General features: G+C 61.1%; 44 protein-coding genes (2 of these 44 running past the window's edge). 25 read left to right on the top strand and 19 right to left on the bottom strand.

From position 1 onward, the window contains the following. The 3 genes in view from O6760_RS24935 to O6760_RS24925 are tightly spaced (at most 14 nt apart) and all read right to left on the bottom strand, a layout consistent with a single transcriptional unit that may run on beyond the window. Nucleotides 1-1,704, bottom strand: the 5' portion of a protein-coding gene (locus O6760_RS24935; protein ID WP_269582351.1) for a sarcosine oxidase subunit alpha family protein. It extends 1,299 nt beyond the left edge of the window; only the first 1,704 of its 3,003 coding nucleotides appear in the window; it begins with the start codon at nt 1,702-1,704; its stop codon lies beyond the left edge, outside the window. Next, complete coding sequence (locus tag O6760_RS24930; RefSeq protein WP_269582350.1) at nt 1,701-2,006, bottom strand: sarcosine oxidase subunit delta; 306 nt, start codon at nt 2,004-2,006, stop codon at nt 1,701-1,703. Before O6760_RS24930 ends, O6760_RS24935 begins: the two co-directional genes overlap by 4 nt. Before the next feature lie 14 nt (nt 2,007-2,020). After that, the gene (locus O6760_RS24925) at nt 2,021-3,274 is read right to left on the bottom strand and encodes a sarcosine oxidase subunit beta family protein (protein ID WP_269582349.1); all 1,254 of its coding nucleotides are present in this window, start codon (nt 3,272-3,274) and stop codon (nt 2,021-2,023) included. A 393-nt stretch (nt 3,275-3,667) separates the two neighbouring features. On the opposite strand from O6760_RS24925, the gene O6760_RS24920 reads away from it, so the two are divergent. Further along, nucleotides 3,668-4,780, top strand: a complete 1,113-nt coding sequence (locus O6760_RS24920; RefSeq protein ID WP_269582348.1) for an S-(hydroxymethyl)glutathione dehydrogenase/class III alcohol dehydrogenase — start codon at nt 3,668-3,670, stop codon at nt 4,778-4,780. A 144-nt stretch (nt 4,781-4,924) separates the two neighbouring features. Then, nucleotides 4,925-5,752: an S-formylglutathione hydrolase gene (gene fghA, locus O6760_RS24915; protein WP_269582347.1), complete on the top strand. Its 828-nt coding sequence runs from the start codon at nt 4,925-4,927 to the stop codon at nt 5,750-5,752. Nucleotides 5,753-5,804: 52 nt separating this feature from the next. Here fghA and O6760_RS24910 read toward each other — a convergent pair whose 3' ends face one another. The 6 genes from O6760_RS24910 to O6760_RS24885 form a co-directional block, all read right to left on the bottom strand. Beyond that, nucleotides 5,805-6,878 carry a lysophospholipid acyltransferase family protein gene (locus O6760_RS24910; protein ID WP_269582346.1) on the bottom strand — a complete coding sequence of 358 codons (1,074 nt, stop codon included), beginning with the start codon at nt 6,876-6,878 and terminating at the stop codon, nt 5,805-5,807. Further along, complete coding sequence (locus O6760_RS24905; RefSeq protein ID WP_269582345.1) at nt 6,875-8,299, bottom strand: cytochrome P450; 1,425 nt, start codon at nt 8,297-8,299, stop codon at nt 6,875-6,877. The genes O6760_RS24910 and O6760_RS24905 overlap by 4 nt, the downstream gene beginning before the upstream one ends. 59 nt (nt 8,300-8,358) lie before the next feature. Further along, nucleotides 8,359-8,760: a DUF423 domain-containing protein gene (locus tag O6760_RS24900; protein WP_269582344.1), complete on the bottom strand. Its 402-nt coding sequence runs from the start codon at nt 8,758-8,760 to the stop codon at nt 8,359-8,361. A 67-nt stretch (nt 8,761-8,827) separates the two neighbouring features. Continuing rightward, nucleotides 8,828-10,870 (bottom strand): M3 family metallopeptidase, encoded by a 2,043-nt coding sequence (locus O6760_RS24895; RefSeq protein ID WP_269582343.1) that lies wholly within the window; start codon nt 10,868-10,870, stop codon nt 8,828-8,830. Between the two features lie 96 nt (nt 10,871-10,966). Next, a complete protein-coding gene (locus O6760_RS24890; protein ID WP_269582342.1) occupies nt 10,967-12,085 on the bottom strand; it encodes an agmatine deiminase family protein in 1,119 nt (372 codons plus the stop codon). A gap of 7 nt (nt 12,086-12,092) precedes the next feature. Further along, the gene (locus O6760_RS24885) at nt 12,093-12,701 is read right to left on the bottom strand and encodes a pyridoxamine 5'-phosphate oxidase family protein (protein ID WP_269582341.1); all 609 of its coding nucleotides are present in this window, start codon (nt 12,699-12,701) and stop codon (nt 12,093-12,095) included. Between the two features lie 485 nt (nt 12,702-13,186). Between O6760_RS24885 and O6760_RS24880 the strand changes: the two genes are divergently transcribed. The 7 genes from O6760_RS24880 to O6760_RS24850 all read left to right on the top strand — a co-directional run bounded on the left by O6760_RS24880 (nt 13,187) and on the right by O6760_RS24850 (nt 20,628). After that, nucleotides 13,187-14,530, top strand: a complete 1,344-nt coding sequence (locus O6760_RS24880) for a substrate-binding protein (protein WP_269582340.1) — start codon at nt 13,187-13,189, stop codon at nt 14,528-14,530. A 90-nt stretch (nt 14,531-14,620) separates the two neighbouring features. Continuing rightward, nucleotides 14,621-15,649: a branched-chain amino acid ABC transporter permease gene (locus O6760_RS24875; protein WP_269582339.1), complete on the top strand. Its 1,029-nt coding sequence runs from the start codon at nt 14,621-14,623 to the stop codon at nt 15,647-15,649. Nucleotides 15,650-15,653: 4 nt separating this feature from the next. Continuing rightward, nucleotides 15,654-16,790 (top strand): branched-chain amino acid ABC transporter permease, encoded by a 1,137-nt coding sequence (locus tag O6760_RS24870; protein ID WP_442969828.1) that lies wholly within the window; start codon nt 15,654-15,656, stop codon nt 16,788-16,790. Nucleotides 16,791-16,802: 12 nt separating this feature from the next. After that, nucleotides 16,803-17,558 (top strand): ABC transporter ATP-binding protein, encoded by a 756-nt coding sequence (locus tag O6760_RS24865; RefSeq protein WP_269582338.1) that lies wholly within the window; start codon nt 16,803-16,805, stop codon nt 17,556-17,558. Then, nucleotides 17,555-18,334, top strand: a complete 780-nt coding sequence (locus O6760_RS24860) for an ABC transporter ATP-binding protein (RefSeq protein ID WP_269582337.1) — start codon at nt 17,555-17,557, stop codon at nt 18,332-18,334. The genes O6760_RS24865 and O6760_RS24860 overlap by 4 nt, the downstream gene beginning before the upstream one ends. Nucleotides 18,335-18,485: 151 nt before the next feature. Beyond that, nucleotides 18,486-19,580, top strand: coding sequence for a calcium:proton antiporter (locus O6760_RS24855; RefSeq protein WP_269582336.1), 1,095 nt, complete (start codon nt 18,486-18,488; stop codon nt 19,578-19,580). 103 nt (nt 19,581-19,683) lie between these two features. Beyond that, entirely contained in the window at nt 19,684-20,628 is a 945-nt protein-coding gene (locus tag O6760_RS24850; protein WP_269582335.1) for an ornithine cyclodeaminase family protein, read from the top strand. Nucleotides 20,629-20,632: 4 nt separating this feature from the next. Here O6760_RS24850 and O6760_RS24845 read toward each other — a convergent pair whose 3' ends face one another. Continuing rightward, a complete protein-coding gene (locus O6760_RS24845) occupies nt 20,633-21,535 on the bottom strand; it encodes a GNAT family N-acetyltransferase (RefSeq protein ID WP_269582334.1) in 903 nt (300 codons plus the stop codon). A gap of 273 nt (nt 21,536-21,808) precedes the next feature. Between O6760_RS24845 and O6760_RS24840 the strand changes: the two genes are divergently transcribed. From O6760_RS24840 to O6760_RS24810, 7 genes are all read left to right on the top strand, one after another. Continuing rightward, complete coding sequence (locus O6760_RS24840; protein ID WP_269582333.1) at nt 21,809-24,454, top strand: caspase family protein; 2,646 nt, start codon at nt 21,809-21,811, stop codon at nt 24,452-24,454. A gap of 18 nt (nt 24,455-24,472) precedes the next feature. Then, nucleotides 24,473-24,739, top strand: coding sequence for a hypothetical protein (locus tag O6760_RS24835; RefSeq protein ID WP_269582332.1), 267 nt, complete (start codon nt 24,473-24,475; stop codon nt 24,737-24,739). Nucleotides 24,740-24,762: 23 nt separating this feature from the next. Next, the gene (locus tag O6760_RS24830; protein WP_269582331.1) at nt 24,763-26,385 is read left to right on the top strand and encodes a caspase family protein; all 1,623 of its coding nucleotides are present in this window, start codon (nt 24,763-24,765) and stop codon (nt 26,383-26,385) included. Nucleotides 26,386-26,604: 219 nt separating this feature from the next. Next, complete coding sequence (locus O6760_RS24825; RefSeq protein ID WP_269582330.1) at nt 26,605-27,249, top strand: hypothetical protein; 645 nt, start codon at nt 26,605-26,607, stop codon at nt 27,247-27,249. Beyond that, nucleotides 27,246-29,180: an adenylate/guanylate cyclase domain-containing protein gene (locus O6760_RS24820; RefSeq protein ID WP_269582329.1), complete on the top strand. Its 1,935-nt coding sequence runs from the start codon at nt 27,246-27,248 to the stop codon at nt 29,178-29,180. Before O6760_RS24825 ends, O6760_RS24820 begins: the two co-directional genes overlap by 4 nt. Before the next feature lie 110 nt (nt 29,181-29,290). Then, nucleotides 29,291-31,243, top strand: coding sequence for a M23 family metallopeptidase (locus O6760_RS24815; RefSeq protein ID WP_269582328.1), 1,953 nt, complete (start codon nt 29,291-29,293; stop codon nt 31,241-31,243). Nucleotides 31,244-31,345: 102 nt separating this feature from the next. Further along, a complete protein-coding gene (locus O6760_RS24810) occupies nt 31,346-31,642 on the top strand; it encodes a PAAR domain-containing protein (protein WP_269582327.1) in 297 nt (98 codons plus the stop codon). An 83-nt stretch (nt 31,643-31,725) separates the two neighbouring features. Here O6760_RS24810 and tssH read toward each other — a convergent pair whose 3' ends face one another. From tssH to O6760_RS24765, 9 genes are all read right to left on the bottom strand, one after another. Continuing rightward, complete coding sequence (tssH, locus tag O6760_RS24805; protein WP_269582326.1) at nt 31,726-34,539, bottom strand: type VI secretion system ATPase TssH; 2,814 nt, start codon at nt 34,537-34,539, stop codon at nt 31,726-31,728. Between the two features lie 24 nt (nt 34,540-34,563). Further along, nucleotides 34,564-36,189 carry a type VI secretion system baseplate subunit TssG gene (gene tssG / locus O6760_RS24800; RefSeq protein ID WP_269582325.1) on the bottom strand — a complete coding sequence of 542 codons (1,626 nt, stop codon included), beginning with the start codon at nt 36,187-36,189 and terminating at the stop codon, nt 34,564-34,566. Beyond that, nucleotides 36,186-38,183 carry a type VI secretion system baseplate subunit TssF gene (gene tssF / locus O6760_RS24795; RefSeq protein WP_269582324.1) on the bottom strand — a complete coding sequence of 666 codons (1,998 nt, stop codon included), beginning with the start codon at nt 38,181-38,183 and terminating at the stop codon, nt 36,186-36,188. Before tssF ends, tssG begins: the two co-directional genes overlap by 4 nt. Continuing rightward, nucleotides 38,180-38,731, bottom strand: a complete 552-nt coding sequence (tssE, locus tag O6760_RS24790) for a type VI secretion system baseplate subunit TssE (protein ID WP_269582323.1) — start codon at nt 38,729-38,731, stop codon at nt 38,180-38,182. The genes tssF and tssE overlap by 4 nt, the downstream gene beginning before the upstream one ends. A gap of 141 nt (nt 38,732-38,872) precedes the next feature. Next, nucleotides 38,873-39,358 (bottom strand): Hcp family type VI secretion system effector, encoded by a 486-nt coding sequence (locus tag O6760_RS24785; protein ID WP_269582322.1) that lies wholly within the window; start codon nt 39,356-39,358, stop codon nt 38,873-38,875. Nucleotides 39,359-39,561: 203 nt separating this feature from the next. Next, a complete protein-coding gene (tssC, locus tag O6760_RS24780; RefSeq protein ID WP_269582321.1) occupies nt 39,562-41,085 on the bottom strand; it encodes a type VI secretion system contractile sheath large subunit in 1,524 nt (507 codons plus the stop codon). Beyond that, nucleotides 41,086-41,640 (bottom strand): type VI secretion system contractile sheath small subunit, encoded by a 555-nt coding sequence (gene tssB, locus O6760_RS24775; protein WP_269582320.1) that lies wholly within the window; start codon nt 41,638-41,640, stop codon nt 41,086-41,088. Nucleotides 41,641-41,910: 270 nt separating this feature from the next. Next, the gene (locus O6760_RS24770) at nt 41,911-43,194 is read right to left on the bottom strand and encodes a type VI secretion system protein TssA (RefSeq protein ID WP_269582319.1); all 1,284 of its coding nucleotides are present in this window, start codon (nt 43,192-43,194) and stop codon (nt 41,911-41,913) included. 98 nt (nt 43,195-43,292) lie between these two features. Next, on the bottom strand, nt 43,293-44,006 hold the full coding sequence (locus O6760_RS24765; RefSeq protein WP_269582318.1) for an OmpA family protein: 714 nt from the start codon (nt 44,004-44,006) through the stop codon (nt 43,293-43,295). Nucleotides 44,007-44,401: 395 nt separating this feature from the next. On the opposite strand from O6760_RS24765, the gene O6760_RS24760 reads away from it, so the two are divergent. The 9 genes in view from O6760_RS24760 to O6760_RS24720 are tightly spaced (at most 56 nt apart) and all read left to right on the top strand, a layout consistent with a single transcriptional unit that may run on beyond the window. Next, the gene (locus tag O6760_RS24760; protein ID WP_269582317.1) at nt 44,402-46,228 is read left to right on the top strand and encodes a type VI secretion system Vgr family protein; all 1,827 of its coding nucleotides are present in this window, start codon (nt 44,402-44,404) and stop codon (nt 46,226-46,228) included. 48 nt (nt 46,229-46,276) lie between these two features. Further along, nucleotides 46,277-46,870 (top strand): DUF6931 family protein, encoded by a 594-nt coding sequence (locus O6760_RS24755; protein ID WP_269582316.1) that lies wholly within the window; start codon nt 46,277-46,279, stop codon nt 46,868-46,870. A 25-nt stretch (nt 46,871-46,895) separates the two neighbouring features. Beyond that, entirely contained in the window at nt 46,896-48,593 is a 1,698-nt protein-coding gene (gene tagH, locus O6760_RS24750; RefSeq protein ID WP_269582315.1) for a type VI secretion system-associated FHA domain protein TagH, read from the top strand. 56 nt (nt 48,594-48,649) lie between these two features. Further along, on the top strand, nt 48,650-49,984 hold the full coding sequence (gene tssK / locus O6760_RS24745) for a type VI secretion system baseplate subunit TssK (RefSeq protein WP_269582314.1): 1,335 nt from the start codon (nt 48,650-48,652) through the stop codon (nt 49,982-49,984). After that, nucleotides 49,984-51,594: a type IVB secretion system protein IcmH/DotU gene (icmH, locus tag O6760_RS24740; protein WP_269582313.1), complete on the top strand. Its 1,611-nt coding sequence runs from the start codon at nt 49,984-49,986 to the stop codon at nt 51,592-51,594. The genes tssK and icmH overlap by 1 nt, the downstream gene beginning before the upstream one ends. Before the next feature lie 21 nt (nt 51,595-51,615). Further along, the gene (tssM, locus tag O6760_RS24735; protein WP_269582312.1) at nt 51,616-55,272 is read left to right on the top strand and encodes a type VI secretion system membrane subunit TssM; all 3,657 of its coding nucleotides are present in this window, start codon (nt 51,616-51,618) and stop codon (nt 55,270-55,272) included. A gap of 1 nt (nt 55,273) precedes the next feature. Further along, nucleotides 55,274-55,954, top strand: a complete 681-nt coding sequence (tagF, locus tag O6760_RS24730) for a type VI secretion system-associated protein TagF (RefSeq protein WP_269582311.1) — start codon at nt 55,274-55,276, stop codon at nt 55,952-55,954. Further along, a complete protein-coding gene (locus tag O6760_RS24725) occupies nt 55,951-56,715 on the top strand; it encodes a PP2C family protein-serine/threonine phosphatase (RefSeq protein WP_269582310.1) in 765 nt (254 codons plus the stop codon). Before tagF ends, O6760_RS24725 begins: the two co-directional genes overlap by 4 nt. Further along, nucleotides 56,715-57,671, top strand: partial view of a serine/threonine protein kinase gene (locus O6760_RS24720; RefSeq protein WP_269582309.1) — the 5' portion only. The gene runs 939 nt beyond the window's last position; 957 of the gene's 1,896 nt are visible here — the first part of the coding sequence; it begins with the start codon at nt 56,715-56,717; its stop codon lies beyond the right edge, outside the window. The genes O6760_RS24725 and O6760_RS24720 overlap by 1 nt, the downstream gene beginning before the upstream one ends.

Raw genomic sequence — 57,671 nt, 5'->3', positions numbered from 1 at the left:
CAGGGCGTTCATGTTGGACAGGCGCCCCTGGTCGGTCGCCATGCCGGTGGTGGTGTAGCGCTTGATATGCTCGATCGAGTGCATGCCTTCGCGCACCGCCAGCTTGACGTCCTTGGCGGTAACGTCGTTCTGGTAATCGACGAATGCCTTGACCCGCGAGGCATTGCGGTCGTGCGGAAGGGCACCGAGCGTGCCGCCGGACCCAGCCTGGCCGCCGGTGGCGACGGCATAGGTCACCTTGCCGGTTTTGCCCGTCGCTGCCTTCGCGGCGTCTTCACCGGCGGCGTAGCCGTCTTCGAGAGTGGCCTGGAGGCCGTAAAGCCCCTTGGAAGCGCCGGTCGAACGCTCGTTCTGGACCGACTTTCCGGGTACATAGGCGCCCGCGTCGGCGTCCCAGACGACTTTGCCGCGCGACTGGGAATACAGGCTGACGGTCGGGGTCCAGCCGCCCGACATCAGGATCGCGTCACAGCCGATCTGGCCGCCGGAGGCGACTTTGCCGGACGTCATCAGCTTGCCGAGCAGCGCGCCCTTGACCCGCTTGCGGCCGAGGGTGCCGGTGACGACACAGCCGGTTTCAACCCGGATCCCGCGTGCTTCCGCAATGGAAATCAGGTTTTCCGGCGGTGTTTCGCGCATATCGGCGATGGCGACGACCTCGACCCCATGGTCCTTCAGGTCGAAGGCGGCCTGCCAGGCGGTGTCGCAGGTCGTGGTGACAAGGACCCTGTTCCCGACCTTGACGCCATAGCGGTTGAGATAGGTTCGGCCCGAGTCGGCCATCAGGATGCCCGGACGGTCGTTTTCCGGGAACACCATGGGCCGTTCGATCGCACCGGCGGCGATCACGACTTCCTTGGCGCGGACCTGCCAGAGACGTTCGCGCGGCAGTTTCGGATCCGGGTTCGGAAGGTGCTCGGTCACACGTTCGGCCAGCGCAACGTAGTTGTGCGCGAAATAACCGAAAGCCGTGGTTCGCGGCAGCAGCGTGACGTTGTCCAGCGCCACCAGCCTGGAGACGGTCTCCGCTACCCAGTCCGAAGGATCCTTGCCGTCAATACTGGCCCCGGCCTCGCTCAGGAGAGATCCGCCGAATTCGGCCTGTTCGTCGCACAGGATGACCTTGGCGCCGGTTTCGGCCGCAGCCAGGGCAGCGGCCAGGCCGGCCGGACCGGAACCGGCCACGAGCACGTCGCAATGCGTGTAGATGTTGCCGTAGAAATCCTGATCCGGGTTTTTCGGCGGTTTGCCGAGACCGGCCGCGGCACGGATGATCGGCTCATAGACCCGGTCCCAGAAGGATTTCGGCCACATGAAGGTCTTGTAGTAGAAACCTGCCGGAAACAGGGGCGACATCAGGTCGTTGACGGCGCCGATATCGAAGCCGAGCGAGGGGAAGCGGTTCTGCGAAATCGCTTCAAGGCCCTGGTAGAGTTCGACCTGGGTCGCGCGCAGGTTTGGCGTCTGGTCGCCGTTGCGGTAGATGCCGACGAGGGCGTTCGGCTCTTCCGAGCCGGCGCTGATAATGCCGCGCGGACGGTGGTACTTGAACGAGCGTCCGACAAGGTGGACACCATTGGCCAGCAGCGCGGAGGCGAGCGTGTCCCCTTTGTGCCCCTGCATTTCCTCGCCGTCGAAGGTGAAGGTGAGCTGTTCGGCGCGGTCGATCCGGCCGCCTTTTTCAGTGCGGAATGGCTGGCTCATTTGCCGGCCTCCTTGGAAAGCGCTTCAAGATCAGGCATCGCTTCGCCGGTCTTGTAGAATTTCAGGAACTTGTCGCTGACGGTGTCGCGGACCGCGTTGAAGAAACGGCCGCATCCGTGAATGTGTCGCCAGCGTTCGGCATAGACACCCTTGGTGTTGGTGCGCATGTAGAGGTAGTTGACCCAGTCCTCGTCGGTGACCTGTGTCGGATCGGTCGGCCGGGCGATATGGGCTTCGCCGCGGCAGGCGAATTCCGTTTCCGCGCGCTCGACATCGCAATAGGGGCAGTAAACCAGCAGCATCTGACGAAATCTCCCTAGTGCGCTACGGCGGCGGCTGCCGCTTCGTCGATGAGGCGGCCGGTGCGGAACCGGTCGATGGTGAAGGGGGCATTGATCGGGTGCGGTTCGTCCTTTGCGATCGTGTGCGCAAAGACATGGCCCGAACCCGGGGTCGCCTTGAAGCCGCCGGTGCCCCAGCCGCAGTTCACGTAAAGGCCCGGGACCGGTGTCTTGGACAGGATCGGAGACCGGTCCGGGGTCACGTCGACGATCCCGCCCCAGTTGCGCAGCATGCGCATGCGCCGGAAATGCGGGAACAGTTCACAGATCGCGTCGATCGTGTGGTTGGCGATGTGGATGCCGCCAGCCTGGGAATAGGAGATGAACTGGTCGGTGCCGGCACCGATCACGAGTTCGCCCTTGTCCGACTGGGAGATATAGGCGTGGATCGTGTTGGACATGACCACGCAGGGGAAGGCCGGTTTGACCGGCTCGGAGACCAGCGCCTGGAGCGGGTAGGATTCCAGAGGCATGCGTACCCCGGCCATGTCCATGACGGTCGACGTGTGGCCGGCGGCCACGACACCGACCTTCTTGGCCTTGATGAAACCCTTGACTGTCTCGACCCCTTCCACGGCGCCGTCCTGGCCGCGGCGGATGCCGGTCACCGCGCAGTTCTGGATGATGTCGACCCCGAGGGCATCGGCGCCGCGCGCATAACCCCAGGCAACCGCGTCGTGACGTGCGGTGCCGCCGACACGCTGCAGGGCAGCGCCCATGACCGGATAGCGGACATTTTTCGAGATGTTGAGCGGCGGACAATAGTCCTTGGCCTGTTCCGGCGTCAGCCATTCGTTCTGGACGCCGGCCAGGCGATTGGCATGGATGTGCCGTTGGGCGACCTGAACATCATGCACGGTATGGGCCAGCATCATCACGCCACGGGCGGAATACATGACGTTGTAGTTCAGTTCCTGGGACAGCCCCTGCCACAGGCCGATGGCATGATTGTAAAGGCCCGCGCTTTCTTCCCATAGGTAGTTGGAGCGAACGATTGTGGTGTTGCGGCCGGTATTGCCCCCGCCGAGCCAGCCCTTTTCGATCACGGCGACATTGCGGATGCCGTGTTGGCTGGCCAGGTAGTAGGCGGTTGCCAGGCCATGGCCGCCGGCCCCAATGATGACGACGTCATACTCGGCCTTGGGTTCGGGCGCACGCCACTGGCGACCCCAGTTCTGGTGCGCGGAAAAGGCGTTCTTGGCCAGTTCCAGAAAGGAATATCGCTTCATCAATCAGCGGCTCCGCACGTTGCCGGCCGGTGTTCCGGATGATCCGGAGTGTCTGCCGTCAGGTTTTGTTCGCATCTCGGGCACAGCCGTTCCTGAAGCGAAACGGCCTCGGCCATTGCCGGGCATATTCGCGACTGGATCCATCATTGCGTATAAGGTTTCGGTCGCATGCTTGTCTGAATGCGACATGGTCGCAGGAACCCGGTGTGGAAGCATATCAAAACCCCTGATTTCCGGCAAAAAACAGCCGAATCCAATGGGTCGCGAACCCGTGTTCATCGGTGTTGCAGGACCGAGTTGCGCAAAACCGACACTCGATGCCGCTTCGCTTGTTGCATTTGCCCGCATGGGCGGTAACTCTCATCGGAACAGTTCATTCAGGGAGATTCATTCATGGAAGTACGCGCAGCCGTCGCAGTCGGTGCCGGAAAGCCGCTTGAAGTCACCACGGTCAACCTGGAGGGTCCGCGTGCCTTCGAGGTTCTGGTGGAGGTCAGGGCCACGGGCATTTGTCATACGGATGAGTTCACACTTTCGGGCGCCGATCCGGAAGGGCTTTTCCCGGCGATCCTCGGTCACGAGGGTGCGGGCGTTGTTGTCGAGGTCGGGCCGGGCGTGACGACGCTGAAGCCGGGAGATCACGTCATTCCGCTCTATACGCCGGAATGCCGGACCTGCGAATACTGCCTGAACCCGAAGACCAACCTGTGCCAGTCGATCCGCGCCACCCAGGGACAGGGCCTGATGCCGGACGGCTCGTCCCGGTTCTCGACACTCGATGGCGACCCGATCCTGCATTACATGGGCACGTCGACCTTCGCCAACCACACGGTGGTTCCGGAGATCGCACTGGCGAAGATCCGTTCCGACGCGCCGTTCGACAAGGTCTGCTACATCGGCTGCGGTGTCACCACCGGCATCGGCGCGGTGATCAACACGGCCAAGGTGGAGATCGGCTCGCGGGCGATCGTGTTCGGCCTTGGCGGCATCGGCCTGAACGTCATCCAGGGCCTGCGCCTTGCCGGCGCCGACCAGATCGTCGGTGTGGATCTCAACCCGGACAAGAAGGAAATGGCCGAACGCTTCGGCATGACCGACTTCGTCAACCCAGGCGAAGTGGAAGAGGATCTCGTTCCCTACCTGGTGAACCTGACCAAGGGCGGCGCCGACTACACGTTCGACGCCACGGGCAATGTCAACGTGATGCGGACCGCGCTGGAATCGGCCCACAAGGGCTGGGGCGAGAGCATCATCATCGGCGTGGCTCCGGCGGGCGCCGAAATCTCGACGCGTCCGTTCCAGCTGGTCACCGGCCGGTCCTGGCGCGGCACCGCCTTCGGCGGCGCGCGTGGCCGCACGGATGTGCCGAAGATCGTCGACTGGTACATGGACGGCAAGATCGAGATCGACCCGATGATCACCCACACCATGCCGCTGGAAGACATCAACAAGGGCTTCGACCTGATGCATGCGGGCGAATCCATCCGCTCCGTGGTGATTTACTGATAGTTGTTGCGCCGACGGTCTCCGGCTGAAAAAATTGCCGTCATTGCGGGACTTGATGAAGCTCTCCATGCTGTTTCCTGACTGCGGGGAACGGCATGGAAGTCAAGATCAGGTTCCGCGCGGCATATGAAACAGGGTGTTTCGATGAAAACCATTTCCGAAAACAAATCCTTTGGTGGCGTTCAGGGCGTTTACAGTCACGAATCAGAAGCCTGCGGCTGCGAAATGACCTTTGCGGTCTACCTGCCGCCGCAGGCCGAGGACGGACCGGTTCCTTGCCTGTGGTACCTGTCCGGGCTGACCTGCACGCACGAGAATGCCATGACAAAGGCCGGTCTGCAGGCGCATGCCGCGGAATTCGGACTGGCGCTTGTCTTTCCGGACACGAGTCCGCGCGGCGAGGGGATCGCCGATGACGAGGCCTATGATCTGGGGCAGGGCGCGGGATTCTATGTCAACGCGACCGAGGCACCCTGGGCCTCGAATTTTCAGATGGAAAATTACATCGCCAGCGAATTGCGGGATCTGGTGACCGAGAAATTCTCCATTTCCGTGCATCAAGGGATCACCGGTCATTCCATGGGCGGTCACGGGGCACTGACGCTGGCCATGAAATATCCGGGTCATTACCAGTCCCTGTCCGCGTTTGCACCCATTGCCAATCCAACCAAATCGGATTGGGGGCGAAAGCAACTCGGGGCCTATCTCGGAGACAACGAGGCCGTCTGGGCGGCGCATGACGCCACCTTGCTGTTGAAGGACAAGGGCTGGAGCGGGGACATTCTGATCGACCAGGGAGCGGACGACCAGTTCTATGACCTGTTGAAGCCCGAGGCTCTCGCGGCAGCACTCACCGCGACCAGGACGGCGCACACCTTTCGTCTTCAAGCCGGTTACGACCATTCCTACTATTTTGTCGCGAGCCTGGGCCGTGATCACGTCGCGTGGCATGCGGCACGGCTGAAGGTCTAGGGGACGGACCCATGAAATTGTACGTTCAGCTCGCCCGGCAAAGGACTGTGCCCTAACGGCTGGCGGCTGCCTGGTTGTCTCGGGAAAGCGCCTTGGCATATTTGCTTTTTTCGAACGATTGCGGCAGCCGCAATTCGCTCAGCATGTACCATTGCTCGATGTTTTCCAGAACGATCGGTTCAAACACGTCGTTGAGGGCACTGACTGTTCCCGGTACGTCGTAACCCGCCTCGTCCTGCCGCTCGATCGGCGGCAGGATGATCATTCGAAACCGGGCCGGTCCCGTTCGCACCAGGTAGGTTGGCAGGAGCGTACCACCGCACGCATTGGCGATCTTGATGGCGGCGATCGCATTGCCCTTGTTTGGCGCCAGCCGTCCGAAACAGGGCAGATGCACTTGTTTGTCACGCACTTCGTCAATGAAGATGGTCATCGAGTATCTGCCGCTGGCCATCAGGCGGTGCAACCTGTAGGCACTGCGCTGGCCAGGCGGAAACAGGAACTGGTTCCGTTCCCTGCGGATGGCGTGGATGATCCGGTTCTTGAAGCGGTTCGGTTCCGGCTGGAACGGACCGATGCTCGGCCCGGCAAGGCCATCGTGGATGGCAACGAACAAGGCCTCCCAGGTCGCCAGGTGCATCGACGTGAAGATAACCGGCCGCCCGGAATTCCGGACGGAGTCCAGATGCTCCAGTCCTTCAACCTCTATACGAGAAGTTCTCCATAACTTATTGACTATACAGAATTCAGCGATAGTGCGCGCGACGTTTTTCCAAAACCTGTCCAGAGCTTTCGCTTCCACGTCCTTGTTCGGCCATCTGTCCGGGGTCAAGGCCGAAAGATTGCGGCTGATGCGCTTTGGAAAAATCTTGTCGCGGTAAGACCAGCGCAAAAACGGAACGAGCACGGGTCCGAAACCTGACACGAAGCCGCATGGGAAATGTCTCAGAACCTGGTGAAAGACGGTGTTGAAGAGGCCATCCTTGGTGTGCCTCAACCAGTGTATCCTGGCAGCGCGGCGTTGCTCGGGGATACCTGCCACCAGATCACGAACGGGCGGAGCGGCAGGTTCCGGACTGAGCGTTTCGTCGAAGGCAATGTCTTCCAGCCGCAGCCGCTTCGTCATGACTGTCTTGGATGAAGCGTCATCGGCAGGGTGGCGCCGGGGCGCAGCGTGAGGCGCGCGACGGGTTGCACATCGCTGCCTTCCTTGAGCTTCAGTTCAAAATCCTGCGCCAGGATGGCAAGACTGAGAATTGCCTCTGTCATGCCGAATTGGAGACCGGCGCAAATCCGGGGGCCGATGCTGAACGGCACATAGCCGTATTTGTTTGGCTTCTTGGCATTCGGGTCCAGAAACCGGTCCGGGTCGAAGACATCCGGTTTCGACCAAAGCACCGGATTGCGATGCATCAGCCACGGCACGACCATGACCAGCGATCCCTTTGGTATCGGTTTCTTGCCAATGGTCGTGTCCGCCATCGCCTCGCGGCCCAGAATGGGAACCGGCGGATAAAGCCGCAAGGTTTCCTCTATCACGGCCTTGGTGAAGGGCAGGTTGGCGACATCCTTGAATGTGGGGGGACGGCCCGCCAGAACCGTGTCCAGTTCGTGTTGAAGTCTGGATCGGCTTTTGGCGCATCTGGACAGCAGGAACCAGGCCCACGCAAGCGTGTTGGCGGTGGTTTCGTGGCCCGCCATGAAAATCACCGCGGCCTCGCTGATAATGGCGTTTCGGCTCAGCGGCTCTCCGTTTTCGTCGCGCGCTTCAAGGAGCCCGCCGATCACGGATGTTTCGCCCTGCTGCTTCTGCGCCTGGTAGCTTTCAATGATGTTGTCGAGCACGGTCATGATGCGCTGAACGGGTTTCTTGATGGCACGCCCCCGAAACCGGGGCAGCCATTCGGGAAGTCCGAACAGCGACAGCAGGTCGATCTGGTCGATATGGCGCTGGTAGTCCGAAAACCCCTGAACGACTTCCGCAGCGTGGTTTTTGCCGAGATGACGGCCGAAAATCGTCCGGCAGATGATTTCCGCGGTGAGATGCGCCATGTCGGCCAATGCGTCGATTTCGGCGCCGTCACCCAGTGCCGCCCATTCGGCGCGCTTTTCCTCGATCGTCTCTATCATGATCGGCGCGAAACCTTTCACGCGCGATCCGTGAATGATCGGGGCGACGATCTTGCGGCGTTTGGCCCAGGTTTCGGTATCGCTGATGAAGAGGCCGTCGCCGAGGAGCGGTTCGAGGGCGTGACGCATTTGCGGCGTCTTGCGCTGAAGCACCTCGTGGTTTGTCTGAAAGGCCTCGCGCACCACGTCCGGTCGATTGCAGAGCACCAGCTCACGACTGAAGATCTTTTTGCTTCTGAGGCGGCTTTGGAAATCGTCTTCGCCCCAGATGGAGAGAAAGTTCCTCTTTGCCAGGCCGATCAGGGTCCAGACCGGCGGCACTTTTTCATAGCGGAACGGATAGGGTGGAACAAACTCCACCGCTTCGCCGGCTTCCTCCGGCCGCACACCCTCAGGCGATTGCTCTGTTATCGTCACACGTACAATCCAAATTCACTTGAAGCCGCGTCCGCTATATCGCATTCGCAAGGTATTAGTCACTTGGGCCGAACACGTAAAGCGCCGATCGCAAGCAGCAGCCAGGAGAGGATCACCAGGGCTCCGCCGGTCGGGGCAGACATGGCAAAAAGCCTCTGCTCCGCGAAGGCGCGCAGGAACAGATCGCCGCAAAACAGGCAGAGGCCTGCGGCAAGGGCGAGCAGTGCGACAGGCAGAAGCACGACGCGGCGGATCTGGGCCAACAGGCCCATCCCGAGAAAGACGGGGGCGTGGAAAAGAAGCATCTGCGCAGCGGTCTGCAGCAGCGGAGAGGCGTTGGCGTGAGCGGACAGGGCGAGGCTGGCGACACCCATGCCACCACACAGTCCCGCCAGGACAAGACCGGTTCGCAGCAGGGCCGCGGTCGGTTCGCCGGTTTTGAATTTGGTACTATCGGTCATCGTGTTCCGGTATCGGTGCGGGCCGGCCGCTTGACCGGCCCGCAGGGCAAACATGCGGATTCCACACCTAGGCGGCAAACCCGCGTTTTTCCAGAAGGGCGTCGATCTTCGGAGACCGGCCCCTGAAAGCGACGTAGGCGTCTTCGGGATCCTGGCGGCCACCGGCGGAATAGATGTGCGTGAGGAGCTTTTCCGCCGTTTGGGGGTCGAAGATGTCGCCCTTTTCCTCAAAGGCGCCGAAGGCATCCGCGTCCATGACCTCGGACCACATGTAGCTGTAGTAGCCCGCGGAATAGCCGTCCCCGGAAAAGACATGCTGAAAATGCGGGATCCGGTGGCGCATCGTGATCGCGTCCGGCATGCCGATGCCGCCAAGGGCCTGTTTTTCAAAGGCCGTGATATCCAGGTCGGACGGGTCCTCAAGGAGATGCAGTTCCAGGTCGACAAGGGCGGACGCCGTGTATTCGACCGTGGCGAAACCCTGGTTGAAGTTTGCGGCAGCCAGCAGCTTCTCCAGCAGCGCTTCCGGCATCGGTTCGCCTGTCCTGTAATGGACGGCGAACTTGGACAGGACATCGGGCTGGGACAACCAGTGTTCATAAAGCTGCGACGGCAATTCGACAAAATCTCGCGCGACACCCGTGCCGGATATGACCGGATAGGTCACATCGGACAGGAGCCCGTGCAGGCCGTGGCCGAACTCATGAAACAGGGTGCGGGCGTCGTCAAAGGTCAGCAATGTTGCTTCGCCGGGCGCGCCCTTGGAGAAGTTCATGACGTTGACGATGATCGGCGTGACGTCGCCTTTCAGCTTGTGCTGGGAGCGGAACGCGCTCATCCATGCGCCGGACCGTTTTGAGGACCGGGCGAAGTAATCTCCCAGGAACAGGCCCTTGTGAGCGCCCGTGCGGTCGAGAACCTCGAACACGCGGACATCGGGGTGATAGACCGGAAGACCCTCGAGTTCACGGAAAGTGACGCCGAACAGGCGGGTTGCCGTGTCGAATGCGGCCTGGATGATGTTGTCGAGCTGCAGGTACGGTTTGAGTTCGGCTTCGTCCAGGTCATGTTCCGCCTTGCGGACCTTCTCCGAATAGTGGCGCCAGTCCCAGGCCTCGATCGGGTGGTTTTCCCCTTCCGAGCGCGCCATCTCTGCGAGCTTTTCCTGCTCCTCGCGGGCCTGCGCAACTGCCGGTTCCCAGACCTTGGTCAGAAGACCGCGAACATTTGCCGGCGTCTTGGCCATCGTGTCGTCGAGCTTGTAGTCGGCGAAATTCGAGAACCCGAGCAGCCGCGCCTTTTCGGCACGAAGCGCGAGCGTCTCGCGGATGATCTCCCGGTTGTCGGTATCGCCGCCTTTCTCACCGCGCGAAGACCAGGCCCGGAAAGCCTCCTCGCGCAGGGCCCGGTTGGTCGAAAACTGCAGAAAGGGTTCGATGGATGAACGCGACAGGGTGATCACATGCTTGCCGTCGAGGCCGCGCTCCCTGGCAGCCTCGGCGGCCGAGGTCAGCAGGAAATCCGGCAGGCCCGCGCGGTCTTCCTCTGTTTCCAGGACCAGCTGAAAGTCGGCCTCGTCCTTCAGGACGTTCTGGGAGAAGCCGGTGCCCAGTGAAGCAAGTCGCTGGGAGATCTCGGCCATGCGCTTCTTGCCCGGTTCCTCGAGGCCGGCACCGGCACGCTGGAACATCTTGTGGTAGCGCTCCAGCACGCGCGCCTCCTCGTCATTCAGTCCGAGCTTGTCGCGTTGTTCCCACAGCTCTGCTATCCGGGCGTAAAGGCGCGGATTCAAGAGCGTGTCCGAGCCGTGTTTGGCAAGCTTCGGCGCGATGTTCCGCTCGATCTTCTGCAGGGCTTCGTTTGTGTGCGCACCCGACAGGTTGAAGAAGGTCCGGGCAACGCGGGTGAGCGTTTCTCCTGAACGTTCCATCGCTGCAACCGTGTTGTCGAATGTCGGCGCGTCGGTCTGATGCGCGATCTGGTCTGTTTCACGCCTCGCCTCGGCCATGGCCAGCTCGAACGATTCCTCGAAATGCCCGGGCTCTATCTCGGAAAAGGGCGGCAGCTGGAAAGGTGTTTCCCAGTCGGCGAGAAGCGGATTGGTTGTCATGGATACCTCGGCAGGAGAAAGGTCGATGCGACACATATGGCGCGGAATTGAGAAGGATCCAAGGCCAATTGCGCGGCGGTTCGATGAAGTCGCGGCTCAAACGCTCTCGGGCTGTTGCTGGGTGGCGCAATGGATTCCGCCGCCGGTCTCGCCGATCGGGTCGATGTTCAGGCTGACGATTTCGCGATCCGGATAAAGCCCGCCAAGGGTTTCTGCCGCTTCGATGTCCGTTTCCCTGTCGCCGAACTGGGCGCAGATGACCGCGCCGTTGCAGACGTAGTAATTGACATATGAGGAAACGAAGTCGTCGGATCGGACCCGGGTGCGGGCCGGGGATGTGACCTCCACGATCTCCAGCGGTTGGCCAGAGGCGTCTGTCGCCCGGCGCAGGATGGACAGGGTCTTGCGGGCGGATTTGGAAAACGCGTCTTTGTCGTCAGGGTAGGGCACCTGGATGAGGACCGTCCCGGGGCGGACGAAACGTGCCAGCGCGTCGACATGATCGTCGGTAATGTCAAGGCCCGCCACGCCCGGTGCCCAGATCATCTTGTCGGCTCCGTAGGACGCCAGCAGCCGGGATTCGATTTCCGCCTCGGACAAGTTGTTCCGGTTCGGGTTTACCCAGCAACTGGCCTGGGCCATCAGTGTTCCCGCACCGTCGCCTTCTACGCCGCCGGGTTCCCCGGTCAGGCCGCTCGGGTAGACCGGTATGCCGAGCCGTTCCGCGACCCGTTCCGCGATCCTTGCGTCATTGCCATGTACCTGCTTGTTACCCCAGCCGTTGAAACGGATCCCGGAAACCGCGAGGTTTCCCCGGTCATTCACTGCGAAGAGCGGGCCGGAATCCCGGCACCACAGGTCATCCGTCGGCACATCCCAGATGTCCACTGAACCGGTGAGCAGCCTGTGTGCGGCCTTGCGATGCTCCGGGGCCATCAACATCACCACGGGTTCGAACGCGGCTATTGCATTGGCCACATCCGCAATCGTCTCCTGAAGGTCTTTCAGGAACCAGCGGTCCGGATGGACCGTCCGGTTGACGGGCCATTGCATGAAGGTCCGCTCATGCGGGTTCTCCTCGGCCGGAACGTAGAATCCGGGGGGCAGGCCATAGGTGGCGGCATTCGACGGCATGGGGAGGCTTCCGGTCGCAAGGGTGGAAATTGCCGCCGCCCGGACCGCTGCGCCCTTCAGAAATTTGCGGCGCGTGAACATGTCTTTGCTACCACATCGAGGTCTTTGCCCGTTCCGGCCATTCCTCATCATAGCTTTTGCCGTCGAAACCGTCCTTGATTTCCTGCATGATCATGCCCGGGCTCGGCAGGTCGCTTTGTGCGATCCGTTTGTCCGGGTTCCACAGGTCCGCCCGCATGACGGCCCGCGCGCACTGGAAATAGACCGCGGCAATGGTGATGATCATGACCGACCGCGGCGGGTGGCCTTCCTTGTCGAAGGATGCCAGCAGATCCGGCTCGACCGACAGCACGGCCTTGCCGTTGATCCTGAGCACGTTGTTCCAGCCGGGCACCATGAACATCAGCGATACGCGGGGGTCGCGGATGATGTTGCGCAGCGAATCGATCCGGTTGTTGCCGCGCCTGTCGGGAAGAAGAAGCGTTCGGTCGTCCTGGATTCGCACGACCGGACCGTCGTCACCGCGCGGTGAACAGTCCAGCCCCTCGGGCCCGGCGGTCGTCAGGGCGCAGAAGCGCGCGGTTTCCACGATCTTGCGGTACGCCGGGCTGAGGAAGGCGATTTCCTTGATCAGGGACGCTTCACCGGCGGTGCCGTAGTGGGCGTGAAGTTCCTCAAGCGATGTCAGAAGGCTCATGTGGCATGTTCCGATGCAACTGGAAGGTCCGGGAAGTGATTGATTGACCTTATCTATCGTGGCTGTACGGGGTCAATCTCCAGGCAAGGCTCCGGTCCCACGTTTTTTGTCTTGCACTTTTGTCTAAGAGGTTGAAAGCTCTCGCTTTTTTGACTGTTACGTAAACGTAATTTCGCATTGCAAAATAGAATTCACTAAATAATTGGAACGAATGGATAAAAGTTCTTTTGCAATGCAATATATTTTGATGTGGGCCGTGTTTTTTAGCCGTGATTACTTCAAAAGTATAAGGGGTTGGCAGGAGGAAGCGCTCCAATAGTCGTATTGCTGTTGTGCGCTTGATTTTTCTACAGTTGCCGCAGCTTGCAGTTTTGGCACAGAGGAGCCGGTCTTCCGGACGGGGAACGGGCCAGGATTGCTTGCGGCTGTACAGCTACTCGCAGGCGTGTCCAAGGTGGGCCGCCGTGCCTTTCTGGGAGGAAAGTATGAGCTTTATTCGTAAACCCCTCAATCGTCGTTCTATTCTGCGCGCAGGCGCAATGGGCGGTGCTGCGCTGGCAACGCCGACCATTTTCACCAGCCGGGCGTGGTCCGCTGGTTACCTGAACGAGCCGACAGGGTCCGAAGTCGTTTTCGGCTTCAACGTTCCGCAGACCGGCGCTTACGCCGATGAGGGCGCCGACGAGCTGCGCGCTTATCAGCTTGCCGTCAAGCACATCAACGGCGAAGGCGACGGCGGCATGCTGAACACCTTCTCCTCAAAGGCCCTGCAGGGTGGTGTGAACGGCAAGAAGGTCACCTACGTGACCGGTGACACGCAGACCAAGTCCGACGCGGCCCGTGCATCTGCCAAGCGCATGATCGAAAAAGACGGCGCCATCATGATCACCGGTGGTTCGTCCTCGGGTGTGGCGATCGCCGTGCAGTCGCTGTGTCAGGAAGCAGGCGTCATCTTCATGGCCGGCCTGACCCACTCCAACGACACCACCGGCAAGGACAAGCGCAAGAACGGTTTCCGTCACTTCTTCAACACCGAAATGTCCGGCGCAGCCCTGGCTCCGGTTCTGAAGAACGCGTTCGGCACCGACCGTACCGCTTACCACCTGACGGCCGACTACACCTGGGGCTGGTCTCAGGAAGGTTCGATCAAGAAGTACACCGAAGGCATGGGCTGGAAAACCGCCGCTGCCGTCCGCACCCCGCTGGGTGCTGGTGACTTCTCGCAGTACATCACGCCGGTGCTCAACTCCGGTGCGGACGTGCTGGTCCTGAACCACTACGGCAAGGACATGGTCAACTCGCTGACCCAGGCGGTTCAGTTCGGTCTGCGCGACAAGCAGGTCAACGGCAAGGACTTCGCCATCGTCGTTCCGCTGTACTCCCGCCTGATGGCTCAGGGTGCCGGTGAAAACGTCAAGGGCATCTTCGGGTCCACCAACTGGCACTGGTCGCTGCAGGACGAAGGCTCCAAGGCATTCGTCAAGTCCTTCGGTCAGGAATACGGCTTCCCGCCGAGCCAGGCCGCGCACACCACCTACTGCCAGGCTCTGCTCTATGCCGATGCCGCGCAGCGTGCAGGTACCTTCGATCCTTGCGGCATCGCGGCGGCTCTGGAAGGCTTCGAGTTCGACGGCCTCGGAAACGGCCCGACTCTCTACCGTGCCGACGACCACCAGTGCTTCAAGGACGTCCTGGTCGTGAAGGGTAAGGAAAACCCGAGCTCCCAGTTCGACGTTCTGGAAGTCGTGGAAGTTACTCCGCGCGCCCAGGTCGAGTACCCTGCCGACCTGCTCGGCGGTGAACTCGGGGCATGCAACAACGGCGCCTAAGGCCTTGAAAATTGCAGCCGCCGGAGGCCCGGCCACCGGCGGCTGTTTTTATTTGAAAGGCAACGGGGCTTAGCAACAAGCGGCAAAACCATGGATGTGATTCTTCTTCAATTGCTCAACGGGCTGGACAAGGGCGGTGCCTACGCGCTGATTGCTCTTGGATTGACCCTGATCTTCGGCACCCTCGGGGTTGTCAACTTCGCCCACGGGGCGTTGTTTATGCTCGGCGCTTTCTGTGCTGTTACCTTCAACGCGTTGCTGAGCCTTGAACTGGTCACGACCGACCCGGAAAAGACCACCGCCTGGGGAACACCGCTCGAGATTCGCACGCCATACGTGGAGGCCTATCTGGGTGACTTCGGTCACTGGATCCTCAACTATTCGGTGCCTGTTTCCATCCTGCTTGCCATTCCGGTGATGCTGCTTATCGGCTTCATCATGGAACGCGGCCTGATCAAGCACTTCTACAATCGTGCCCATGCCGACCAGATCCTCGTGACCTTCGGCCTGGCCATTGTTCTTCAGGAAATCGTCAAGTCGATCTTCGGCGCCAACCCGATCCCGCAGGCAGCGCCCGAAACAGTGCGCGGTGCGGCCGATATCGGTGCCGCTCTCGGTTTCGATCCCGGGGTGATCGTCTATCCCTACTGGCGCATGGTCTATCTTGCCTTTGCGGGCGCGATCATTGCCGCCGTCTTTGCCTTCCTTCAATTCACGACATTCGGCATGGTTGTGCGCGCCGGCATGGCGGATCGCCACACGGTGGGGCTGCTCGGCATCAACATCGAGCGCCGGTTCACCATCGTCTTCGCGATTGCCGCCGTTGTCGCCGGTCTGGCAGGCGTGATGTACACGCCGATCCTGCCACCCGACTATCACATGGGCATGGACTTCCTCGTGCTCAGCTTCGTGGTCGTCGTTGTCGGTGGCATGGGGTCGCTTCCAGGCGCGGTGGCAGCAGGTTTCCTGCTCGGTATCCTGCAGTCCTTTGCGTCCATGAACGAGGTCAAGGCGATCCTCCCGGGCATCGACCAGATCATCATCTATCTCGTAGCCGTGGTCATTCTTCTCGTGCGTCCGCGCGGGTTGCTGGGCCGTAAGGGCGTCATGGAGAGCTAACAAAATGACAACGAAACTGTCTCCAACAGGCGATCTTATCTTCTTCGCGGTCTTCGCGGTCGCCGTGCTCACAATGCCGATCTGGCTCGCGCCCGTCGGGGCGGGCTATCCGGATCTCTTGCAGAAATTCGCGATCTTCGGATTGTTCGCCACCGGCTTCAACCTTCTGTTCGGCCTGACCGGGTACCTGTCCTTCGGCCATGCGGCCTTCCTGGGTGTCGGTTCCTATACGGCGGTCTGGTCGTTCAAGCTGCTCGGCATGAACCCGATTCCCGCGGCAATTCTGGCAGTCGTCGCCTCCGGCATCTTCGCGCTGGCCATCGGGTATGTGTCCCTGCGCCGCTCGGGCATCTACTTCTCCATCCTGACGCTCGCCTTCGCGCAGATGTCCTATAACCTGGCCTATTCGGTTCTGACCCCGATCACCAATGGTGAAACCGGCCTGCGCGTGCTGCAGTCTGACCCGCGTATCCTGGACAGTGCGAGCGAGAGCTCCGGACCGCTCATTTCCAACCTGTTCGGTGTCGAGATGACCGGTTGGGGCGGGTTCTACTTCTGCGCAGTCGTGCTCCTGATCGGGTTCTTCATTGCCCAGCGGATCTTCCGCTCGCCCTTCGGCATCATGCTCAGGGCCGTGAAGACCAACCAGAACCGCATGACCTATACCGGGCTCAATCCGCGTCCCTATACGCTTGCAGTCTTCGTTATTTCCGGCATGTATGCAGGTCTCGCCGGTGCACTGATGTGCATCACCGACCCGCTGGCTGGTGCGGAACGCATGCAGTGGACGGCATCGGGTGAGGTGGTCCTGATGACCATTCTCGGCGGCGCGGGCACCTTGCTCGGCCCGATTTTCGGGGCGGCCCTGATCAAGTATTTCGAGAACATCTTCTCGGCGTTCAACGAACAGACCCTTCATGAGATCTTCGGCTTCCTGCCGGATTTCCTCGAGGTCCCTGTCGTGTCCGTTGCCGGCCTCTTCGTCGGCGAAGGCTGGCACCTGACGCTGGGCGTGCTGTTCATGCTGATCGTGATCTTCCTGCCGGGTGGCATCATGGAAGGCGTGTCGCGGATCGGACGTCTGTTCAGACGCGGCTCCTCCAAAGCGCAACCTAGCGGCGCAACCGCCCCGGCTGAGTAAGGAACTGACATAATGGAAATTCTACGCGTAGAGGGCGTGAACAAGTCGTTCGGCGGATTGCGGGCCCTCAACAATGTGAACTTCTCCGTTGAAGAGGGGACCGTTCACGCCATCATCGGTCCGAACGGTGCGGGCAAGTCGACCTTCCTCAACTGCATGATCGGCCGGCTGGCGCCGGACACGGGCAGCGTGATGTTCGGCGATGTCTCTCTGACAGGCATGAAGCCCTACGAGATCAACCAGGTGGGCGTTTCGCGCGTGTTCCAGACCCCGGAGATCTTTTCCGAGCTCTCCCTGCTGGACAACGTCGTCATCCCGACGATGGCAAAGCGCGACGGCACGTTCTCGCTACGTCCCTTCAAGCGTCTCGACAGGGACGCGGAAGTTCAGGACAAGGCACTCCACATGCTGGAAGACGTCGGCCTTGCGGATAAGAAGGACGTCATTTCGGGCTCCCTGTCGCGCGGTGACAAGCGCCGGCTGGAACTCGCCATGTGTCTTTCCCAGGACCCGAAGCTGCTGCTGCTCGACGAGCCGACGGCAGGCATGTCGCGCGCCGACACCAACAACACGATCGATCTGCTCAAGCGGATCGCGGATCGCGGCATCACCAAGGTGGTGATCGAGCATGACATGCATGTGGTGTTCTCGCTTGCCGAGAAGGTCACCGTTCTGGCCCAGGGCACAATCATTGCCGAAGGCAAGCCGTCGGACATCAAGGGTGATCCGCGCGTTCAGGAAGCCTATCTCGGAGGAGCGCATCTGTGACCCTACTTGACGATCAATTCAGCGGAAAACAAGCTCCAGGCGTTGCCCCGAAAAAGGCCGCCGGAGCGGCTCCGGCCTATTTTTCGGCTTGGGACCTTCATGCCTATTACGGCGAAAGCTACATCGTTCAGGGCGTCAACTTCGACGTTCGCGAAGGCGAAATCCTGGCACTTCTTGGCCGCAACGGAGCTGGAAAGACCTCGACGCTGCGCGCGATTGCCCGCATGGACGATCCGCAGCTGACGCATGGCGAGATCTGGCTGGACCACAAGCCGTTGCACGAAATGAAAAGCTACCAGGCGGCACGCCTCGGCGTCGGGCTGGTGCCGGAAGACCGCCGCATCATTCCCGGACTGACCGTTCAGGAAAACCTGGAACTGTCCCAGATCGCGGAACCGAAAGGCTGGTCGATCGAGCGGATCTACGAGCACTTTCCGCGTCTTGCCGAACGCCGTGGCCAGGAAGCCGTGACCATGTCCGGTGGCGAGCAGCAGATGCTGGCGGTTGCCCGCATCCTTGCCCGGGACATCAAGCTGCTGTTGCTGGACGAGCCTTATGAAGGGCTTGCTCCGGTCATCGTCCAGGAAATCGAGCGGATCCTGGAAGGCGTCAAGGAACTCGGCATGACCACCATCATTGTCGAGCAGAACGCGATTGCCGCCCTGCACCTGGCCGACCGGGCAGTTATCCTCGACATGGGCGAGGTCGTGTTTGACGGGACCGCGCAGGAAGTTCTCGACAATGCCGAACTGCGCCAGGAATACCTGGCCATCTGATCGGCTGCGGCCATATCGAAACAGGGACCGGCGCCGGGCGCCGGTCCTTTTTTGTTGCAATCGGTTTTTTGCCGCCTGTTGCCGGGGCTTCCGGCTGCAGCCTATAGTTTCGGTCGACCGATTACCGATTCTCAGGCCGGGGGCGAGATCCTTGTTCAAATCCGAGTTGCCCAGCCTGACCGGCTTTGTCGTCTTCGGCATCTTTGCCTTTGCCGGGGATGCCCTGAAACCCGAGACGCTTGGCATCGGCCCGTCCCTGCTGCTTCTTGCGGTGATATTCGCAACGGTGATGTGGTGCGCCTTTTCCGTGGTCCGCCACGCCGAATGTCTGGCCACCATCCTCGGGGAACCCTTCGGAACGCTGGTTCTGACGCTGGCCGTCATCGGCATCGAGGTTGCCCTGATCGTTGCCATCATGCTGTCGGGAGATGCGGCGCCCACCATGGCCCGCGACACGATGTTCTCGGTTGTCATGATTGTCCTCAACGGCCTGATCGGTCTGTGCCTGCTGATGGGCGGGCTGCGCCACCGGGACCAGACCTACAACCTGCAGGGCGCACAGGCGTTCCTGTCGGTTCTCGTGCCGCTTGCCATCTTTGCCCTTGTTCTGCCGCGCTTCACCCATTCCGCGCCGGGCGGTGAACTGTCGCCGCTGCAAGCCTGGTTCGACGTGGTCATGTGCATTCTGCTTTATGGCGTGTTCCTGGCCATCCAGACCGTGACCCACAGCGATATCTTCCGCCAGCCGGAGGCCTCGGAGGAAGATCACGGGCATCACGGCGTGGTCGTCCGGTCCCTGCCGTTTCACGTCGCCGGCCTCTTTGGGGCCTTGTTGCCGATTATTCTTCTGTCCAAGAAACTGGCGCTTTATGTCGAGTTCGGCATTACCGGCCTGGGCGCGCCGCTTGCGCTCAGCGGGTTCATCGTGGCGGCTCTGGTCCTGATGCCCGAAGGCCTGAGCGCCATTCAGGCGGCAAGGGAAAACAAGCTTCAGCGAGCCGTCAATATCTGCCTCGGGTCGGCGGTGGCGACCATTGGACTAACCGTTCCCGCAGTGCTGCTTGTGGGTTGGGTCACCGGCTATTCCATCGAACTCGGGCTCAAGCCGGCGGACATCGTCATGCTTGTCCTAACCTTGTTCATCAGTCTGCTGACCTTTGGTAGCCGGACAACCAACTACCTGCTTGGTGCTGTCCATCTGTCGCTGTTCGCTGCCTATGTGATGATGATTTTCGATCTGTCCTGAGGTCATCGCCGCTTTGACAAATTTCTCGAGCGCGCGTCTTGGAGCCGGGCGGCGAATATGATTTGTATGCGGGATTGTTCTCAACCCTGCTGATTGGCCCGAAATGCTGCTTTTGACCGACGACCAGACCCGCGACGCCCTGCCATTCCCCGATCTGATCGACGCTTTGGCCGACATGTTCCGGTCAGGCTGCGTCATGCCGACCCGCCATCACCATGACATGGAAATCCCGGGGGAACCGGACGGCACCATGCTGCTGATGCCGGCCTGGGTGCCTGGCGGTTATGCCGGCGTGAAGGTAGCCACCGTCGTCCCGGGCAATTCGGAGCGCAACCTGCCGGCGGTGTCCGCGCAGTATCTCCTGTCCGACGCCCGAACCGGCGAGATGCTGGCGCTGGTCGACGGAGGAGAACTGACCGCGCGCCGGACGGCGGCGGCGTCCGCATTGGCGGCGCGGTATCTGGCACGGTCCGATGCACGTCATCTGCTGGTGCTGGGAACCGGCAGGCTGGCACCGAACCTGATCGCCGCGCACATGGCGGTCCGTTCGATCAACGAGATCACGATCTGGGGACGTTCGAAGGAAAAGGCCGGTGAACTTGTCCGAGACCTGGAAAAGACCTTGCCGGTCCGGATTCAGGTTGCGGACACGCTGAAGGATGCGCTCGGCAAGGCGGATATCGTGAGTGCCGCGACGCTTTCGACCGAGCCGCTGATCAGAGGAAACTACCTCAAGCCCGGCGCGCATGTGGATCTCGTCGGCGCATTCAAGCCAAGCATGCGCGAAAGCGATGACGACCTCATCAAGCGCGCCGAGATCTATGTGGATACGCGCGACGGCTGCCTCGCCGAAGGTGGAGACATTGTTCAGCCGCTGCAGTCCGGCCTGATTTCACCAACCGACATCAAGGCGGATCTCTATGAGCTTTGCCGAGGGACGCATCCCGGCCGTCAGTCCGAGGAGGCGGTGACGATGTTCAAGTCCGTTGGAGCTGCCCTGGAGGACCTCGCTGGCGCGATTCTGGCCTACAGGAACGTTGAACACTAGGGTTTCAACCCAGTTCGAAGGTGGTGATACCGAAGATCTGGTCGAGTGGCAGGTCCGGCACCGTGCCGCGATACATGCGGAACGTCTCGAATTCCGGCGACAATTCGTATTGCTCGGCCAGCAGCAGGGCGGCCGCATTGGGCTCGGGCGTGTCCAGGATGATGGTCTGGCCCTTTACCTGGCCGGCCAGCGCCTGGAACAACGTGTCCGCGACATCGGGAGTATCGGCGAAGAGCGGGCCGATCTTGTAGCCCTCGTGGCATTGGCGGATCACGCCATAGCCCCTGACACTGCCGTCCTCGACAAAGGCGAAGCCGCGCCGCGTTTCCAGCATGGGCGCGGTCCATAGCCGGATAAAGTCCGTGCGCGGAGCCGGAAAAAATTCGCGGTCAAAGTCCCGAATGGAGGGGAACAGGCCCTGACCGAGCGGCGCCAGGCGCGGATCCATCGGTGTGTCGCAAAGGGACAGACCCGTCTGGCGCACATTCCGGTAAACCGATCTGAAACCGTGTTCCGCATAACTGGCAGTCTGTTCGTTGACGGCGTCGAGCCCGACCACGCGCGATCCCAGATAGGTCATGGCGTGGTCCCATATCCTGTGACCGAAGCCCTGCGTTCGGAACTCGCGCTTGCAGATATAAAGACCGATAAACCCGAATGTGTCGCCATAACGCACGGCGGAGATCACATTGATCAGCTTTCCGTCGATTTCCCCTGCGAAAAAGCCTGTCGGGTCGGCGGTGAAAAAGGCCTGGCCGTCTTCAAGGCCCGGGTTCCAGCCTTCTTCCATGGCCATTTCCATGGGAATATGGATTTCGTCTTCACGCAAACAGCGGATCTTGAGTTCTGCGGTCATCTTGTCGTCCAGGGCAATGGTCGATTCGACCGAGCCTAGGACGACTCGCACTGAATTGAAATCCCGGGCATTTGTTGGCAATGAGCGACTTGCCACGAGGCGGCAAGTGTGCATCACTTTACGGAAGGGTATTATTTTATTGGGGGCGCCGGATGCGGTTGGGCCGGTCTGTCCTCTTTGTGAGTTTCGTCACAGACAAACAGCGGCTCAGGCGCGAAACTATCATCGTATTCCAGCGCTGAGGACAAGATGCACATTCGTAACGTTTTACCATCCGCCTTCAGGCGAACCGGAAAGACCGCGTCTCCCTTGCAAGGAGGGCTGTTGCGCACGCTGCGCATCGGGCTTCTGACCTGTCCGCTCGGTCTGGCCCTGACCGCGGGAACCGCAATCGCGGCGGGCACGCCCGACACCGGCCGCCGCGTCGCCCTGGTCATCGGAAACCAGAATTATCAATACGTGGAACCGCTCGAAAATCCGCTGAACGATACCGAAGAGATCACCAGGGTCCTGCGGCAAGCCGATTTCGATGTGACGGTCGGGCACAATCTCGACAAGAAGGAACTTGAGCAGGTGGTCCGGCGGTTCCTGAGGGAATTGACGGATGGTGACACGGCGCTGTTCTACTATTCCGGTCATGCGCTCCAGGTTGGCGACGCCAATTTCATTCTGCCGGTCGATGCCAAGCTGCAGTCCCAGTACGACCTTGAATTCGAAAGTCTCAAGATCTCCCATCTGCTGGACTACATGAAAGCCGCCTCGAGCCTGCAGATCGTCATGCTGGATGCCTGTCGCGACAATCCCTTCGAAATCGGCAGCCTGTTCTGGGGCGAGGAGGAATATGCGCTCGGCAAGACACGCGGATTGCGGCGCATTCCCAACAAGCTCGGCAGCTTCATCTCCTATGCCACCAGGCCGGGCCAGGTCGCCTATGACGGCGAAGGGCCGATGAGCCCGTTCACGACGTCGATCGTGAGCAATGCCCTGGATCCGAACCTGGAAATCAAGGACCTGATGACGAAAGTGCGCGACGAGGTCGTGCGCAAGACCGGCGGCCAGCAGATTCCGTACGAAGACTCGACCCTGGTCACGAGTTTCTATTTCGTACCGCCGAAACCGAAGCCGATCGTTGCAGCCCATCACAGGGTGAATGTCCCGCTCGACAGCCAGGCGTTCAAGTTGAACATTCCCGAACCGGTGCAGCCCGAAGGCGGTGCACTGCAGGCCAAGGTGACGCTTTCGCCTGAAAAGGGAGAACTCAAGCTTCCGGGAGGAAAACCGGTTGCCGAGGGCGCCGTTCTGAGCGCCGCGGAACTTGCCTCCCTTGAATTCGTTCCGTCCGGGTCGAGCGCCGGAGACGTCGAGCTGATCGGCTACGAGGTGACGGACGAATGGGGCGGTACCGTTTCCGCCATCGCGTCGATCACCGTTGCCCAGGCCACGGCGCCTGCCGAGGAACCGGAACAGGAACAGGGTGACGACCAGGCCGAACAGTTGCAGGCCTTGTTGGCCTGGCTCGAAACCAGGGCGGACACGGGCGTCGTCGAAGCCGATATCGGCGTCGGTCCCGTTCCGGTGTACCCGGAGGCTCCTGAAAACGGCCTGCCGGCAACAAGCGACTGGCTCAAGGTTGTGTCCGTCGATGCCGATCTGCAACTTTCCGCCGATGGGCGCCTGCTGCAGGCTGGTGACAGGTTCCCGGCTAATGCGCTGAAGTCCCTGACTGTCCGGCCGCAAATCGGCAGTCAGTCGCGCGCGGCAAGCTTTGTTCTCGAACTGCCCGCAATCGCAACCGGGGCCGACAAGACCGTCACGCAGGTCGTTCAGCCGCGGGTGACGCAATGCGACGCGCTGGCGAGCCAGCCCTTCGATCTTCAGGCGGTGACCGAGGGTCGCCTTGCCAACGAACTCGAAAGCGCCGAAGTCGACACGGCCTGCGCCGAGGCGATGACTGCCTATCCGGAAATCGGACGGTTCGTGTTCCAGCGCGGCCGAGGTGCCTTTGCTGCCGGAGACCTGGACAAGGCGGTCGACTATTTCGAACGTGCCTACCAGATGGGGCACGTACGCGCGGGCCAGGTCCTTGGGCGCATGTATTTCCTGGGGGCCGGCATCGATCGCGACAGGGAAAAGGCTGTCGAACTCTACCGCAAGGCGGCAGAGCGCGGCGATGCCTATGCGCTGCATTCCCTCGGCATGGCGGAAATCAAGGGAGAAGGCACGGCCCAGAACGAGAAGACCGGCCTGGAAAAACTGCTGCAATCCGTTGAGGCCGGACACACCTTCTCGTACAACGCCATCGGCGGATTCTATCTGAAGGGCGAGCATGTCGGTGAGAGCGTCGACAGGGCCGTCTACTATTTCAACCGGTCCGCCGCCCGTGAGGATATCTACGGCTATCTCAACATGGGGACGCTCTACCGTGACGGGAAAGGCGTGCCGCAGGACTACGAGGCGGCGCTAGGCTGGTTCAGGAAGGCTCACGACGGCGGTCATCCCGCCGCGGGAACATCCATCGGCCTGATGTATTTCAACGGCAACGGTGTCGAGAAAAGCGATGCGGAAGCCACCCGCTGGTTCCGGGAAAGCGCCCAGCGCGGTGACGCCTGGGGGGCCTACAACACGGCCTGGATGCTCGGCAAGCAGTCCGGCGAGGCCGCCGGCCGCGACAGGGTCCGCATGCTGGCCATGGCCGTCGCCGTCAATCCGTCTTCGCCGGCTGCCGAAAAGGCGAAAAACGAGTTGGGCCAGGCGCAAAAGACCCTCAAGTCGAAGGTACTGCAACAGGTCCTGACGGATCTCGGCTTCGAGCCGGGTCCCGTGGACGGACAGCCGGGGCGCAAGACCCGCGAGGCCCTGTCCGCGTTTTTCGACACGTCCGGACGAAGCCCGGTTTCCGGGGACGAAGCGTTGGTTGCGGTCGTCAAGCACCAGTGGGAGCAGACCCGTCCGCGCTATGATCTGTTTTAGTCATTAAGGAGAACAAGAATGCGATCCATACTTCATGTGCTGCCGCTCACCGGTCTTGCGTTGACCTTGCTGGCCGGCTGCCAGACCCAGCAGACCCCGACCCCGCAGGCGGTTGCGCAACCCGCGCCCGTCAGGTCGACGCCGGCGAAGGCCGTCGATCCGATCAACGATCCCGACAACCGCAGCAACGATAACGGGGGTGACAGCGGCGGCGGTAACAGCGGTGGCGGCGGCGGCGGCGGTAGCGACAGTCCCGGCGGCGGCGACAGTAGCAGCTGGAACTGATCGGGCGAGCCTGAAAGAAACAGATGCCAGAAACGTTCTCCCTCCGTGCGCGCGGTGTCCTTGTCAGGGCCGCCTGTGTCTTGGCATTGTCCTCCGCAGCGGTCCTTCCGGCCGCTGCGGGCGAATGGCGCGCACTTGTCATCGGCATTGACGCCTATAGCAACGTCTCGCCCCTGAAAGGGGCCGTCAACGATGCGCGAGACATTGCCGATACGCTTGAAGCGGCGGGCGTGCGTGATCTCACCACGCTCTATGACGAGTCCGCGACACGCGATGCTGTGCTCGGGTCCTGGCAGGATCTTGTCGAGCGCTCCGCGCCCGACGACATTCTTGTCCTGTCCTATGCCGGGCATGGCGCCCAGGAAAAGGAATGGATCGCGGGTTCGGAAGAAGACGGCATGGACGAGGTTTTCCTGCTGGCCGGCTTCGATGTCTCCGCGCCGGGCAACGGTGAACGGCTTCGGGACGATGACGTTGCCGCGATGTTGCGGGCCGCGGGCGAGCGCAGTGTGCTCGTGCTGGCCGACAGCTGCCATTCCGGCACGATGACACGGTCGATCGACCCGCGGATCACCCGTCTGGGAACGCGCCTCGTCGGGCTGCCGCCCTTCGAGGACGATGTCCTGCGCTCGAAACCGCCGCATCCCGTCATCGCAAAGGCTGCGCAGGGGGCAGAGGACATGGAGGCGCTGCCGAATGTGATTTACGTCGGCGCCACGGTCGACGGACAGGTGATTCCCGAACTGATGATTGCCGGTGAACCCAGAGGCGCCCTGAGCTGGGCCTTCGCGCGCGGCGTCGAGGGCCGGGCCGATCTGGACAAGGACGGCGGCATTTCCATGCAGGAACTGAGCCGCTTTCTCCAGGAAACCGTAAGGGTTGCGACGGAAGGCAGGCAGTCTCCGAGCCTGAACATCGGCGGCGGGACCCGTGCCGCCGTGCTGCCGAGGGTCGATGACGATATCCTGACCCGGGAAGACAACACGCTGACACTTGCGGCCAGCACCGCAAACGCCTTGCCGGTTCTCAATCTCATGACCGAGGATCACAGGGAACGGCTGAAGGTCCTTGAGGACGGCCAGGCGGATCTGTTCTGGGATGTCGAAGAAGGGGATGTTCTGACCAAGTTTGGCGACGTGGTCCTGCGCGGCCAGGCGCGGAACGCCGACGGTTTCAAGGCCGTGGTCGCCAAATGGATGTTCCTGTCGGATCTTTATGCCCTGTCGCGTGAGCGCCAGCCGATCGAAGGCAAATTGAATCCTTCCGTCGGGCATATTCCGGAAGGAACCGCATTCAAGGTCGGGCTGACGTCCGACGAGGACGGTTTCATGGCAGTGTTCGCGCTGGAGGCCGACGGAACCTTGCGGCTGCTGGCGCCGGACAAGGTGGCGGATCCCAAAGGCCGGGACACGTCCATTGCAGCGAAATCGCCATACGTGCTCAATCTGAGAGCCGCATTGCCCTTTGGCGCGGACCACATCGTCATGGTGCGCTCTGCGCAGCAGATGCCGCAGCTGGTGGGGGTTCTTGCCGCGCTGGACGGCAGGAAGCTCGATACGGGAATCATGCCGGGCCTGTTGAAACTCATCGGCCAGTCCGCCGTGGCCATCGGCATCGCCGGGGTCTACACGCAACCCGCGGGCTGAATCAGGCCCGCCTTTGGCCGAAAGGGCCGGAAACGGCTCTATGTTGTTGCGGCACAAATCTCTTTTATGTGACCATGACCACACTCGTTTTGCCATCCTTTGGTATTATCAGCCCATAGAAGAGCGGTCGGCACCGTATCTGCCGGGATCGCAAAATGATCAGAGACCAAGGAGTCCGTCATGAGACAGGTGTTCAATTCAATTTGCACGGGGCGAAGTTTGAAACTCGGTTGCGCAGCCGCGCTGGTACTGGGCCTTTCGGCCGGAACAGCCCTGGCCGATCCTGTGGCCCTGGTGCTGGACAAGTCCGATGGCATCGAAGTGACTGCCTTCAGCGAACTCATGCCGGGAGACGTTGTCGAACTCGGTGAGGACGGCCATGTCGATCTTCTCGATTATGGTGCTTGCCAGGAAGTGCGCCTCAAGGCGGGCACGCTGTCCGTTTCCTCGGAAGGCTATTCGCTGGACGGCGGTGCCGAGGAAGTGCTTCGGGCCGGCAATTGTCTGCAGGCCAACAGCGGGTCCGAGGACGAACAGGCGGACAAGGGACTGACCGTCACCTTGCGCGGCCTCACGCTGGAAAACAAGAAGGCGGCCTCGCTGATGCTCCGCTTCGACGACAAGCTGCGGGATCAGTATGACACCGTCTTTGTATCGTTCGAGGGCGGCGCGCCGAAACGTTTCGATTTCGACGTTCTGGACAATATTCTCACCGATATGCCAAATCGGGAAACGGAAGACGAAGTCGTCGAAGTGGAACTTTTCCTTCAGGGCAAGGCGCCCGACTACGGTGTTGTCATGCGCAAATTCACGATTGATCCTGACCAGGTCGGGCGGAATACAGCGGTTGTCATTGTGAAATGACATTTGGCGGCCGCTTTGCGGACGCAACCTTTGGCCGGAAACAGCTTGTTGTCCTGATCGCACTGGTCGCGGCGGGGGCGGGAATCGCCATCGGTTTATCCGCCAGAAAGGCAATCTGGGAGGGCTGGGTGACGGACCGCCTGTTCCAGATGCGCATCATGATGACCGGTGTCGAGCCGCAAGCTCGTGCACCGGTTCTCGTCGTTGGTCTCGACCAGACGTCGCTGGACTCAGACAGACTGGCTCCGGTCCCGCGCGTTCTGATGGCTCCCGTGCTCGCGGAGGCGGGGCAGGCGGTGCTCGATGCCGGTGCGCTTGCCGTCGGCTATGATTTTGTTTTTGCCTACAGTGCGGACGCCTTCGTCGATCTCAAGACAGGCGAACCGCGCCTGAAGGGCTTCGATCAGCCGTTTCAGCGCTTCCTGTATCAAAACCGCGGCCGCGTGTTCATCGCACACACCCAGATAGGTGTTCCGCACCGCTCCTTCACCGCCGCCGCCGGGCAGGGTGGTGTGCGCTCGGTCATCGTTTCGACCGACAGCGACGGTGTTGTCAGACAGCACAGTCCGAAGTCCCCCCTGGCCGACTCCCCACACCTTATCGACGCACTGATGGAACAGGCCGGAGCGCAGGTCGACGAGCGTTACACAGCGATCCCTTCGGCAAGACTGGCCTCGTCCATTCCCTATCTGTCGCTGATCGACGTCCTCGGGCTTCTGGAAACCGACGAGGGCCGCGATCGGCTCAGGGACTTTGCCAGGGACCGGATCGTTCTGTTCGGTGGTTTGCTGCCCTACGAGGACGAACATCTTTATTCCGACCGGTTTCTGCCGCACCTGCCGGAGAACCTTGCGGAAACCGGACCGAGCGGCCGGCCACGGGTTCAACCGCAGACGGCCGGCGTTTTCGTTCTGGCCGATTTCATTGCCTCTGCAATGACCGGCCGAATCGCGCTTGAACCACCCGCAGGGGTACTGCCGGCGCTGGCTGCGCTTTTCGCGGTTTCAGGTGCGATTGCCGGCCTTTTCCTTCCCCTGTCCGCACTGCCTTTTGTCGCGCTGATCGGCGTCGCAACCGGACTGGGTATCAGTCTGGCCGGCCTGGACCTCGGGACGCTGATTGCGCCGGGTGTCGCGCCTGTCGCCCTTGTCATCGCCATGATCGTGTCGGCGGTGGGCAAGGTCGGCATATTGCAGCGCCGGCAGCGTTCGCTGGTCCGGCTCTTCGGGCACTACCTGGCTCCGGATGTCATCAGGCACATGGCGAGTTCGGAACAGTTGCCGGAACTGGGCGGGGATACCCGTCCCGTTGTGGTGGCCTTTATCGATATCGTCGGGTTCACAAAGATGTCGGAACAACTGGCCGACACGGAAGTGGTCCGTGTCGTGAATGCCTGTTTCGATGAAATCGGCAAGGTGATCACCACGCATGAAGGCTATATCGACAAATATATCGGTGACGCGATCATGGCCGTGTGGAACGCGCCGAATGCCGTCGCGCGGCCGGAACAGGCTTCCGTTGATGCCGCGGTGGAAATCATCGGTCTGCTGGACCATCTGCGCCACATCACCGGACAAGCGCCCCTGGATCTGCGCATAGCGCTCAATTCGGGGCCCGTGCTCGTGGGGGATATCGGGGGCGAATACAGGCGGTCCTTTACCGTCATGGGCACCACCGTGAACACGGCGAGCCGCATCGAGGCGGTGGCAAAGGAATGCAAGGTTCGGCTGGCCGTGAGCAATTCCGTTGCGGAAAAACTCCCTGGAACCTATCCGGTGCAGGAAATCTGGACCGGCCAGCTGCGTGGCCTGAGCACGGACATGTCCGTATTCACCCTGGACAGGCCGGAAATGTTCATGGAACCGGCGGCTGCCGCCGACGCAAAAACGGCCGAAAAAGACTCCGAAAAGCTGGTCCGGCTCAAAAGGTGAGGGCATTCTCCAGGCCGCTTTTGCATCTTGAACAGTCATCCGGCATGATCTGGTTCCTGATTTATTGATGGACTGCGCAGCCGGTGGGCTGCCGATTTCCAGGACTCGGCATGGCTCAATGGCCAGACAATCGCACCCCAGGCCCGAACCGGCCTGAATTCGACCGGACGGTGATCCGCCGGCCCGCCGCGAAACCGGCACAGCCCGGCGGCGGGTCCGCTGGTCCTGTTCCCCCCGCATCCTCAAGGCCGGAGCCGCGAAAGCCGTCGCAACGTCGCAGCGGCATTGTGAAATACACCGCTCTTGCCATCGGGTTTCTCCTGATCGGCGGTGCGGCAGGAGGACTTGCGCATCTGATCTCGTCAGGGGCGATTTCCTTTTCCACGCCAAAAGAGACCGCGGAAATCACGGAAACGGAGCTGGCGCCCCGGCAGGAAGGCCCGGACGAACCCGAACAACCGCAGGAAATTGAAAAAGAACTCGTGAACGATGAGGACCTGGATATCCCCGCCGATCCATTCTTCGACATGGCACTGTCCGCGGTCATCCCTTTGGCAGGTGATCCCGTTCTCCTGGCAGGCGGTGCCGCAAGCCGTCGGATCGATCTGTCGGAGCGTCCGGTTCCGGCCTCCGCAAGCGGCCAGGGAAAGGCGGCTATCCCGACAGCAAGTGCGTTCATACTCGACAGCCGCATGCTGGACGACGATGGCAATCTCGTCATTCGCGCTCCCGGAAACGAAGCGGATTTCCAGTTCGGCAATTTCGGCGGTGGCGAGGACAGTGACGGCCTGTCGGTCGAGGACGACAGCGGCGAGGCCGTCGACACGGGCCCCGACCTGCCCGTGTTCCTGAAACCGGCGACCAACACGTTGAACCTCTATCTTTCCGAACGGCCGATCGGTCAGGGGCCGAACCGGATCGAAATCCGCGAGATCATCGAAAAGACGGTCCCCCTCAAGGAGTTCCTCCTGGAGAACGGCTTCGACGAAGATGCGGTCAAGCCGTTGCTGGACTATGCGCGTGAGGAATTCAAGAAAAGCGATATGGTCGCGGGCGACAAGATCTCGCTGCGTGGCGAGCGCATGCCGAACCGGCTAGGGCGGGTCGGCGATTATTACCGGCCGGTGCAGGTTTCGATCCATTCGTCAGACGGTTATGTGGGTACGGCCGCTTTGTCGATCACACGTGACGGCCCTGTCTATGTCAACGGCGTGGATCCGTGGTTCGGCAATCCTATCGTTCAAGATGAAGTCGTCAGCGACAAGAAATCTGGCGCCGGAACCCGGCACAGGCTGATCGACGGTCTTTATGCGACGGCGGTTCGAAATGCCGTTCCCGCGTCCATCGTGGGCGAGGCGATCGCCTATCTCGCGCCGATGACGGACTTGCAGCGTGCGATCAAGGATGACGAACGGTTCACCCTGGTCTTCACCGACGCTCCACGCGACGAAAAGCGGGGCGGTGGTCGGGTGCTGTTTGCCGGCGTGCGGCGCGGCAACGACTGGTCGGTCCGGTGTTACGTCATGAAGGCGCCCGGAAACAGGGGCTTTGCCTGCGTGAGTGAGGGAGGCCAGGTCAGCCTGTCCGGGGCCATGCTCGTCCCCGTGAAAGGGGTCCTGACATCGAAATTCGGCATGCGGTTCCATCCGATCAAGAAAACCGAGCGGCTCCATGCAGGGGTCGATTGGGCAGCGCCCACGGGTACCCCGATCCGGGCAGCCTTTTCCGGCAAGGTGACCTACAGGGCTGTGCGAGGCGGTTACGGCAACTTCATCGAGCTGACCCACAAGGACGGCATCACCAGCCGGTATGCCCACATGCATGAATTTGCCGACGGCATCGAGCTCGGGTCGGTTGTCCAGGCCGGCGACCTGATCGGCTATGTCGGAACCACCGGGCTTTCGACCGGGCCGCACCTTCATTTCGAAATCAGGATGCGCGGGGACCCCACGGACCCGCTTGCCTTCGAGATGGAGGCGGGAACGGACGAACCGCAATCGGTGGCCAGCAACGATATCAAGGATTATCGAACGTCGATCACCGACATCCTGACCATTCAGTAGATCTGGATGAAATGAGGAAAAACGCAGGAGTGTGATCTGGATACCAGCTTCACCCTGCCTGGTGTATTATCTTCAGGGATCGAAACCAGCGAAGAGGCGATCATGACCCAACCGGCTGCCCGACTTGGTGATTTTCATATGTGTTCCATGACGCCGGTCCCTCCGGGCCTGCCGATCGCGCCGCCCTGCATGGTGAACGTCCTGATCGGCAACCGGCCTGCGGCGCGTGTGACGGACATGTGCGTTTGTGTCGGCCCGCCACCGGCCAATGTCGATCCGATCGTATTCGGCTCGCCGACAGTCCTGATCGGAAATCTGCCTGCCGCGCGCATGGGCGACCCGACCTTGAAGGGTGGCGTCATCACAACCGGCGAATTCACCGTTCTGATCGGGATCTGATCAACGTCAACCAGCCCTCGAATTGGACAAAAAAAGCCCCGGCAGGGCGCGACCGGCCGGGGCTTTTTCCATTTCAGGCCGGCCTAGGCCGGTGTGCCCATGTCGATGGCAATGCCGCCGTCTGCGATCTTGAGCGTCGCGGTCTTGATTTCCTCGCCATTCATCTGGGCCGTCAGGAATGCGCGCGACAGTTTCGGCAGGAGGTCGTTGGTGACGATGTTGTCGATCATGCGGCCGCCGCTGTCGGGGTCGCGGCAGAGCGACACGATATGCGAGACAACGTCATCGCCATAGGACAGTTCGGCATCCCGGTTCTGCCGCACGCGCTTGACGATCCGGTTGAGCTGCAGGCGGACAATGAAGCCGAGCATGGAGGGCGACAGCGGGTAGTAGGGGATGGTGACGATCCGTCCGAGCAGGGCGGGCGGGAACACCTCGAGGAGGGACGGCCTCAGGGCTTCCGCCAGCTGTTCCGGATCCGGCGCGTACGGATCTGTCGCCGCCATGCCTTCGTCGCTGGACACCGGCGTGTCCAGCATGTGTCTGGCCGCATTCATGATGGTTTCGGTGCCGACATTCGACGTCAACAAGATCAGGGTGTTGCGGAAATCGATTTTCCGGCCCATGCCGTCTTCCATCCAGCCCTTGTCGAACACCTGGAAGAAAATCTCGTGCACGTCGGGGTGGGCTTTTTCGACTTCGTCCAGCAGCACCACGGAATAGGGCTTGCGGCGGACCGCTTCCGTCAGCCGGCCGCCCTCGCCATAGCCGACATAGCCCGGAGGCGCGCCCTTGAGGCCGGAGACCGAATGGGCTTCCTGGAATTCGGACATGTTGATGGTGATCAGGCTTTCCTCGCCGCCATAGAGCGTTTCGGCAAGGGCGAGCGCGGTTTCCGTCTTGCCGACACCGGAGGGGCCGCAAAGCATGAACACGCCGATCGGCTTGTCCGGGTTGCCGAGCTGGGCCCGGCTGGTCTCGATACGTTTCGCGATCATGGCAAGGCCATGGGCCTGACCGATGACGCGCTTGTTCAGGCTGTCGGTCAGGTTGAGGATCATCTCCATTTCATCCTGGACCATGCGGCCGACCGGAATGCCGGTCCAGTCCGAGATGATGCTGGCCACCGCCTCGTCATCGACATAGGCATAGACCATGCGGTCGTCTTCCGGAATTTCGGACAGCTCCGCCCGTTTGGTGGCCAGCGCTTCGCGGATTGCCTCCTCGCTGGACAGATCCACATCCATGTCGAGCTCGATTTCATCGATGGGAACCAGAGCCTGGCCTTCATGCTCGGGGTCTTCGATCTCCGTGCCTTCCGGATGGGGCGCCGGTTCGCCGCCTTTCAGCTGGATCAGAGCCTTGTTCAGACGACGGATCTCGGCGACCAGCTTGCGCTCGCGTTCCCAGTCGGCGCGGACCGTTTCGATCCTGGTCTCCGTTTCCTCGATCGCCGCGTTCAGCGCCTCGAGCTGTTCGTCCTGCTCCATGCCGAGTTCGGCATCATTGGTCAGGGCCTGTCTTTCCGTTTCAAGGAAGCCTTTCTTGGCGATCAGGTCGAGCAGCCTGGAGGGTTGCGCTGCCTGGGAGATGTTCACCCGCGCGGAGGCCGTGTCCAGAACGCTGACGGCCTTGTCCGGCAACTGGCGCGCCGGAATGTAGCGATGCGACAGGGACACGGCGGAACGCACCGCGCTGTCGAGAATGCGCACCTGATGGTGTTCTTCCATCGGACCGAGCAGGCCGCGCACCATGGCAAAGCATTTTTCCTCATCCGGCTCGTCCACCTGGACCGGCTGGAACCGACGGGTGAGGGCAGGGTCCTTCTCGAAATGCTGGCGGTATTCCGACCACGTCGTTGCGGCAACCGTACGAAGGGTGCCGCGCGCCAGCGCCGGTTTGAGCAGGTTCGCCGCGTCGCCGGTTCCGGCGGCGCCACCGGCACCAATCAGTGTATGCGCTTCGTCGATGAACAGGATGGTCGGCACAATCGAGCCATGCACCGCATCGATCACGGCCCTGAGGCGTTTTTCAAATTCACCTTTCATCGAGGCCCCGGCCTGCAGCAGTCCGAGATCGAGGGCGCACAGCCGCGTGCCCAGCAGGGCGGGTGGCACGTCCCCCGCGACAATCTTCTGGGCAAAACCCTCGACAATGGCGGTCTTGCCGACACCGGCCTCGCCGGTGAGGATCGGGTTGTTCTGCCGGCGGCGCATCAGGACGTCGATGACCTGCCGGATCTCCTCGTCACGCCCGACAATCGGATCGAATTCCTCCGCTCGGGCCCGCGCGGTGTAATCGACCGTGAACTGGGAAAGAGCATCTTCGCCGGGGCCGCCGGGGACCGGTTCGGCACCCTTTTCGCCCGGTGCCGCGGCCGTGGCCTTTGGACCGGACCCGTCGATCGGGCGGGCGCGCGCTTCTCCGGATCCGTCGACAATCGCATCCAGATTGCCGGAGATCTCGTCACGCTTGAGCTTGTTGAATTCGGACGACAGCCTGAACAGTTGCGTGCGCGAGGATTCGTCGCCCAGAACCGCGATCAGGACATAGGCGGACCGGATCTTGTAATCTCCGAAGCTGAGCGTTCCCACGAACCAGGCTCCCTCCAGCGCCTCGCGAAAAGGCTTGGACATGGCGGGCAGTTCGGTCTGGTTGATCTTCAGCTCCTTGATGGCGTTCTGAAGGTCCTTGTCCAGCGTTCCAAGGTCCACGTCGAAATGGCGCAGGATCTGGAACAGGTCCGATTTTTCGTCGCGTATCAGGTAGTAGAACCAGTGAAGCAGTTCCAGGTGCCTGTGGCCGGCATCCTTGGTCAGCCGCATCGCCTTGTCGAGGCTCTCGTAAGCAACCGAGTTAATCTTGTAGGCAACGTTTTCTACGGTAATGTCAGCCATGGCTTCGGTCCTTCGATTTGAGACCTATTGATAAACGGTGGTGTGGCGGCGCACGGGCCGGAAACGGGTATCCGTCAGCATTTCCTCGTCCTCGAGCGTTTCGTCCGGCTCCGGTTCGCTTGGTTTTGCAGGCTTCAGCCAGCCGATATGACCGAGGGTTGCGGAACTTGTGCTGTCCATCCTGACGGCGGAGGCGCAGCGCTTCGGAAGGGCGAGTTCAATCTCGTACTCGATCTCGAGCCCGAGATAGAAGTCAATGAGATCAAAGAGTTTTTCCGTCCAGGGATTGGGTTTGGTCCGGGTGGGTGGCAGGAATTTGCGGTACTCCTCCAGCGTCCGTGTGAAGATCCGGATGCGGATCTTGTCACTGACGCTGTAGACCTTGGCACCGACGATCGTGTCTGCTCCGAGTTGCCCTGCGCCACCGGGTCCGAGGCCACCCAGCTTCAGCTGGTCGTCGGGATCCAGATGGAGCCATGTCCCCACGCATTGGTCGATTTCCACCTTCACGCCGAACACGCCGGTGATCAGTGCCTTGAGGCGGATCGCGCTTTTGGCCTTGGAGGCCGACAGCCCGGCATATAACAGCTTGATCCGGTCATCGATGCGGTCGAGGTTCTGGTAGATCGGCGAGCCGATACCGATGGCAGATCCGATATAGGCCAGGAACCGGTCGTCGTCGGGCCGGTCATGCTGCACGATCGGCCTGGCATCGGCCCATGCTCGGAAGAACAACTGGACAAAGCGGTTGTTGAAGACATCCAGAAATCGCGGAAAGCTGTCCTCGCCCTTGAGGCCGCTCATGATGGCTTCGTCGGTATAAGCGGCTGGCAGGGCGCCCTGGGGGCCGAGCAGGCCCAGAAAACGTTCCAGAAGGACCAGATCGCCTTGACTGTCGCGGGTGGCCCGCTCGATGGTCGACGGGGCGAACTCGCTCGACGGGTCCTGTCCGAAGCGAACGATGTCCTCCATCAGGCGCCGGCTCTTGCCGATCCGCGGCGGGGCCGGTTCGTCGGCTTTCTTGGGGTCCATTCCCTTCGACGCACCGCCGGGGGCGGTTTGTCCTTCGAGCATGCGCAGCACGGCCAGAAGATCGTGACCGCCGGGATGTTTCTCGATCCGTGCGCTGAGGGCCGCCAGAAGCGAGGCGTATTGCTGCTGAACGGGAACCTCGATCCTGGGCGGCTCCTGCGGAGCGTCTTCTGCTTCCGGCTCAGGGGAAACGTCGGCGGTTGAGACGGTTATTTCGGGCTCGTCCGGTTCCCGGCCCGTCTCGCCGGCGACATCCTTGTCCGGGGGCGCCGTGGCAGGTTCGTCAACAGGTGCCTCGGGAACCTGCCCGGGGGAACCGGTCGTTGCCAGATCGGTGTCGGACGATGTGAGCTCTGGCGAGTCCGGCTCATTTGATCCTGTTGCGGGCGATACTGGCGCGGACGAGTCTGGCGTGTGCGAGTCCGGCGTGTGCGATTTGATCGCCTCGGTCGAAACATCCGGTGTTTCCGCTGACTGCGAAGTCGCGGCTCCGTCATCTGCCGGTGTGGGGGCTTCAGGCGCAGGCCATGGCGCCTTGCCGGACCCGGCGAACTGGACAATCGTCTTGTCCGCCTGCTTGTCCTTCTTGCGCTTTTTCTTGCCGTCGGACCCGCTCATAGGATTCCCTTTGCGCCGATCCGGGGAGGCCATTTCATGATCACACCACGTTCGGTGGTTGCGATCACGCATTGGGTGAAGTGGTTGATGGAGGCGTATTCGGCGACAAACCTGTCCAGCACCGCTCCCAGGAGAAAGGCACTGGAACCCTCAAAGGCCTTGTCGTCGAGCGTAATCGTCACTTCCAGGCCGCGCGCAACGCCCGTACCCGATTTCTGTTGCAGTCGGCGGACCACGGGGCGGGTGGAGACTGCGCGGACAGACTGGGCCTGACGGTCTGCGGTATTGTCGGAAAGCGGCGCGAACACGCTCAGGATGTCGCGGAAAGACCGCCCGTCCGCGCCGGCGGCATCGTGCACCAGTCCCGTGTGATTGAGCGCGAGTATGTTGATGAGACGCCAGGCGATGGCGCCGGAATGACCTTCTTCGCCAAGGCGCTCGTTGTAGGACAGGAGAGGCGGGCGCGGTGATGTCGGTCCGGCAACGCAGTCCACTTTCAGTCCGACGTCCTCGAGTATGCGGAAGTCACCGGTGTCCGACTTGTCCGGATTGGAGCCGACGGGAAGGTCAGCGGCCAGTGCGCGATTGGAGGCCATCACCTTCAGGGAAAGTTCCGCCAGGCGTTTCTCGCCGCTTTGAAGCAGTGCGGCTGCCTGTGCGCCGCTCGAAATGGTTATGAACGTTTCCGTCCCCACATAGGAGATTGGCTGCTGCCGGCGGAGTTCCGATGAGGATTGCCGCCGCGGCAGGCGGCGGATCGAATAGAACCACTCGTGGCCTGCCTTTTCCGTGTCGGGTGCGACGCTGTAGAGAGGCTCGACGGGCCGTTTTTCACCACCGGAAAAATGGGCGTTGACCTCTGTAACGGAATGAACCTCGTAATCGAGAGGCCGGGTCCGGTCCGTGATGACGGCAAACTCATGCTGTCCTTTCTTGATCGGCACCCGGTCCGTCTGGCGTTCGAAAAGGTTCACGGCCGGCGACGTATGCAGCGCGAAGATCTTGTGTTCGACATGGGCGGGAAGGCGGGAGTCCGCTTCGTCAAAGACAAACACGAGATCGAAGGATTTCGCGTTCACCCGGTCGAGATAGCGCCGCAGGCCTGTCAGCCGGAAGCCGAGGAAACTGCGCGGAAAATTGAAATAGTCGCGCAGGTAATCGAACCCGGTGAACAGCCTCAGGTCATTGTGCAGCAGCGCGTCTTCCTCTTCGAAACCGAGCTGCTTGACTGCGTCGACGGGCAGGCGCTGCAGGCTTGCCTGGCCATAGGCGTCTTCGGTTCTCAGATAGAGCGCAATCGTATGGCCGAATATCTGTTCATAGACCTTTGCGGCCAGGTCCAACGGCCCGACGAGCCTGACCGGGAGATCGTCGATACGGCAACCCGCGACCTGATATTCCGGCTTCTTCATGGCTTCTTCCGCCGAGACCTCGTTTTCCGGATCTTCCGCCATGCGGTGGGTCAGCGTGATCGACAGGCCGGCCCTGGCGCGGCGGTCTTCCGCCATTTCGGCACCCAGACCGGAAACCTGGGCCGCGGAACTCAGATATTTGGCGTCTGTCAATTGCAGCGGTGTGAGCGTGATGGGTGAGGTCAGCGTGAACCTGCAACGGACCTCGCCCTGGCGTTCGCGGAAGACGGCTTCCATGGGCGCGTGACGGTTGATCCTGATGCCGTTGCGCAGGTTGGCGTCGCCATATTTTGGCGTGACCCGCGCCATGACCATCGAGGGAATCGGGGCAAGGGCCGTCGGATAGAGCTGCTCGAAGAGATTGGAGGTGAATTCGGAGAATTCATGTTTCATCTTCAGCTGCACGCGGGCAGACAGAAACGCGGTGCCTTCCAGCAGACCCGAGAGCATCGGGTCCGAACGATCCTCCAGCAACCCGCCGAGGCGTTCCGCGACCGCCGGATACGCTTCGGCGAAGGCTGCGCCCTGTTCACGCAGGTAGATGAGTTCCTGATTGTAGAGGTCGAGAAATTCCCGGTTCATGCGGTCGCCCCGATAATCTTGATCCGGCCGAAGGCAGGGTCGACATCGGCGATGAATTCACTTCCGATCCGCACCGGGTCACAGCGGATCTCCGCCTTGATCACGAACCGGACCTTGAAGGTGTCGCTGTCGATGCTGTCATCGCGGGTGACCTGCAGGGTGCGCGGATCCATGCGTGGCTCGAACCTTATCAGTGCCTGGCGAATGTCATCGGCGAGCCGCTCGATACGTACCGTGTCGACGACATGGACGGACAGGTCCGGCAGGCCGAAATTGAGAATGGACGTCTGCACTTCAGGGAAGTCTGAAAGGTCTTGAGCGGAATTGAGGTTGACCGTGTTGAGCAGAGCCTGCAGATCCCGCCGCACTTCTGCAAGCAGGGTATGCTCGGAAACGCCGTAGGAACGGGACAGGCGCCGGCCGGATTTCAGGTTGCGGCCCTTGCTGTCTTCCTTTTGCCGAGCCTGGGCCGCCTTGTAGTCCGGGTCATCCATTGCACGGAACGCCCACATCAGTGGCGAGTGCATTTTCACGGTTGATTTAGCCATCGGCCATGCCCACGCTGACTGCCACCCCTGATATCCGTCCGATATATGCGGAATGTTGGTCCGAAAAGATTACGCCCTCAAGACGAGGGTAAAACAGAGTTGGCTGCCGCGCGGGGCGCGGCAGCCAAAGAGGTCGAAAACTTATTTCTTTTCGTTTGCGGCGATGTCCCAGGCAAATTCCGGAGCCGCACCCTTGGAACCGTCGGGCTTCTGTTCGGTGTAGATATACTTGTATTCACCGAAGTTCAGCGTGCAGCTTTCCGTGATCCGGTCATCGGAGCCGCTGCCACCGGTCGAAACGTTGGTGACAATGATGTCCTTCATTTCGATCTTGACGTATTCCAGGGGAGTGTCGCCGGCGGCCTTGCGCACGAACAAGGTGCCCTTGGCAATGTGCTTGCCGGTGGAGACATGCTGAAGCAGAACCGGTGTCGACTTGTCGACGTATTTGGTGATGCTCAGGTCCTGGAAGTGGGCCTTGCCGGAGCCGGAGCCACCGCCCATGTGCGTGGTGCCCGACTGGGAAGCGCCCCAGGACCAGGACAGGACGTCAATCTTGTCCTTGTGGGTCTTGTCCTGAGATTCGCCTTTGATACCATCAAGTTCCAGAAAAAAATCGACAGCCATTTCAATAGATCCTCTTGGTTGTTGACGATCAGGTCCTGCGACCTGACGTATGTCTGCTATTCCTGACAACTACCTCGGACCTCACGGTCCAAACCCCTGGGTACTTGCGCACCATGTTTGTACCTCCACCCGGATAAACCGGACCGCATCCTTACGGGATGCCTGCCGAGGGCGGGGCTGCCGCCCTACGGCAATTCTTGAGCTTACGATCCGTCCTGCGGAATGCGGGACGCCAGGCTCATGCCGATGTCCATGCCTTCCAGCTGGTAGTGCGGACGAAGGAAGAACTGGGCCCGGTAGTATCCGGGGTTTTCCTCGTCGGGCACGATGGTGACCTTGGCTTCGCGAAGCGGTTTGCGGGCCTTGGTCTCCTCGGTCGAGTTGTCCGGATCACCATCGACATAGTCCATGATCCAGTCGTTCAGCCAACGCTGCAGCTGCGGCGCTTCCTTGGTCGAACCGATCTTGTTGCGCACCATCACCTTGAGGTAGTGGGCGAACCGCGTGGTCGCGAACATGTAGGGCAGGCGGGCCGACAGGTTGTCCGAGGCGGTCGCATCCTTGCCGTCAGGTCCGGAGAACTGGCGCGGCTTGAACACGGACTGCGCTCCCAGGAAGGCCGCCTGGTCGGTGTTCTTGCGGTGAATCAGCGGGATCAGGCCGAGGCGGGAGATTTCATGCTCTCGCCGGTCCGAAATCGCGATTTCCGCCGGACATTTCTGGTCGACACCACCGTCGTCGGTCTCGAAGACATGGGTCGGCAGTTCCTCGACCAGACCACCGCTTTCGACGCCGCGGATCCGGACTGTCCAGCCGTATTCCTTGTAGGCCCGGTTGACATTGGCCGCCATCGCATAGGCGGAGTTCATCCAGGCGTAATTGTCGTGCGTGTCCTCGCCGAATTCCTCTTCGAACGCGAATTCCTCGACCGGGTCGGACTTGGCGCCGTAAGGCTGGCGGGCCAGGACGCGCGGCATGGTGAGACCCAGGTAGCGGGCATCTTCTGATTCCCGCAGCGTGCGCCACTGCGCATGGATCTCGGTGTCGAAGATTTTCGACAGGTCGCGCTTGGCCGGCAGTTCCGTCCAGCTGTCCATCTGCATCAGCTGCGGATTGGCCGCGGCCAGGAACGGTGCGTGCGCCGCAGCCGAGATCTTGGCCATGCCACGCAGGATGGTGATGTCCTGCGGCTCGTAGGAGAATTCGTAGTCTCCGACCAGGCAGCCATAGGGCTGTCCGCCGAGCTGGCCGAATTCGGCTTCGTAGATCTGCTTGAACAGCGGGCTCTGGTCCCACTTGGCGCCGCGGTAGCTCTTGAAGACCCCGGCAAGCTCGTTCTTCGAGATGTTCAGGAACTGCAGCTTGAGCGTCGCGTCCGTTTCCGACTGGTGGACAAGGTAGTCCAGGCCGCGCCAGGCACTTTCCAGCTTCTGGAATTCCGGCGCGTGAATGATCTCGTTCACCTGGCCCGTCAGCTTCTCGTCCAGCTTGGCGATCATCTCGTCGATGGTGTCGTAGACATCATCCTTGATCAGCGCCTGGTCGGACAGTGCCTCGGAGAGGAACGTCGACATGGCATTGTCAACCAGCTGGTTTGCCGTGTCATTTTCGTCCTTGATGCGGAAATTCTGCTTCAGGATCGAGGCGAATTCCTCGGGGCTGCCTTCACCCGTGGCTTCGCCGGCTGCTGCGCCACTCGTTTGGGCGCTGGTATCTGTGTTGCTCATTTACGCCTCCTCAGTGCCGTCGCTATCTGCCGGCTTGTCGGCAGAACCTGCATTGTCGGCTTCGATTTTTTGAGCAAGGGCCTGCATCAATGCCGGATCCCGTGTCAGCTCCTCCAGCTGCGAAATCGCCTTGACGCGGCCATCCATCATGGTGCGCAGCGCTGCCAGGCTGCGGCGGGCGTCCAGAAGTTTCTTCAGGGCCGGAACCTGCTCGGCAACCTTGCCCGGAGTGAAGTCATCCATGCTCTTGAACCGGAGCTGGACACTCATCTTGGAGTTGTCTTCGCCGGACAGCTTGTCCTTCACGGTGAAGGAGGTACCAGGCTCGATCGCCTCCATGCGCTTGGTGAAGTTGTCCATGTCGATGTCGAGCAGCTTGCGGTCGTCGATATCGGATTTCTCGACGCCCGGATTGTCGCCGGAAAGGTCGGCCATGATGCCCATGACGAAGGGCAGTTCGACCTTCTGTTCCGCGTCAAACGGATCCTCGTAAAAAATGTGAACCCTGGGAGGTCTGTTGCGCTTGATAAAACTTTGTCCGCTATTCGATGCCATTGTACTTGCCTTTCACTTCCTGGACCCAGGTGAATAAGGGTCAATTTTAGTCAAATACTGACGCGGCGATGTTGGTTTCTAAAAAAAATCTTCGCCCTGCGTTTGTTCTGTTGATTATCTATGTACTTCGATTATCCGAAATTAAAAGTGATCGCAGTCACACGATCGGCGGTTTGGAATTTTCTTTCAAATATTGAGGACCTGTTGATCGTTGGTGTCAAGAATGAACCTGCAAACTATACGGAATGCCCGGCGAGGCATCGCGTGGGCTCAATCCTCTTCAGGTCGCAGGAACATGTTGAGCAGGCCCGTGAACGAACCCGAACTCATGTTCTGTGCTTCTTCGAGGAGGAGTGGAATCGGGCTGGTCGGCTCGTTGCTCGAATAATAGCCCCTCACGGCCGCGATGCCTTTCATGGCATCTGTCCGGCTTTCAATTACCATTACTGAAAAATCGTCAATATTGCCCAGATCACGGTCGTCGTTTTCATTAAGGTCGACAAGCCTGTCGTTGGACAGTTGCAGGCCGCTGGTCCCGAGCAGAAGTGCCACGTCGTCAAATCGGCGCGGCATCAGGATTTTCAGCGCATCCAGATAGGACTTCCCGACAAGGCCCCGTGCTTCACGAACCAGGAACAGGGCAGGGTGGGAAGGTTCACGCGAGGCAAAATAGTCCTCGACGGCATCAAGAATAAGTTTCGCCTGGGCCGCATTGGTGATGTCCTGCTGCCCCTCGGAAGAGGTCGCCTGCGCTTGCTCACTCTCGGCTGGAGCATCGTTTTCCGAGCCACCGTCTTCGTCCGGGGCAATCCGCCCGAGACGGGTGTTCAGCTCGGTGCTCATCTCCCTGAGCAGGGTCACGAGCGCATCGTAGTTCGGCGGTGCCGCCTTCGCGCCGGCTTCCTGAAGTTTTTGCGTGCAGATAAGAGAAATAGCCTCAATCTCGTCGGGCAGCTCGGACAGGTCCGCCAGGACCTCGTCGATCGCGTCCTGCTCCAGTTCGCCGGATGTCAGGGCGGCTTCTATCGCTCCCAGCGAGATCGTGTGTTCGTCGGGGCGCGCCGTGGCATTGCCCGCCGCGATCTGAATGGCACGGTGGCTGATCGGTCCGGCCCTGCGTGTCTTGAGAAGCGGGGCCGCCTCCAGCGGCAGGATCACCGCCGGGCGGTTGTTTAGCGCCTCGAGCGCGCCGACCCGTTCCATATACCCGAAATCAGCATCCTGAGGATGAACGGTGTCCCACTGGTTTTCCAGAAGTCTGCGGATGATTCGCACCGCATTGGCAAAGGTATGAAGTTGTCCGGCAAGAATGCCGAATTGAGCCAGGATGACGAGAAGCCTCAGGTCCCTCGATTGCTTGAGGAAGCCCTCCATCTGCTTGAACAGGTCTGTGAAGTCGATTTCCGACCGGTCGAATTCACTGAAACGCTCCGGCAGGAGTTCTTCGCAGGAATCGAGCAGGGCGGCAAAGGCCGGCTCGGTGTCGTACAGATCTGGTCCGCATCCGGCACCCGGAGCAATCTCGGTGCCGTATGTGTCGGGATCAAAACTCATAGGTGCTCCCCACCCCGAAAAAACCGCCCGGGCTCAGTCCCGGATAACAAAAATTGCCCTGGCCGGCTGAAAGGCCGGCCAGTGTTGCACTCAGGCGCTTACTGCTCGAGGACCAGCTTGCTTTCGACCCGCCGGTTTGCCGGATCGTTGATGTCCGCGACCTTGGGCCTGGATTCGCCATAGGCAATGGTCTTCAGGCGATTGCGGCTGACACCGAGCGTAACCAGGAACTGCGTGACGGCCTGGGCCCTGTCCTCCGACAGACGCTGGTTGTAGCTCTCCGACCCGATACCGTCGGTATGGCCTTCGATCACAAACTTGGCGCCCGCGATTTCCGGGTCGTTGATGCCCTTCGCGAACTCCCGAAGATTGGCCTTGGCAGCACCGCTCAGACGTGCGGAGGCATACTCGAAGGAGACCAGCAGGTTGAAGGCGTCATCGATTGCCTTGGTTTCAGGATCGACCACCAGGGGCGCCGGTGCATTGGCGGTGGCGGTTTCGCCCTGGCCATCCGCGTTCTCCTTGGTGACGGCAACCTGACCGCCGTCGGCCTGCGCCGCGTTCGGGTTGCATTCGTCACGCGTGCCGATACACAGCGCACGCGTGGCGCCGGTCGGTTTCAGGGAGCGGGTTTTCAGCTGCTTGAAGTGCCGGGTGACTTCGTCGGCGGAGTAGGTCGGGTCCTGGGCCGCGGCGGGTGCCGAGGGCACGAGGCCACCAATTGCAAAGCTTAGTGCGGTTGCCAGAAACAACCGGCGAAGTGTGTTTTGAGCCGGCATGCGCAGGCCAATCAGGTCATTAATAGGGGTCACGATCTCAATCCTCCCTTGTGGAGTGTTCGAATGCGTTATCGCATTGGGGTTTCGAAATGTATCGTGCCATAACGAATGGAATATTAGTGTGGCGAAAGTCACTAAAGTGCGATTTGATGTCAGTATGTCTTTTTGTGAGTAAGAAGCAAGAGGAGAGCCGGTGGAATGACGTTGGAGAGCTGTCCATGAGTGTCACACCCGATGTCCGAACGTTTGCGGACAGCAGGGTAAGGAGTTTGGCTTCGTTTCGTCACGCGGGCGGGAAGAGCGTATAGTATTTGCATCAACTGTGTTCTTGAGCACATTATTTTTTGCGGAAAGGCGATAGGAGTTGATAAGCGGTGGCCGCAAGGCTGCCTTTGTCAGCAATCGCAGTATTTCCGAGGAGAGCTTTCGTGGCCTTAGGACAACTCAAACAAAAGCAGCGGATGGCCGAGCTGACATCGGTCTTTGGCAAGGACGAGCTGTCCGTGGTCACCGTCGAATGTGACGAAGGCCTCAGCGACGACTACGAGATACGCCTCGAGGTCGTCAGCCAGAAAGAGGACCTGGACTTCGATCAGGCCATTGCCACGCACATGACGGTGAAAGTCCACACCAACAATGGCGATACCCGCTATTTCGACGGACTCTTGACCGACGCCAGGTGGCTCGGCCACCGCGACGCCTATTACATCTACCGGCTGACCCTGAAGCCCTGGTTCTGGCTGCTGACCAAGAATGCCAATTGCCGGATTTTCAAGGACAAGTCGGCGCCGGACATTATTTCCGAGGTTCTCGGCGAACATGATTTTGCCGAATTCCGCGACAAGCTCACCGAGAGCTATGATCCGATTCACTATTGCGTCCAGTACCGGGAATCCGATTACAATTTCTGCCGTCGCCTGATGGAGGAGTTCGGGATTTCGTACTTCTTCGAGCACGAGGACGGCAAGCACACGATGATCCTCGCCGACGCCAAGTCGTCCTACAGCCCGATCATCGGCCAGTCCACGATACCTTTCATCCCTCTTGGCGGGGACAGTCAGCGGCAGGAGGAACATCTTCACCACTGGGTGCCCACGCGCCGGTTCCGCACCGGGAAATTCGCGGTCAACGATTACGATTTCGAGAAACCGAGCGCGGCCCTCGAGGCGGACCGCGACGCCGGCTCTGCCTATCGCGCCGGATCGCTCGAAAACTACGATTACCCCGGCCGGTATACGGAAAAGGACAAGGGCACTACCTTTTCCAAGATCCGTCTCGAAGCCGAGCAGGCCGCGGACAAGAGGATCGAGACAGCGGGTGAAGTTCCGCGGATCTATGCAGGTGGCCTGTTCACGCTGAAGGACCATCCGCACGGTCCCCAGAACAAGGAATACCTCGTGGTGCGCGCGAGCCACCAGATCATCACGGAACAATACCGGTCCGGCGGCGGTGGTGCCCAGGGAGAAGCCTATACCGGCACCTATGATGTTCTGGCTTCCGACATCCCGTTCCGTACGCCGGCCGTGACCCGCAAACCCCGCATTCCCGGCCCGCAGACGGCAAAAGTCGTGGGGCAAGGCGAAATCGATGTGGACGAGTACGGCCAGATCATGGTCGAATTTCACTGGGACCGCGACAAGACGCAATCTCGGCGGGTGCGTGTGGCTCAGGTGTGGTCCGGCAAGAATTGGGGCGGCATCTACATCCCGCGCGTGGACCAGGAGGTGATCGTTCAATTCCTGGAAGGAGACCCGGACCAGCCGATCATCGTCGGCACGGTCTACAACGCGGAGAACATGCCGCCATACTCCTTGCCGGGCGAGAAGAACAAGGCCGGGGTCAAATCCGATTCGACCGTCGGCGGCGGTGGCTACAACGAATTCGTGCTCGACGATTCGAAAGGCCAGGAGCAGATCGGGATCCATGCGCAGAAGGACATGGACACCGTTATCGAGAACAACGAGACGCTCCATGTCAAAAATTGCCGCGAGACAAAGATCGACGTCAACCGGACAGAGAAGGTCGGCAAGAACACGACCGAGGAAATCGGCATGAACTGGAAGGTGACCGCCGGTACGAAGATCGAGTTCATTTGCGGCACCAGCAAGATCACCATGACCCCGATGTCGATCAAGATCGAGGCATTGAAGATCGATGTGATCGCCCAGACCATGATGACGACCAAGGGACTGATGAACAAGGTCAAGGGCGACGCGATGGTCGTCGTCAACGCGCCGTTGGTGAAGATCAATTGATGCGCTGGTCTTGATAACGAAGCAAAGACAAAGAACGGAGTAGAGCAGATGGGATCACGTATCCGCTTTACAAAGGCGAAACAGGTGTTTGAAACATATCCGGACCTGTCGGAGACGGTCAGCGAACCGAGCGGTGACGTTGCTCCGGAGGACTATGCGCTCGAGCTGCAGGAAAGCGAGGAGCCGAACAGGGCGATTGCCTATTTCGCGCACGTCCTGCCGAAACGGGAGGCTGTCTGGTGGGGCATGCATTGCGTCAAGGGGCTTGATGCTGTCTCGAACGAGCATGACCGTGAAGTCCTGGAACTGAGTGAAAACTGGGTGCGCGAAGGCGACGAGGACGCCCGTGCGGCTGTGCATGCGGCGGCGGAGGCGGCGAAGAACGACAGCGCTTCCGTGTGGATCGGATTTGCCGCCGGATGGTCTGGCGGGTCCTTGTCCCCGAACCCGGACCATCGTGTCGAAATGCCGGACGATCTGACGGCGAAAGCCGTGAATGCAGCGGTATTGATCGCGCTGGGGTCGCTCATGCCTGATGAGCGTGAACAGGCCTTGAGATCCTGCTTGACTGCCGGGCTGTCATTCGCCGGCGGTGGTTCGATGCCGGTTGTCAGTGTGAACAGCCAGGCCTCACCGGTCTGAAGACGAACAAGGGAATTCTGCGGGAATGCGTATCACTCTCCAGATCGAGAATGTTGACCGACTGGAAAGCGGCGGGCAGCTGTCCTACAGCTGTGCCGATCGCGGATTCGATATTGGCCGGCACGAGCATCTTGACTGGAGCCTGCCCGACCCGCAGCGCGTGATCTCGGGAAAACACTGCGAGGTGCGGTTCGAAGGTGGCCAGTTCGTCCTTTATGATTTTTCCACCAACGGCACCTTCCTGAATGGCAGCCAGACGCGGATGGACAAGGCTCACGTGCTGAGGTCCGGTGATCGCGTGATGATCGGCGACTATATCATCGCCGTGTCTCTGGAGAATTCCGCCGCACGGGACCAGGGTTCCTCGGCAAGCGCGGTTGCCCCCGCACCCTATCAGCAAGGTCAGCCCTGGAATGCACCGCAACCCGAAGCGGTCGGCGCCGGATCCGCCTGGCCGTCCGGCCCGGGACCGGCAGCGCCTCAGGCACCGTATCCTTCCGAACCGGCCGGCGGTCCCTGGGCGACCCCTGGCGCCGGTTTCGAAGGCCCGCACGCTCCACCATCACGAGATGCAGGGATCGGAACACCGGCGGACGACGTCTGGAGCCAGCAGGGACACGGCTGGGGCAACGCGGATCCAGCTCTCTATGACCCGAAGGCGCAACAGCCGGATCGTGAACCGGCGCGTCCCTCCCAGGCCGATCCGCTGGACCATCTTGCCCAGCAGCCGGACCTTCACAGGGAGCCGGTCTCGACAGCCGGTCAACCCGGAGCGTTCCCGCCGGCAGCCGGCGAGGGGCCGGGCGCGACACCGGAACCGATGTTCCAGATGCCCGACCTGGAACCTGCGGCGTCTCCACAACAGGCCGAACCGGCCTTCGAACCAGGTGGCGTTCCGGAGCAGGAAGGATCTTCCGTTTCCGAAGCCCCGGTCTGGCCGGGCGACGACACGGCTTCATCCATCACCCCGGAGGCCCCGGCCGCCACGCCGGCCCCGGCCGTCAGTGTGGAGAAGGTCAGTCCGCAGATCGCTGCTGAACCTTCCATGCCGCCGGTTCCTCCCGCGTCGGAACCGGGCAGTCCGCAGGGCGATACAGGTCAACCTGTCGCCGGTGATGCCATTGATTTCCTGAAGGCCTTCGCGGAAGGGGCAGGGCTGCCGCCCGATGCTCTCAGGGACCGGGACCCGGAAGAGTTCGCTCGGGAACTCGGGACGGTGCTTAACGGCATCGCCGGAGACCTGATGGGCCTGCTTCAGGCTCGCAGCCAGGTCAAGGCAATGACGCGCAATGCCAACAGGACGCTGATTGCGCGCACCGGCAACAATGCCCTGAAATTCTCGCCAACCCCGCAGATGGCCTTGCAGACAATGTTGTCACAACGCGCGGAGGAAGATGGCTATCTGCCCCTGCCAAAGGCCATGTCTGCGGCGTTCAAGGATATTCAGAAACACCATGTGTGGACCTATGCCGCCATGCAAAAGGCTGCAGCGCGGTTCGATGAAACCCTGTCGCCGACGGCTATTGAAGCGGAAGGCCAGGTTGCCAAGAGCACATTCGGAAACCAGAAAGCCAAACTCTGGGAACGGCTGGAAGAGCGCTGGACATCACTGACCAAGTCTTATGACGATGGTCTCGTGGGTGTTTTCACGCAGTATTTCACCGAGAGTTACGAGGAAATGAGCAAGGACGATCCGGGGGCGATCCCCGGAGGATTTGATTAAGCTATTGCGGTCAAAGAGCGCGCAGGCGCCGACAGCATCAAGGGAGCAGTGACTTAATGTCGTGGTATAGCAAGGTTGCATGGACCGAAGGCCTGTTTTTGCGGCCGCACCATTTGCAGCAAAGCGACCGTTACGCGGAACACCTGCTGGATGAGCGGGTGCGGCTCGCGTCTCCCTATCCGTGGGGGTTCTCTGACCTGGAAATCGACCAGGATGTCGGTCAGCAATGCCGATTTGCGTTGCGTTACGGGCGCGGCATCTTTGCCGATGGAACGGTGTTCAACTTCCCTGCCGACGGCACGCCGCCTCCGGCGATCGACGTTCCGGAAGACGCCGCGGGCCAGATCGTCTGGCTCGGGATTCCGGAAACCACGGTCAACGCGGTTGAGGTCGCCAATGGCAAGGATGACGCGGCAACACGTTATGTGCAGAACCGCGAGACCATTATCGATTCCACCTCCGCAATCCGCCAGGAGGAGGAAATCGACGTTGCCCATCCGCGACTGACCTATTCAATCCGCTCGACTCCCCATCCGGGCCAGGTGTGTTTGCCCGTTGCGCGGATCACCGAGATCAAGGACAGGATCGTGATAACGGACGGGGCTTTCGCTCCGCCCGTGCTGGCCTGCCATGTTCATCCTGTGGTCACGGGCTGGATCGATTCCGTGATCGGCTGGGTGGAGCGCAAGCTCAGTGAACTGGCCCGGTACGCAGCCGACACGTCTGCGGGCGGCGGCTTGCAGAACTTCGACTACCTGACCCTTCAGATGCTCAACCGGACCTATCCGCTGCTGATGCATCTGCGAAAGTCGGCCTACGTGCATCCCGAGCGGCTGTATTCTGAGTTTCTCCAGCTTGCAGGTGAACTTGCGACCTTTGCGACGGAAGAGCGCCGGGCGCGCAACTATCCTGTCTACGATCATGACAAGCTGCACGACATCTTCAAGCCGGTGCTGTCGGATATCCAGGCGTTCCTGTCTGCCGGTTACGATCGCCGGGCGATTCGTCTTCCCCTGGAACAGCTTGCTCCGAACGCATTCAAGTCGACGGTGGTCGACCGGAACCTGTTCTCGCAGGCAAGCTTTGTGATCGAGGTGGCGGCACGTCGTCCGCTGACCGAGATCCAGAACGAGTTTCCCAAACTGTTCAAGGTCGGGCCGTTCGGTCAGATGCGCCAGATCGTCTATTCCAACCTGCCGGGCATCCCGCTGATCCACATGCCGGTGCCGCCGGCGCAAATTCGCGCCCTGACGGACCGGGTCTATTTTCGCCTCGACAAGACGACGCCCCTGTGGCGCGAATTCAGCCAGGATTCGGCGGTCGGGCTTCAGTTCTCCGGCAACTGGCCGGACCTGCAGCTTGAATTCTATGCCATCCGGGAGGGCCGTTGATGTCGGACAAGGACGACCCCTTTGGCGTCTCCAAGCGCAAGGGCAAAACCATTGTCATGCCCAATCCGGGCGGTCGATGGAAAGAGGACCAGCCTGCCGGCCCGACCGGGCCGGCAGGGCAGCCTCAACAGCCGCCTCAGTCGCCACCCGCAGCGTCGCCCCAAGGGGCACCTCCGCCGCCGCCACAGCAGCCTCCGGCACAACAGGGGGGGAGCGATCCCTGGCAAAGTGGCGGCGCGGGCAAGGCAGATCCCTATGCCGCGACGCCGGCGGGCTATGAATATGGCCAGCAGCAGGCACCTGATCTTCACACACCTCCGCCGGGGCCCGGCGCAGCGCCTGCGCAACCGCAAGCCGGACCGGCACCACAGTCCGGGCAACTGGCCCACACGCCGGACATCAACCAGATCCGCGTCGCCAACCGCAATCCCATTTCGCGTGCCGCCGCTCCGCTGCTTCTGTTGCTCGGCCGCCTGCACCTGACCATGACCGACGCGCAGTTCGACCAGCTGATGCGCGATGTCTACAACGCCATCAAGACATTCGAAAAAGATCTGCGCAGCGCGGGCATCACGGACGACCAGATCCGCTCGGCGGCCTATGCGTTGTGCGCGACGTCCGACGATATCGTTCAGAACCTGCCTTCTGCCGGACGTCACCAATGGACGCAATATTCCATGCTGACGCAGTTTTTCGGCCAGGCCACCGGCGGGGTCGAATTTTTCCAGCTGCTGGAAAACGCAAAGCAGGACCCCGGTCGCAATTACGGCGTTCTGGAAGTGATGCATGCCTGTCTGTCGCTCGGGTTCTACGGAAAATATCGTGCGATCCAGGGCGGACAGCAGGGACTTGAGCGCGAACGCCGCGATCTTCATGAGATCCTGCGGCGTGTGCGCCCGCGCCCGGGCGATGACCTGTCACCGCATTGGCGCGGCCTTGAACTTCTGCAGCGGCGCACCGGCTTTTCAATTCCGATCTGGTCGGTGGCCGCGGTTGCCGGCGCATTGCTGCTGGGCGGCTATGTCACTCTCCTGCTGCTCCTGTCCAGCGGCAGCGAGGTCGTTGCCGGCCGCGCCGCGTCGCTCTATCCCACGGGGCCTGTCGAACTGGCTCGCGAGGGCTACAGGCCGAAACCGCCTCCGGCCCCGCCACCACCGGAAGACGCTCCGATCGACACGGTTTCCGAACAGCTGGCCGGCCTCGACGGGGTCGAGATCCAGCAGGCCGGTCCGGCCATCATGCTGCGCATGCGCGCCCAGTTCGACGTTGCCGCGGCAACGTTGCGTCCGGAGTTCCAGTTGCTGGTCGAGCAGGTCAGCCAGACTTTGGACAAGGTTGATGGCGAAATCCTCGTTGTCGGACATACCGACAGCGACCCGATCCGCAACAATCCCCGTTTCCCGACCAATTGGCACCTGTCGGTCGAACGGGCCAAATCGGTGGCCGAAGTCATGAAGGCCGTGCTGCAGGCACCCGACCGGGTCGAGGTGGAAGGGCGCGGTGCGGACGAGCCGATTGCCCCCAACACGACCCGGGACGGCAAGGCGCTGAACCGGCGTGTCGAGGTCTTCCTGAAACCGGCAGGCGGCGGCCTGGTCATTAACAACTAGAACCAGAATAAGGCTTTATCGATGAAATTCTGGCTCGGAATTACGGCTATCCTTCTCGGCATACTCGCCCTGGTGGCCCTGATCTGGTTCGGCGGTCCCTTTCTTGCGATTGCGGGCGTGCGCCCGTTTGAGCCTTTGTGGGTACGGTTGCTGCTTGTCTTCCTGATCATTCTTACCGTCGGCGGCTGGCAGGCCTGGCGCATCTACAAGCGGATTGCAGCCAACAGGGCCCTTGAGCGGGAAATCCTGCAGCCCAAGGCCAGCGAAGAGGATCTCCAGATCCTTTCGGAGCGCATGAAGGACGCGCTCAAGACGCTGAAAACATCGAGCGGCAACACCCGCACCTATCTTTACGATCTGCCCTGGTACCTGATGATCGGTCCGCCGGGAGCGGGCAAGACGACGGCGTTGATGCATTCCGGCCTGAAATTCGCCGCCTCGAGAGGCAAGGGGGAGGCGCAGAAGCTGGAAGGGCTCGGCGGCACGCGCTATTGCGACTGGTGGTTTGCCGAAACGGCGGTCCTGATAGATACGGCCGGCCGCTATACCACGCAGGATTCCGACGAGGAGCATGACCGGGAGTCCTGGCTTGGTTTCCTGAACATCCTGCGCAAGGCGCGCCCCCGGCAACCGGTCAACGGCGTGATGGTGTCGATCAGCCTGGAAGACCTGATGACCCTGCCGGACGACGAGTTGAAGGCGCATTCCGACGCAATCCGCGCCCGGCTTATCGAACTCTACAAGACGCTCAAGATCGATTTTCCGGTCTATGTCATCTTCACGAAGGCGGACACGGTTGCCGGTTTCATGGAGTTCTTCGGCTCCTACCCGGAAAGCCGCCGCAATCTTGTCTGGGGGGCAACCTTCCAGACCCGCGAAAAAACCAAGAACATGGTGGCCGAGACACCGACGGAGTTCGACCTGCTGGTCGAACGTCTCAACGAGGAAATGGCGGACCGGCTGCAGGAAGAACCGGACCCGCGTGCCCGGCTCATGCTTTACGGGTTTCCGACCCAGGTGGCGGCGCTCAAGGGTCGTCTGACCGGCTTCCTGAACGCCGTTTTCGAGCCGAGCCGCTATTATCCGAACGCGGTATTGCGCGGGTTCTATTTCACGTCCGGAACCCAGACCGGTACGGCGATCGACCGGGTGATCGGGTCCATGAACCAGGCCTTCGGGACAGCCTACCAGGCCGCCGCGCTGTCCGGTCAGGGCAAGAGCTACTTCCTGCGCGATCTCCTGACCAAGGTGATCATCGGGGAGGCCGGCTGGGTCACGCATAACCGGGCCGCCGTTCGCATGGCCACGGCGACGCGTATCGCCGCCTATGCGGCCATCGCGCTGGTGACCCTCGGCTTCGGCAGCCTCTGGACCATGAGTTACCTCAACAACAAGGAACTGATAGACCAGACAGCACAGGCGGTGGACAGTATCCGGAGCTCCGGCGAAACCGTTTTGGGCGAGCGGATCGTTCGCGACGATGATCTGCTGAGCACTGTTGACGTTCTCAACAAACTCAAGGCGTTGCCGGCGGGCTATGACAGCCGCAATGATCCCACACCGTTCCTGGAGCAGTTTGGCCTCAGCCAGCGTGAACGTCTCGTGGCTGCGGGTGTGACCTCGTACCGGAGTGGCCTGGAAAGATTGCTCCGGCCGCGTCTGCTGCTGCGGATCGAGGACCAGATGGCCTTTGTGCTGGACAACCGCACGGGACCGGGTGGCGAAGACATTGACCGGCTCTACAATCTGGCGAAGCTCTATCGCATGGTGGCGCGCGACGCGCCCGAGATCGACGAAGACCAGATCAAGAACTCTTTCCGGGCGGACTTCCTGCAGAGCTTCCCCGGACCGCAGGGCGAAATCTTTCGCCAGCCGCTGAATGAACACGTGGCGGCCATGCTCGAGCTCGATTTCGGCGGGCGGCCGCTGACCGACCAGCTCGACGGGGTTCTGGTCGCCGAAGTCCAGCGGGAACTGGCGCGCGTCAGCCTGGCCGAACGCGGGTACGCGTTGCTCAAGTCGCGCGCCAACGGTCTGGCGAGCGAGGACTGGATCGCGGAACAGCGTGGCGGCTCGGACATGCAGACGGTCTTCGAAACCGCCAATGGGGACACGCTCGACACCGTACTGGTCGACAAGTTCTTCACCTATGCCGGTTTCCATCTGTCCGTGTTGCCGAACCTTGCCGGTATCCGCGAGGAGCTTGAGCGTGACAAATGGGTCTTCGGCGAGGTGGGCGAGGTCGATGCTTTCGCCGATCAGTACCAGTCGCTTCCGGGCGAGGTGCTGGCCCTTTACACTGAGGACTTCATTGAAGCCTGGGAAACCGCGCTCGGAAACCTGAAGTTCAAGTCGATGAGCGAGGACAAGCCGCTCTACACGACCTTGCGCGCGGTCTCCGCGCCGACTTCGCCACTGGTCCAGCTGCTGGAAAGCCTGCGCCGCGAAACGCTCCTGACCCAGGACCTGTCCAGCGAGGGTATTGCCGGGGCATTGTCGGGCGGGAATGCCCAGGATGCAGGGTCCGAGGCTGCGGAAAAGATTTTCCAGCGTTACGTGCTCGATTCTTCGGGTGGATTGAAGCGTATCGGCCTCGAGGCGGGTCTGAAGGCGCTGGCACCGGACGGACTGTCTGGCGCAATCGGTGGCGCGACCGGCGGTGGCAGTGGCCCCGCGATCATTCCAGGCAAGGCCATCGAGGACCATTTCCGGCCCTATCATGTCCTGGTTGAAGGTGAAAACAGCCGGGCGATCGATGGTCTCCTGCGCAATTTCAACGATATTTCAGAGAACCTGCTGCTGGTTGCCAACAACCCGGTCCAGGCTCAGGACGCCAACGCCAACGTCCAGGTCCAGGCCAAGCTGCTGCGCGGAAATGCTTCCAGATTCCCCAAGCCCTTCGACAGGATGATCGTTCAGGCGGCCGAGGAATTCGACGAGGAGTTCAAGGACAATTCCATCTTCCAGCTCAACGAGCGCCTGAAAGCCGACGTGGTCGATCAGTGCCGGCAGATTGTCGGGCGGAACTATCCGTTTGAAAACGGACGTTCCGAAGTGCCGATGACGGAATTCGCCAAGCTGTTTTCGCCCGCCGGCATCATGCAGCGCTTCTTCGAGCAGAACCTGAAGCCGCTCGTGGACACATCCAACAGGCCATGGACCTGGAAACCGGGCGTGGCACAGGCCGAGCGGCTGTCCAATGCGACCCTGCGCCAGTTCGAGCGCGCCGACCTGATCAAGGAATCGTTTTTCCCGACTGGCAACGCGTTCCCGTCCGTGGGCCTGCAGGTGGTTCCGCGCTCCCTGTCACAGCAGGCGGATTCGGCGAGCCTGGAAGTGAACGGCAACGTCGTGTTCGTCACGCGCGGCGCCGGCTTCAACGCCGACATCCAGCCTGTGCCGGCGAATTTCGACTGGCCCAGCAACACGGCGACGCCGCGTGTCGTTCTGGTGATCCAGCCTGAAGTTCCGGGGTATCGATCCCGTCAGGAAATCCACGGTGACTGGGCATTCTACCGCTTCATCAAGGCCAACCGGGTCAGTTCGGGTCAAAACAAGTTCGTGGTGCGCAAGACCCTCGGCGGGCGCCAGGTGGCGTTCACGATCACGTTGCGGACATCGCCAAACCCGTTCTTCCTGTCGGCGGTCGGAGACTTCAGTTGCCCGACGAGTTTCTAAGATGAGTTGCGGTTACTTCGGCAAGTTGCCGGCCCGCTCGGATTTTGTGATCGGGCAATGCCCGAAAGGCTTTTTGAAACTGTGGGAGCCGTTCCTGATGCAGGGGCTCGCTCAATCCAGGCTGGACCTGGGGGACGCCTGGAAGGAGGCCTACATGACGATGCCGGTCTGGAGGTTTCGGATTTGGCCGGGTGATACCGCAACTGAAACGCAAAAGTTGCCGAAAGCGGTGGCCGGCGCCTTCATGCCGAGCGTGGACAAGGTCGGCCGGGAGTTTCCCTTGACCCTTGTCGCCGCTGCCGAGGGGACGGACGGTGTTCCCATGGAGGACTGGTTCGACGCGGCCGAGGCCATTCTGCTGGGCGCCCTGCGGGAGGAGGCCAGGCTTGAAGACTTTCAAACTGCCATTGCGGACCTTGAGCCGCCCGCGGCTTCGGACGGCGGCGACCTGTTGCAGGACGCGGCCCGGCTGGCGCCATCGCCGGACAGCGACGGGACAGTCAGGTCCAGGTTCAGGTGCCCGGCCGGCGAAACCGAATTTGTCTTTGACTGCGGCGGGTTGCCGGCAGCAGACACGTTCCGGTGGCTGATGCTGCCGGAACACCATTCAGCGCCGGAAGGTCTGGATGCCGTGGCAGGGGAACATCATGGGCGATCTCATCCGGAGGATCATCGAACGTGACGGAGATTCAGGAGGAAACACTGCGGGGTTTCGCCGTCGGCATGACCCATGTCGGCAAGGTTCGCGCAGAAAACGAGGACACCTATTTTGTCGACGAGCAGAAGGGGGTGTTTGCCGTGATGGACGGTGCCGGCGGAATGTATGCCGGGGCGATGGCGTCGGGGCTTGTGCGCGACGCCTTGACCACGATCGCGGCGCCAAGAAGCGGTGAGGATCTGCTCGAGCAGTTCGAAAGCAGATTGATCACCGCAAAGGACCGGATAGAGAGCGCGTCCAGGAATGCCGACGGCGCGCATATGGGAACCACGATCGCCGCCCTCCTGACTTTCCAGAAAAACTTCGCCTGTCTCTGGGCCGGGGACAGCCGTGTCTATCGCCTGCGCAACGGCAAGCTGGAGCAGTTGACGACGGACCACACCGAAGCACAGGAACTCGTCGACCAGAACGTGCTGACGAAGGAAGAGGCCAGGACCTTTGCCAGACGTCATATCATTACACGCGCCATCGGGACGGGGCTGGACCTGGAACTCGAACTTGTATCCGGAAATCTCCGGTCGGGGGACCGGTTCCTGATATGCTCGGATGGTTTGACAGGTCACCTGGATGACAGTGTGATCGGGACCTTATTGATGAACGGCGCAGCCAGTCTGGCGGCGCACGGGCTGATCAACGGGGCCCTGAATGAAGGTGGATCGGATAACGTGACAGTCGTGATCGTGGATGTGGACCGGGCGCCACCGGATGAAGGAGCTCGCAACTGATGAGCCCAGCGGACCAACTGTTGCCGGCCGGAACCCGGCTCAACAATCTCTATGAGATTGAGGAACATATCGCCGACGGCGGTATCGGAACCGTCTACCGGGCCCGGGACGTGGAAAGCGGAGATCCGGTTGCGGTCAAGGTTCTGCTGGCAAACTTTTCCAAGGATCCAATGATCCTGGACCTGTTCAAGCGCGAAGCCAAAATTCTCCGCAAGCTGAAACATGATGCGCTGACACAGTATTACGTCTTTGCCAAGGAACCGACGCTTGGCATCTATTACCTTGCCATGGAATTCGTCGGTGGTCCGTCCCTGAAGACGCGCCTGCAATCGGGACCACTGGAACCGGAAGCCGTGTTCCGGCTGCTCCAGCGCCTGGCATCCGCGCTTCAGGCGGTCCACGACCGGGAGGTCATCCACCGGGATCTGTCTCCGGACAACATCATTCTTCAGAACGGCGACGTCGGCCAGGCGAAGATCATCGATTTCGGTATTTCCAGGGCCAATACCGGCGGACCGACGATCATTGGCGACGGTTTCGCCGGCAAGGTGAACTACGTGTCCCCGGAGCAGGTCGGCATATTCGACGGCAAAGTCACGGCACGAAGCGACATCTATTCGCTCGGATTGGTGATTGCTGAGGCCTTGCTCGGCACCCAGGTCGACATGGGCGGTACGCAGGTTCAGATCGTCGAGAAGCGGCGCCAGATCCCGTCACTGGACGGCATAGACAACCGGTTCCGCCCGCTGCTGGAGGCGATGCTGCAGCCGGATCCGGCAAATCGGCCGGAAAGCATGGCGGAGATTGCCGGCTGGACACTCGGCGCACCGATGCAGCGGCAGGTGGAAGACCGGACAGTGATCAGGCCGTCGTCGCCGCCACCCGAGCAGGCCGCGCTCGACCAGCCTCCGCCCTCGACCAGTTGGGCCAAGCGCGTTCTGGTTGCCCTGTCCTTT

Origin of the sequence: Roseibium sp. Sym1, from assembly GCF_027359675.1 — a bacterium.
GTDB lineage: Bacteria > Pseudomonadota > Alphaproteobacteria > Rhizobiales > Stappiaceae > Roseibium.
Note: the sequence above shows the minus strand (reverse complement) of the source record. Positions and strands in the feature narration are given on the sequence as shown.

Excerpts from the sequence above, each read along its gene's own strand:
- O6760_RS24930 (WP_269582350.1), bottom strand. The coding sequence starts at position 2,006 with ATGCTGCTGGTTTACTGCCCCTATTGCGATGTCGAGCGCGCGGAAACG.
- O6760_RS24925 (WP_269582349.1), bottom strand. The coding sequence starts at position 3,274 with ATGAAGCGATATTCCTTTCTGGAACTGGCCAAGAACGCCTTTTCCGCG.
- O6760_RS24920 (WP_269582348.1), top strand. The coding sequence starts at position 3,668 with ATGGAAGTACGCGCAGCCGTCGCAGTCGGTGCCGGAAAGCCGCTTGAA.
- fghA (WP_269582347.1), top strand. The coding sequence starts at position 4,925 with ATGAAAACCATTTCCGAAAACAAATCCTTTGGTGGCGTTCAGGGCGTT.
- O6760_RS24910 (WP_269582346.1), bottom strand. The coding sequence starts at position 6,878 with ATGACGAAGCGGCTGCGGCTGGAAGACATTGCCTTCGACGAAACGCTC.
- O6760_RS24900 (WP_269582344.1), bottom strand. The coding sequence starts at position 8,760 with ATGACCGATAGTACCAAATTCAAAACCGGCGAACCGACCGCGGCCCTG.
- O6760_RS24895 (WP_269582343.1), bottom strand. The coding sequence starts at position 10,870 with ATGACAACCAATCCGCTTCTCGCCGACTGGGAAACACCTTTCCAGCTG.
- O6760_RS24890 (WP_269582342.1), bottom strand. The coding sequence starts at position 12,085 with ATGTTCACGCGCCGCAAATTTCTGAAGGGCGCAGCGGTCCGGGCGGCG.
- O6760_RS24885 (WP_269582341.1), bottom strand. The coding sequence starts at position 12,701 with ATGAGCCTTCTGACATCGCTTGAGGAACTTCACGCCCACTACGGCACC.
- O6760_RS24880 (WP_269582340.1), top strand. The coding sequence starts at position 13,187 with ATGAGCTTTATTCGTAAACCCCTCAATCGTCGTTCTATTCTGCGCGCA.
- O6760_RS24875 (WP_269582339.1), top strand. The coding sequence starts at position 14,621 with ATGGATGTGATTCTTCTTCAATTGCTCAACGGGCTGGACAAGGGCGGT.
- O6760_RS24870 (WP_442969828.1), top strand. The coding sequence starts at position 15,654 with ATGACAACGAAACTGTCTCCAACAGGCGATCTTATCTTCTTCGCGGTC.
- O6760_RS24865 (WP_269582338.1), top strand. The coding sequence starts at position 16,803 with ATGGAAATTCTACGCGTAGAGGGCGTGAACAAGTCGTTCGGCGGATTG.
- O6760_RS24850 (WP_269582335.1), top strand. The coding sequence starts at position 19,684 with ATGCTGCTTTTGACCGACGACCAGACCCGCGACGCCCTGCCATTCCCC.
- O6760_RS24835 (WP_269582332.1), top strand. The coding sequence starts at position 24,473 with ATGCGATCCATACTTCATGTGCTGCCGCTCACCGGTCTTGCGTTGACC.
- O6760_RS24830 (WP_269582331.1), top strand. The coding sequence starts at position 24,763 with ATGCCAGAAACGTTCTCCCTCCGTGCGCGCGGTGTCCTTGTCAGGGCC.
- O6760_RS24820 (WP_269582329.1), top strand. The coding sequence starts at position 27,246 with ATGACATTTGGCGGCCGCTTTGCGGACGCAACCTTTGGCCGGAAACAG.
- O6760_RS24815 (WP_269582328.1), top strand. The coding sequence starts at position 29,291 with ATGGCTCAATGGCCAGACAATCGCACCCCAGGCCCGAACCGGCCTGAA.
- O6760_RS24810 (WP_269582327.1), top strand. The coding sequence starts at position 31,346 with ATGACCCAACCGGCTGCCCGACTTGGTGATTTTCATATGTGTTCCATG.
- tssH (WP_269582326.1), bottom strand. The coding sequence starts at position 34,539 with ATGGCTGACATTACCGTAGAAAACGTTGCCTACAAGATTAACTCGGTT.
- tssG (WP_269582325.1), bottom strand. The coding sequence starts at position 36,189 with ATGAGCGGGTCCGACGGCAAGAAAAAGCGCAAGAAGGACAAGCAGGCG.
- tssF (WP_269582324.1), bottom strand. The coding sequence starts at position 38,183 with ATGAACCGGGAATTTCTCGACCTCTACAATCAGGAACTCATCTACCTG.
- tssE (WP_269582323.1), bottom strand. The coding sequence starts at position 38,731 with ATGGCTAAATCAACCGTGAAAATGCACTCGCCACTGATGTGGGCGTTC.
- O6760_RS24785 (WP_269582322.1), bottom strand. The coding sequence starts at position 39,358 with ATGGCTGTCGATTTTTTTCTGGAACTTGATGGTATCAAAGGCGAATCT.
- tssC (WP_269582321.1), bottom strand. The coding sequence starts at position 41,085 with ATGAGCAACACAGATACCAGCGCCCAAACGAGTGGCGCAGCAGCCGGC.
- tssB (WP_269582320.1), bottom strand. The coding sequence starts at position 41,640 with ATGGCATCGAATAGCGGACAAAGTTTTATCAAGCGCAACAGACCTCCC.
- O6760_RS24770 (WP_269582319.1), bottom strand. The coding sequence starts at position 43,194 with ATGAGTTTTGATCCCGACACATACGGCACCGAGATTGCTCCGGGTGCC.
- O6760_RS24755 (WP_269582316.1), top strand. The coding sequence starts at position 46,277 with ATGGGATCACGTATCCGCTTTACAAAGGCGAAACAGGTGTTTGAAACA.
- tagH (WP_269582315.1), top strand. The coding sequence starts at position 46,896 with ATGCGTATCACTCTCCAGATCGAGAATGTTGACCGACTGGAAAGCGGC.
- tssK (WP_269582314.1), top strand. The coding sequence starts at position 48,650 with ATGTCGTGGTATAGCAAGGTTGCATGGACCGAAGGCCTGTTTTTGCGG.
- icmH (WP_269582313.1), top strand. The coding sequence starts at position 49,984 with ATGTCGGACAAGGACGACCCCTTTGGCGTCTCCAAGCGCAAGGGCAAA.
- tssM (WP_269582312.1), top strand. The coding sequence starts at position 51,616 with ATGAAATTCTGGCTCGGAATTACGGCTATCCTTCTCGGCATACTCGCC.
- tagF (WP_269582311.1), top strand. The coding sequence starts at position 55,274 with ATGAGTTGCGGTTACTTCGGCAAGTTGCCGGCCCGCTCGGATTTTGTG.